Annotated in this window: 59 protein-coding genes, 3 tRNA genes and 1 pseudogene (1 of these 63 cut by a window edge); 27 read left to right on the plus strand and 36 right to left on the minus strand. The window is 62.4% G+C overall.

What is annotated here, in order from left to right:
- Positions 1–689, minus strand: a 689-nt coding sequence (locus tag FJ443_RS25940) for a GTP-binding protein (protein ID WP_140666288.1), incomplete at its 3' end; no start/stop codon positions are given.
- A gap of 293 nt (positions 690–982) precedes the next feature.
- Between FJ443_RS25940 and FJ443_RS25945 the strand changes: the two genes are divergently transcribed.
- The gene (locus FJ443_RS25945) at positions 983–1,870 is read left to right on the plus strand and encodes a DMT family transporter (RefSeq protein WP_140666290.1); all 888 of its coding nucleotides are present in this window, start codon (positions 983–985) and stop codon (positions 1,868–1,870) included.
- A gap of 231 nt (positions 1,871–2,101) precedes the next feature.
- On the opposite strand, the gene FJ443_RS25950 is transcribed toward FJ443_RS25945, so the two are convergent.
- Positions 2,102–2,359, minus strand: coding sequence for a GlsB/YeaQ/YmgE family stress response membrane protein (locus tag FJ443_RS25950; protein WP_140493554.1), 258 nt, complete (start codon positions 2,357–2,359; stop codon positions 2,102–2,104).
- A 129-nt stretch (positions 2,360–2,488) separates the two neighbouring features.
- On the opposite strand from FJ443_RS25950, the gene FJ443_RS25955 reads away from it, so the two are divergent.
- Positions 2,489–2,947 (plus strand): YidB family protein, encoded by a 459-nt coding sequence (locus FJ443_RS25955; protein ID WP_140493557.1) that lies wholly within the window; start codon positions 2,489–2,491, stop codon positions 2,945–2,947.
- Positions 2,948–3,030: 83 nt separating this feature from the next.
- Here the strand turns inward: FJ443_RS25955 and FJ443_RS25960 are convergent.
- Positions 3,031–3,104 (minus strand) — tRNA-Gly (locus tag FJ443_RS25960).
- A 90-nt stretch (positions 3,105–3,194) separates the two neighbouring features.
- Positions 3,195–3,279 (minus strand) — tRNA-Tyr (locus FJ443_RS25965).
- Between the two features lie 197 nt (positions 3,280–3,476).
- Here FJ443_RS25965 and FJ443_RS25970 point away from each other — a divergent pair.
- Positions 3,477–4,322 (plus strand): RNA methyltransferase, encoded by an 846-nt coding sequence (locus FJ443_RS25970; RefSeq protein ID WP_140666292.1) that lies wholly within the window; start codon positions 3,477–3,479, stop codon positions 4,320–4,322.
- Between the two features lie 54 nt (positions 4,323–4,376).
- Here FJ443_RS25970 and FJ443_RS25975 read toward each other — a convergent pair whose 3' ends face one another.
- From FJ443_RS25975 to gcl, 3 genes are all read right to left on the minus strand, one after another.
- Complete coding sequence (locus FJ443_RS25975) at positions 4,377–5,264, minus strand: 2-hydroxy-3-oxopropionate reductase (protein ID WP_140666294.1); 888 nt, start codon at positions 5,262–5,264, stop codon at positions 4,377–4,379.
- A gap of 221 nt (positions 5,265–5,485) precedes the next feature.
- On the minus strand, positions 5,486–6,283 hold the full coding sequence (gene hyi, locus FJ443_RS25980; RefSeq protein ID WP_140666296.1) for a hydroxypyruvate isomerase: 798 nt from the start codon (positions 6,281–6,283) through the stop codon (positions 5,486–5,488).
- 21 nt (positions 6,284–6,304) lie between these two features.
- Complete coding sequence (gene gcl / locus FJ443_RS25985) at positions 6,305–8,086, minus strand: glyoxylate carboligase (RefSeq protein WP_140666298.1); 1,782 nt, start codon at positions 8,084–8,086, stop codon at positions 6,305–6,307.
- 213 nt (positions 8,087–8,299) lie between these two features.
- On the opposite strand from gcl, the gene bhcR reads away from it, so the two are divergent.
- Positions 8,300–9,121, plus strand: coding sequence for an HTH-type transcriptional regulator BhcR (bhcR, locus tag FJ443_RS25990; protein ID WP_140666300.1), 822 nt, complete (start codon positions 8,300–8,302; stop codon positions 9,119–9,121).
- On the opposite strand, the gene FJ443_RS25995 is transcribed toward bhcR, so the two are convergent.
- The 4 genes from FJ443_RS25995 to FJ443_RS26010 form a co-directional block, all read right to left on the minus strand.
- Positions 9,122–9,481: a hypothetical protein gene (locus tag FJ443_RS25995; RefSeq protein ID WP_140493579.1), complete on the minus strand. Its 360-nt coding sequence runs from the start codon at positions 9,479–9,481 to the stop codon at positions 9,122–9,124. It abuts the gene before it with no gap.
- 211 nt (positions 9,482–9,692) lie between these two features.
- Positions 9,693–9,998 (minus strand): BA14K family protein, encoded by a 306-nt coding sequence (locus FJ443_RS26000; RefSeq protein WP_140493582.1) that lies wholly within the window; start codon positions 9,996–9,998, stop codon positions 9,693–9,695.
- A 216-nt stretch (positions 9,999–10,214) separates the two neighbouring features.
- Entirely contained in the window at positions 10,215–10,424 is a 210-nt protein-coding gene (locus FJ443_RS26005) for a hypothetical protein (protein ID WP_140666302.1), read from the minus strand.
- A 246-nt stretch (positions 10,425–10,670) separates the two neighbouring features.
- Positions 10,671–10,841, minus strand: a complete 171-nt coding sequence (locus tag FJ443_RS26010) for a hypothetical protein (RefSeq protein WP_140493589.1) — start codon at positions 10,839–10,841, stop codon at positions 10,671–10,673.
- A gap of 158 nt (positions 10,842–10,999) precedes the next feature.
- On the opposite strand from FJ443_RS26010, the gene FJ443_RS26015 reads away from it, so the two are divergent.
- Positions 11,000–11,075: transfer RNA gene (locus FJ443_RS26015), tRNA-Thr, on the plus strand.
- Between the two features lie 644 nt (positions 11,076–11,719).
- Here FJ443_RS26015 and FJ443_RS26020 read toward each other — a convergent pair.
- The 3 genes from FJ443_RS26020 to FJ443_RS26030 form a co-directional block, all read right to left on the minus strand.
- On the minus strand, positions 11,720–12,289 hold the full coding sequence (locus tag FJ443_RS26020) for a DUF2569 family protein (RefSeq protein ID WP_140584185.1): 570 nt from the start codon (positions 12,287–12,289) through the stop codon (positions 11,720–11,722).
- Positions 12,290–12,340: 51 nt separating this feature from the next.
- Positions 12,341–12,688 (minus strand): hypothetical protein, encoded by a 348-nt coding sequence (locus tag FJ443_RS31315; protein ID WP_181175140.1) that lies wholly within the window; start codon positions 12,686–12,688, stop codon positions 12,341–12,343.
- 225 nt (positions 12,689–12,913) lie between these two features.
- On the minus strand, positions 12,914–13,528 hold the full coding sequence (locus FJ443_RS26030) for a TetR/AcrR family transcriptional regulator (protein ID WP_140666304.1): 615 nt from the start codon (positions 13,526–13,528) through the stop codon (positions 12,914–12,916).
- Positions 13,529–13,619: 91 nt separating this feature from the next.
- Here FJ443_RS26030 and FJ443_RS26035 point away from each other — a divergent pair, with 91 nt between their 5' ends.
- From FJ443_RS26035 to FJ443_RS26055, 5 genes are read left to right on the plus strand one after another with little or no spacing between them, the layout of a single operon-like run.
- Positions 13,620–14,711, plus strand: coding sequence for a spermidine/putrescine ABC transporter substrate-binding protein (locus FJ443_RS26035; RefSeq protein ID WP_140558699.1), 1,092 nt, complete (start codon positions 13,620–13,622; stop codon positions 14,709–14,711).
- A gap of 9 nt (positions 14,712–14,720) precedes the next feature.
- A complete protein-coding gene (locus FJ443_RS26040) occupies positions 14,721–15,560 on the plus strand; it encodes an ABC transporter permease (RefSeq protein WP_140517631.1) in 840 nt (279 codons plus the stop codon).
- A 1-nt stretch (position 15,561) separates the two neighbouring features.
- On the plus strand, positions 15,562–16,344 hold the full coding sequence (locus FJ443_RS26045; RefSeq protein WP_140666306.1) for an ABC transporter permease: 783 nt from the start codon (positions 15,562–15,564) through the stop codon (positions 16,342–16,344).
- The gene (locus tag FJ443_RS26050; protein WP_140493613.1) at positions 16,341–17,405 is read left to right on the plus strand and encodes an ABC transporter ATP-binding protein; all 1,065 of its coding nucleotides are present in this window, start codon (positions 16,341–16,343) and stop codon (positions 17,403–17,405) included. The genes FJ443_RS26045 and FJ443_RS26050 overlap by 4 nt, the downstream gene beginning before the upstream one ends.
- 2 nt (positions 17,406–17,407) lie before the next feature.
- Positions 17,408–18,169, plus strand: a complete 762-nt coding sequence (locus tag FJ443_RS26055; protein WP_140493617.1) for an MBL fold metallo-hydrolase — start codon at positions 17,408–17,410, stop codon at positions 18,167–18,169.
- An 18-nt stretch (positions 18,170–18,187) separates the two neighbouring features.
- Here the strand turns inward: FJ443_RS26055 and FJ443_RS31320 are convergent, their stop codons facing one another.
- Complete coding sequence (locus FJ443_RS31320) at positions 18,188–18,352, minus strand: hypothetical protein (RefSeq protein ID WP_181168343.1); 165 nt, start codon at positions 18,350–18,352, stop codon at positions 18,188–18,190.
- 319 nt (positions 18,353–18,671) lie between these two features.
- Here FJ443_RS31320 and FJ443_RS26060 point away from each other — a divergent pair, with 319 nt between their 5' ends.
- Together FJ443_RS26060 and FJ443_RS26065 are read left to right on the plus strand one after the other, a co-directional pair.
- Positions 18,672–19,445 (plus strand): NAD kinase, encoded by a 774-nt coding sequence (locus FJ443_RS26060; RefSeq protein WP_140493621.1) that lies wholly within the window; start codon positions 18,672–18,674, stop codon positions 19,443–19,445.
- A gap of 203 nt (positions 19,446–19,648) precedes the next feature.
- The gene (locus tag FJ443_RS26065) at positions 19,649–21,232 is read left to right on the plus strand and encodes a DEAD/DEAH box helicase (RefSeq protein WP_181165113.1); all 1,584 of its coding nucleotides are present in this window, start codon (positions 19,649–19,651) and stop codon (positions 21,230–21,232) included.
- A gap of 71 nt (positions 21,233–21,303) precedes the next feature.
- On the opposite strand, the pseudogene FJ443_RS26070 reads toward FJ443_RS26065, so the two are convergent.
- Positions 21,304–21,908 (minus strand): annotated as a pseudogene (locus FJ443_RS26070) (hypothetical protein).
- Positions 21,909–22,249: 341 nt separating this feature from the next.
- Between FJ443_RS26070 and FJ443_RS26075 the strand changes: the two are divergent.
- The gene (locus FJ443_RS26075; RefSeq protein WP_210239534.1) at positions 22,250–22,834 is read left to right on the plus strand and encodes an HXXEE domain-containing protein; all 585 of its coding nucleotides are present in this window, start codon (positions 22,250–22,252) and stop codon (positions 22,832–22,834) included.
- Positions 22,835–22,936: 102 nt separating this feature from the next.
- Here FJ443_RS26075 and FJ443_RS26080 read toward each other — a convergent pair whose 3' ends face one another.
- The 7 genes from FJ443_RS26080 to FJ443_RS26110 form a co-directional block, all read right to left on the minus strand.
- Entirely contained in the window at positions 22,937–23,587 is a 651-nt protein-coding gene (locus FJ443_RS26080; RefSeq protein WP_140493627.1) for an OmpA family protein, read from the minus strand.
- Positions 23,588–23,739: 152 nt separating this feature from the next.
- The gene (locus FJ443_RS26085; protein WP_140493629.1) at positions 23,740–24,108 is read right to left on the minus strand and encodes a GFA family protein; all 369 of its coding nucleotides are present in this window, start codon (positions 24,106–24,108) and stop codon (positions 23,740–23,742) included.
- A gap of 126 nt (positions 24,109–24,234) precedes the next feature.
- Positions 24,235–24,606 carry a hypothetical protein gene (locus tag FJ443_RS26090; RefSeq protein ID WP_140493631.1) on the minus strand — a complete coding sequence of 124 codons (372 nt, stop codon included), beginning with the start codon at positions 24,604–24,606 and terminating at the stop codon, positions 24,235–24,237.
- A 308-nt stretch (positions 24,607–24,914) separates the two neighbouring features.
- Positions 24,915–25,334, minus strand: coding sequence for a GFA family protein (locus FJ443_RS26095; protein ID WP_140517633.1), 420 nt, complete (start codon positions 25,332–25,334; stop codon positions 24,915–24,917).
- A 37-nt stretch (positions 25,335–25,371) separates the two neighbouring features.
- Positions 25,372–26,503, minus strand: a protein-coding gene (gene prfB / locus FJ443_RS26100) for a peptide chain release factor 2 (protein ID WP_140493636.1) whose coding sequence is annotated in 2 segments (ribosomal slippage) — positions 25,372–26,436 and positions 26,438–26,503 — 1,131 coding nt in all. Because the reading frame shifts where the segments join, the coding sequence is not laid out codon by codon here.
- Positions 26,504–26,627: 124 nt separating this feature from the next.
- Positions 26,628–29,084: a penicillin-binding protein 1A gene (locus tag FJ443_RS26105; RefSeq protein ID WP_140493638.1), complete on the minus strand. Its 2,457-nt coding sequence runs from the start codon at positions 29,082–29,084 to the stop codon at positions 26,628–26,630.
- A gap of 213 nt (positions 29,085–29,297) precedes the next feature.
- Positions 29,298–30,548, minus strand: coding sequence for an N-acetylmuramoyl-L-alanine amidase (locus tag FJ443_RS26110; RefSeq protein ID WP_140666308.1), 1,251 nt, complete (start codon positions 30,546–30,548; stop codon positions 29,298–29,300).
- Positions 30,549–31,198: 650 nt separating this feature from the next.
- Here FJ443_RS26110 and FJ443_RS26115 point away from each other — a divergent pair.
- Positions 31,199–34,147, plus strand: coding sequence for a ribonuclease E/G (locus tag FJ443_RS26115; protein WP_140666310.1), 2,949 nt, complete (start codon positions 31,199–31,201; stop codon positions 34,145–34,147).
- 93 nt (positions 34,148–34,240) lie between these two features.
- Here the strand turns inward: FJ443_RS26115 and FJ443_RS26120 are convergent, their stop codons facing one another.
- Both FJ443_RS26120 and FJ443_RS26125 read right to left on the minus strand, forming a co-directional pair.
- The gene (locus FJ443_RS26120; RefSeq protein ID WP_140517635.1) at positions 34,241–35,170 is read right to left on the minus strand and encodes a glutaminase; all 930 of its coding nucleotides are present in this window, start codon (positions 35,168–35,170) and stop codon (positions 34,241–34,243) included.
- Positions 35,171–35,174: 4 nt separating this feature from the next.
- The gene (locus tag FJ443_RS26125; RefSeq protein WP_140666312.1) at positions 35,175–36,323 is read right to left on the minus strand and encodes an aminotransferase class I/II-fold pyridoxal phosphate-dependent enzyme; all 1,149 of its coding nucleotides are present in this window, start codon (positions 36,321–36,323) and stop codon (positions 35,175–35,177) included.
- A gap of 146 nt (positions 36,324–36,469) precedes the next feature.
- Here FJ443_RS26125 and FJ443_RS26130 point away from each other — a divergent pair, with 146 nt between their 5' ends.
- The 6 genes from FJ443_RS26130 to aat all read left to right on the plus strand — a co-directional run bounded on the left by FJ443_RS26130 (position 36,470) and on the right by aat (position 41,794).
- Positions 36,470–37,861 (plus strand): M48 family metalloprotease, encoded by a 1,392-nt coding sequence (locus tag FJ443_RS26130; RefSeq protein WP_140493655.1) that lies wholly within the window; start codon positions 36,470–36,472, stop codon positions 37,859–37,861.
- A 62-nt stretch (positions 37,862–37,923) separates the two neighbouring features.
- Positions 37,924–38,727, plus strand: coding sequence for a DsbA family protein (locus FJ443_RS26135; protein ID WP_140517637.1), 804 nt, complete (start codon positions 37,924–37,926; stop codon positions 38,725–38,727).
- 145 nt (positions 38,728–38,872) lie between these two features.
- The gene (gene aroQ, locus FJ443_RS26140) at positions 38,873–39,307 is read left to right on the plus strand and encodes a type II 3-dehydroquinate dehydratase (RefSeq protein ID WP_140517638.1); all 435 of its coding nucleotides are present in this window, start codon (positions 38,873–38,875) and stop codon (positions 39,305–39,307) included.
- 26 nt (positions 39,308–39,333) lie between these two features.
- A complete protein-coding gene (accB, locus tag FJ443_RS26145; protein ID WP_140493661.1) occupies positions 39,334–39,795 on the plus strand; it encodes an acetyl-CoA carboxylase biotin carboxyl carrier protein in 462 nt (153 codons plus the stop codon).
- 10 nt (positions 39,796–39,805) lie between these two features.
- A complete protein-coding gene (gene accC / locus FJ443_RS26150; RefSeq protein ID WP_140493663.1) occupies positions 39,806–41,149 on the plus strand; it encodes an acetyl-CoA carboxylase biotin carboxylase subunit in 1,344 nt (447 codons plus the stop codon).
- A 27-nt stretch (positions 41,150–41,176) separates the two neighbouring features.
- Positions 41,177–41,794, plus strand: a complete 618-nt coding sequence (gene aat / locus FJ443_RS26155) for a leucyl/phenylalanyl-tRNA--protein transferase (RefSeq protein ID WP_140517639.1) — start codon at positions 41,177–41,179, stop codon at positions 41,792–41,794.
- Positions 41,795–41,806: 12 nt separating this feature from the next.
- On the opposite strand, the gene FJ443_RS26160 is transcribed toward aat, so the two are convergent.
- The 3 genes from FJ443_RS26160 to FJ443_RS26170 form a co-directional block, all read right to left on the minus strand.
- A complete protein-coding gene (locus tag FJ443_RS26160; RefSeq protein ID WP_140558688.1) occupies positions 41,807–42,190 on the minus strand; it encodes a hypothetical protein in 384 nt (127 codons plus the stop codon).
- 73 nt (positions 42,191–42,263) lie between these two features.
- Positions 42,264–42,821, minus strand: a complete 558-nt coding sequence (locus FJ443_RS26165) for a DUF2155 domain-containing protein (RefSeq protein WP_140666314.1) — start codon at positions 42,819–42,821, stop codon at positions 42,264–42,266.
- 116 nt (positions 42,822–42,937) lie between these two features.
- Complete coding sequence (locus FJ443_RS26170) at positions 42,938–43,336, minus strand: NADH:ubiquinone oxidoreductase subunit NDUFA12 (protein WP_140493670.1); 399 nt, start codon at positions 43,334–43,336, stop codon at positions 42,938–42,940.
- 232 nt (positions 43,337–43,568) lie between these two features.
- Here FJ443_RS26170 and panB point away from each other — a divergent pair, with 232 nt between their 5' ends.
- Both panB and panC read left to right on the plus strand, forming a co-directional pair.
- The gene (panB, locus tag FJ443_RS26175; RefSeq protein WP_140517641.1) at positions 43,569–44,411 is read left to right on the plus strand and encodes a 3-methyl-2-oxobutanoate hydroxymethyltransferase; all 843 of its coding nucleotides are present in this window, start codon (positions 43,569–43,571) and stop codon (positions 44,409–44,411) included.
- Entirely contained in the window at positions 44,408–45,259 is an 852-nt protein-coding gene (panC, locus tag FJ443_RS26180; RefSeq protein WP_140517642.1) for a pantoate--beta-alanine ligase, read from the plus strand. Before panB ends, panC begins: the two co-directional genes overlap by 4 nt.
- 56 nt (positions 45,260–45,315) lie before the next feature.
- Here panC and FJ443_RS26185 read toward each other — a convergent pair whose 3' ends face one another.
- Together FJ443_RS26185 and gatB are read right to left on the minus strand one after the other, a co-directional pair.
- Complete coding sequence (locus FJ443_RS26185) at positions 45,316–45,810, minus strand: GNAT family N-acetyltransferase (protein ID WP_140666316.1); 495 nt, start codon at positions 45,808–45,810, stop codon at positions 45,316–45,318.
- Between the two features lie 3 nt (positions 45,811–45,813).
- On the minus strand, positions 45,814–47,313 hold the full coding sequence (gene gatB / locus FJ443_RS26190; RefSeq protein WP_140493678.1) for an Asp-tRNA(Asn)/Glu-tRNA(Gln) amidotransferase subunit GatB: 1,500 nt from the start codon (positions 47,311–47,313) through the stop codon (positions 45,814–45,816).
- Between the two features lie 279 nt (positions 47,314–47,592).
- Between gatB and FJ443_RS26200 the strand changes: the two genes are divergently transcribed.
- Positions 47,593–47,850: a YjhX family toxin gene (locus FJ443_RS26200; protein ID WP_140561018.1), complete on the plus strand. Its 258-nt coding sequence runs from the start codon at positions 47,593–47,595 to the stop codon at positions 47,848–47,850.
- 44 nt (positions 47,851–47,894) lie between these two features.
- On the opposite strand, the gene FJ443_RS26205 is transcribed toward FJ443_RS26200, so the two are convergent.
- Both FJ443_RS26205 and FJ443_RS26210 read right to left on the minus strand, forming a co-directional pair.
- Positions 47,895–48,326, minus strand: a complete 432-nt coding sequence (locus FJ443_RS26205) for a CBS domain-containing protein (RefSeq protein ID WP_140493682.1) — start codon at positions 48,324–48,326, stop codon at positions 47,895–47,897.
- Between the two features lie 87 nt (positions 48,327–48,413).
- Positions 48,414–49,172 carry a rhomboid family intramembrane serine protease gene (locus FJ443_RS26210; protein ID WP_140522115.1) on the minus strand — a complete coding sequence of 253 codons (759 nt, stop codon included), beginning with the start codon at positions 49,170–49,172 and terminating at the stop codon, positions 48,414–48,416.
- A 401-nt stretch (positions 49,173–49,573) separates the two neighbouring features.
- Here FJ443_RS26210 and FJ443_RS26215 point away from each other — a divergent pair, with 401 nt between their 5' ends.
- The 3 genes from FJ443_RS26215 to FJ443_RS26225 all read left to right on the plus strand — a co-directional run bounded on the left by FJ443_RS26215 (position 49,574) and on the right by FJ443_RS26225 (position 51,745).
- A complete protein-coding gene (locus FJ443_RS26215) occupies positions 49,574–50,206 on the plus strand; it encodes a PAS domain-containing protein (protein ID WP_140493687.1) in 633 nt (210 codons plus the stop codon).
- A 119-nt stretch (positions 50,207–50,325) separates the two neighbouring features.
- Positions 50,326–50,943, plus strand: coding sequence for a PilZ domain-containing protein (locus tag FJ443_RS26220; RefSeq protein ID WP_140493689.1), 618 nt, complete (start codon positions 50,326–50,328; stop codon positions 50,941–50,943).
- A 193-nt stretch (positions 50,944–51,136) separates the two neighbouring features.
- Complete coding sequence (locus tag FJ443_RS26225) at positions 51,137–51,745, plus strand: transglutaminase-like cysteine peptidase (protein WP_140517647.1); 609 nt, start codon at positions 51,137–51,139, stop codon at positions 51,743–51,745.
- A gap of 185 nt (positions 51,746–51,930) precedes the next feature.
- On the opposite strand, the gene FJ443_RS26230 is transcribed toward FJ443_RS26225, so the two are convergent.
- Positions 51,931–52,458, minus strand: coding sequence for a gamma carbonic anhydrase family protein (locus FJ443_RS26230; RefSeq protein WP_140517648.1), 528 nt, complete (start codon positions 52,456–52,458; stop codon positions 51,931–51,933).
- 42 nt (positions 52,459–52,500) lie between these two features.
- Complete coding sequence (locus FJ443_RS26235) at positions 52,501–52,821, minus strand: hypothetical protein (protein ID WP_140522113.1); 321 nt, start codon at positions 52,819–52,821, stop codon at positions 52,501–52,503.
- A 102-nt stretch (positions 52,822–52,923) separates the two neighbouring features.
- Between FJ443_RS26235 and FJ443_RS26240 the strand changes: the two genes are divergently transcribed.
- Entirely contained in the window at positions 52,924–53,655 is a 732-nt protein-coding gene (locus tag FJ443_RS26240; protein WP_140522111.1) for a hypothetical protein, read from the plus strand.
- A 50-nt stretch (positions 53,656–53,705) separates the two neighbouring features.
- On the opposite strand, the gene FJ443_RS26245 is transcribed toward FJ443_RS26240, so the two are convergent.
- Together FJ443_RS26245 and cysE are read right to left on the minus strand one after the other, a co-directional pair.
- Positions 53,706–53,909: a DUF3126 family protein gene (locus tag FJ443_RS26245; RefSeq protein ID WP_019857879.1), complete on the minus strand. Its 204-nt coding sequence runs from the start codon at positions 53,907–53,909 to the stop codon at positions 53,706–53,708.
- Between the two features lie 148 nt (positions 53,910–54,057).
- Positions 54,058–54,571 carry the 3' portion of a serine O-acetyltransferase gene (gene cysE / locus FJ443_RS26250; RefSeq protein WP_140522109.1) on the minus strand. It continues 335 nt past the right edge of the window, so only the last 514 of its 849 coding nucleotides appear in the window; its start codon lies beyond the right edge, outside the window; it ends in the stop codon at positions 54,058–54,060.

Here is a 54,571-nt window from a genome sequence, read left to right on the forward strand (position 1 = left end):
TCGACGCGACCGGTCACGACCGTGCCGCGGCCCGAGATCGAGAACACGTCCTCGATCGGCATCAGGAACGGCTTGTCCAGCGGACGAACAGGCGTCGGGATGTAGGCGTCGACCTGAGCCATCAGCTCGCGGATCGCGTCCTCGCCGATCTTCTTGTCCGAATCTTCCAGCGCCGCCAGCGCCGAACCCTTGACGATCGGAATGTCGTCGCCGGGGAACTCGTTCTTGGTCAGCAATTCGCGAACCTCGAGCTCGACCAGCTCAAGCAGCTCGGCATCGTCGACCTGGTCGACCTTGTTCAAAAACACCACGATCGACGGCACGCCGACCTGGCGAGCCAAAAGGATGTGCTCGCGGGTCTGCGGCATCGGGCCGTCGGCGGCCGACACAACCAGGATCGCGCCGTCCATCTGCGCGGCACCGGTGATCATGTTCTTCACATAGTCGGCGTGGCCGGGGCAGTCGACATGGGCGTAGTGGCGGTTCTCCGTCTCGTACTCAACGTGAGCCGTCGAAATCGTGATGCCGCGCGCCTTCTCTTCCGGCGCCGCGTCAATCTGGTCATAGCGCTTGTATTCGCCAAAATACTTGGTGATCGCTGCCGTCAAAGACGTCTTGCCATGATCAACGTGGCCAATCGTGCCGATGTTCACATGCGGCTTGGTGCGCTCGAATTTACCTTTTGCCATAGTCTCTTTCCTTGGACGGCCTGGACCTTCAGTTCAGTCGAATGCGGGGCGATTAGCGACAAAGGCCAAAAAACACAAGCGTCTTTTGCCCGGGCGCCTTCTCACTCGGCCCGAACCCGTGATCCGATTGCGGGGATATGGCGCTGATATAGGAACGTGTCGCGTGAAATGGAATGGCCTAAACCCCTGCGCAATCGCGCCGGCCTCCCGCGCCCCGCTCGTCGGTCGCTGTCGGATTTGTCGGCGCTTCATGGCCCATTGCGGCGGTGTTCCCGCTCTGATTTCCTGCACCGATGCATTTCATCCCGACAGCCGTTCGCGGCCCCCTGTTCATGATCGTCTCGACCGGGTCGTATCTCGTCAACGATACGATGATGAAGCTCGCTACGGCGGGCCTGCCGTCCTATGAAGTGCTGTTCCTGCGCGGCGCGGCGGCAGCGCTCTGGGGCTTTCCGCTGCTGTTTGCGCTTGGTTATGGCAAACAGATCCCGCTGATCTTCGACAAGCGCGTGCTGCACCGCAACCTGCTCGAACTGGCCGCCATCCTTTGTTACGTCGTGGCGCTCGCCAACATGCAGATTGCCGATTCCACCGCGCTCGGACAGGTCACGCCGCTGTTGATGCTGGTCGGCTCCTCTATCCTGTTCGGCGAGCGCATCGGCGGCCAGCGCATGGCGCTGATCGGCCTCGGCTTCATCGGCGCGCTGATGGTGGCGCAACCGACAATTCAGGGCATCTCGGTCTATGCCCTGCTGGCGCTCGGCAATGCGGCATTGTCGGCCGCGCGCGATCTCACCGGCAGGCGGGTTCCGGCCGAGGTGCCGGGAATGATCGTGGCGATCTCCGCCGTCGTCGTGGTGCTGATCGGCGCCGGTGCGGCACACCTGGTTTCAGAGCGCTGGATCATGCCCGGAGCACATCATTTGCTGCTCATGGCCGGAGCCGGGTTTTTCCTGATCTTCGGCCATTTCTTCATCTTCATGGCCTATCGCGTCGGGCCGACCAGCGCGGTGGCGCCGTTCTACTACTGCTTCACCGTCTGGGCGATGATTTCGGGCCTGCTGGTGTTCGGACAATTCCCGAACGCGCTGGCGATCTGCGGCATCCTTCTGGTTGTCGGCAGCGGACTGGCCATCGTCTCGCTCGACCAGCGCAGGCGCCGGCTGACTGTCGTGGCCTAAGTCGGCTCCAGTTGCGGCCGATCATCGCTCGCCGCAAAGCTCAACACGCTGCCCGCGAGATCCTCAAGAGGGTCAGATAGGACGCGCCAGACGGCGCTCCGCGGTGGCAAACACCGCCGATGATGGACAGACGACGGCGCATGACCCGAAAGGCGGGATCCGGTTTCGGGAAAGGTCATGGACAAGCGAACGGATAAAATCCCATCCCGAACCTTCGGAATGGGACTGGTGCTAAATAGTCCGCTTGCCGGCGAACTGGTGGTAAGCCCACAACACGACCACGGCGCCCACCACCGCGACGATCAGGCTGTAGATGTTGAGACCGGTCACGCCCGACGCGCCGAAAGCGCTGAAGATCAGGCCGCCGACAATGGCGCCGACAATGCCGAGCACGATATCCATGATCATGCCCTGGCCGCTCTTGTTGACGATCTTGCTGCCAAGAAAGCCGGCGATGACTCCCAGAATAATCCAGCTGATGATTGACATTTTTCCTCTCCAATCCCCTGCCGCGTCCATCATTTTCATATGATTGTCAAAAGCTCAAGCCAGCTTGAAATTCCGCCCGATTGCGTCATTGTGACGATGGGACGGGCTTGGTTGACAAGGAGATCCACGATGGGACTGTTTGACAATGCCGTTCCGGGCGGCAACATCACCAAACCCCTGATGATCGCGCTCGGCGCGCTGCTGGTCGGAAAGATGCTGAGCGGCAGGAGTGCCGAACAGCCGGAGCAACCCCAAGCTCCCGTACCGGCCGAGCCCAGTGAAACCACGGCCGGCGATGGCGGCCTGCTTGGCGGACTGGGCGGCCTGCTCGACAAATTGAAGAACTCCGGCCACGGCAACGTCGCTGATTCCTGGGTCGGCACCGGCCAGAACCAGCCGATCAACGCCAACGACCTGGGCAACGCGATCGGACCGCAGGTCATCCGCGAGATCGCGCAACGGACGGGACTCGACGAGCAGGAACTGCTCAAGCAATTGAGCACGGCCTTGCCTGGCATCGTCGACAAGCTGACGCCGAACGGCCAGGTGCCGCAGCAACACCAGGTCGCGTCGGCCTTCAACAGCTGAAGCGAGCGGACAGCCATCCTCTGGAGCGCTGCGCGACCTGGCCGCGCAGTGTTTCAGCTTGCCGATGGCGTGGGTTGGAGATCTGGAGCGGGTAGCGGGAATCGAACCCGCATATTCAGCTTGGAAGGCTGCTGCTCTACCACTGAGCTATACCCGCGCCGTGCACTGAAGTACCGGATTCCACGGAAAAGCGCCATGCGCTTTTCGCCTCCGACGCTTTCACGTTTCAGGGCTTCCGGGCCGGCAGTGGTGGAGAGGGTTGGATTCGAACCAACGTAGGCTAAGCCAACGGATTTACAGTCCGTCCCCTTTAACCACTCGGGCACCTCTCCAGTCTGCCGCCGGAGCCATGCAACGAGGCATTCTTGCCGATCCGGACCCGAGTATCACTTCTCCGAAATCAGCGAAGCGCCTTATGGCGGCAAGGCCAGTGGGTGTCAACCGCGTGGCAAGGGTTTTTCGATGTTGTTCGCCGGCTGCGGCGACGGGCCATATCCCTGGCCGCCGGAGACCGCTATAGAAGCCGGCCATGAGCAACAAGACCGGCACCCCGAAAGACACCCACTACGCCAAGCTGCGTCGTGCACACCGCGACGAAAAGAGCGGCGGCGCGCCGGCATTCCGGCCGCGCCAGCCCATGCCGCCGGGCGAGAACGCAGCCGACGGGCTGGTGCGGCTCTATGGCCTGCATACGGTGCGCGCGGCACTCGACAATCCGCGCCGCAAGATCCGGAAAATGCTGGTGACGCGCAATGCCGCCGAGCGGCTGGGACTGGCCGACTTCGCGGCCCTGCCCTTCAAGGCGGAGCTGGTCGAACCCAGGGACATCGACAAGATCACGGGTTCGGATGCCGTGCATCAAGGCGTGCTGATCGAGGCCGAGCCGCTGAAGCCCAAGCCCCTCGACGCTCTTGGCGACACAAAGCTGGTGCTGGTGCTCGACCAGATCACCGATCCGCACAATGTCGGCGCCATCCTGCGCTCGGCGGTCGCCTTCGATGCCGGCGCGCTGATCACCACGGCGCGCCACAGCCCGCAGGAATCGGGCGTGCTGGCGAAATCAGCCTCCGGCGCGCTCGAACATATCGACCAGATCGAGGTCAAGAACCTGGCCGACGCGCTCGCGCAACTGCATGAGACCGGCTTCCAGACAATCGGTCTCGATTCGGACGGCCCGGCCGAACTCGAAACGAGCTTTGCCGGCGACAAGCTTGCCCTGGTGCTGGGCGCGGAAGGCAAGGGCTTGCGCCAGAAGACGCGCGAGACGGTGACGACACTGGCCCGCCTCGACATGCCCGGCGCGATCCGCTCGCTCAACGTGTCGAACGCGGCGGCGGTAAGCCTTTATGCGGCACGGAAATTCTTGAGGCAGTAGGGCAGTACGGCAGTAGGGTTTCCAAATCGGCCGGAACGGGCGGCTCCCACTGCCCTACTGCCCTACCTCATGCCCGGCCATCCGCTCCAGCGCCCTGACCAGGGCCGAGTGATCCTCCCTGGCGCCGCCATTGGCCGTGCAGGAATTGAACAGTTGCTGGGTGGTCGACGTGTTGGGCAGGGAGACGCCGAGCGCCCTTGCGCCTTCCAGGGCGAGGTTGAGATCCTTCTGGTGCAGTTCGATGCGGAAACCCGGCGCGAAGGTGCGCCTGACCATGCGTTCGCCATGCACTTCGAGGATGCGCGAGGCGGCCAACCCGCCCATCAGCGCCTGCCTGACCTTGGCGGGGTCGGCGCCGGCTTTTGAAGCAAAAACAAGCGCTTCGGCGACGGCTTCAATGGTCAGCGCGACGACGATCTGGTTGGCGACCTTGCTGGTCTGGCCGACGCCGTTCGGTCCGACCAGGGTGATGTTCTTGCCCATCTTCTCGAAAACGGGCCTGGCGCGCTCGAACGCCCTCTCCTCGCCGCCGACCATGATGGTGAGCGATGCGGCCTTGGCTCCCACCTCGCCGCCCGAGACCGGCGCATCGAGATAGTCGCAGCCCAGTTCGTTGATTTTTTTGGCGAAGACCTTGGTCTCGATCGGTGAGATCGAGCTCATGTCGATGGCCAATTTGCCTTTGGAAAGACCTGATGCGACGCCGTTGTCGCCGAACAGCACCTCGGCCACCTGCGGTGTGTCGGGCACCATGGTGATGATGATATCGGCGGCCTTCGCCACGGCGGCATGGCCGGTGACAGTTTTCAGTCCCTTGGCCACCAGTTCGGCCTGTGGCCTGGAGCGGTGGTCGCTGGCGATCACCGTGTAGCCGGCGTCCAGCAAATGTCCCGCCATCGGCGCGCCCATGATGCCAAGGCCGATGAAGCCGATGGTTTCCATTGTGGTTCTCCGTCTTGTTGAGGTTGCGTTCCTTCACGCCCCCCTCTGGCCTGCCGGCCATCTCCCCCACAGGTGGGGAGATTGGCAGTTTCGGCGCTGGCCCCAACTTTCCCGGTTCAAAATTTAGCGAAGCCGCCGGTGACATCCAACCTCCGCCCTTGGGGGGGGATGGCCGACAAACCAGAGGAGGGCGTGAAGGAACGCGAGTTCGATTTCGACAGCTAAGCCGCCGCGCTTCCCTGCCCGGCCAGTTCCCGGAACCACCCCAACCCTTGCTCAGTTCCGGCCTTCGGCTTGTATTCCGCGCCGACCCAGCCGGAATAACCAATGCGGTCGATATGCTCGTAGAGGAAGGGATAGTTGATCTCGCCCGTCCCCGGCTCGTGACGGCCGGGATTGTCCGCAAGCTGGATATGCGCGATGCGGCCGAGGTTTGCCTCGATGGTACGGGTGAGATCCCCCTCCATGATCTGCATGTGGTAGATGTCGTATTGCAGGAACAGGTTCTTCGAGCCGACGCGGTCGATCAGCGCCAGCGCCTGGTCGGAATAATTGAGGAAGAAGCCTGGAATGTCGCGCGTGTTGATCGGCTCGATCAGCAATTTGATACCGGCCTGCTGCAGTTTCTCCGCCGCGAAGGCGAGGTTCTCGGCAAAGACATCCTCGAGCACCTTGCGGTCGACACCGGCGGGCGCGATGCCGGCCAGGCAATTGACCTGTGAGCAGCCGAGCGCCTGCGCGTAGGTGATCGCCTTGGCGATGCCCTGGCGGAATTCCGGCACTCGGTCCGGCAGCACTGCGATACCGCGCTCGCCCTTGCCCCAGTCGCCGGCCGGCAGGTTGAACAGCACCTGCGTCAGACCGTTCTTCTTCAGCCGCGCGGCCACCACCTCGGGCGCATGGTCGTAGGGGCCTATATATTCAACGCCTTTGAAGCCCGCGCGGGCAGCTGCGTCAAAACGTTCGAGGAAGTCATGCTCGCCAAAGAGCATCGAAAGATTGGCTGAAAAACGCGGCATTCTTTTTGTCCTTCTTCCGTCCTAGTCGAGCATGACGATCGCTGTCGGGGCATCCTCTTGATGTTCGGCAAGGTCTTCGAATTCGGTGATCTTGTCGATCTCGGTGCCCATCGAGATGTTGGTGATGCGTTCGAGGATGAATTCGAGCACTACGGGAACCTGATGCTCCTTCATCAGCCGCTGCGCCTCCTTGAAGGCACCGGCGAATTCTTCCGGTTTGCGCACCCTGACCGCCTTGCAGCCCATCGCCTCGGCAACAGCGACGTGGTCGACGCCGTAGCCGGCCTCGGGATCGTCCGATCGGTTGATATTCTCGAAAGCAAGGCTAACCTCGTAGTCCATCGAGAAGCCGCGCTGCGCCTGGCGGATCAGGCCGAGATAGGCATTGTTCACGACGACGTGGATGTAGGGCAGCCTGTGTTGCGCGCCGACCGCCAGTTCCTCGATCATGAACTGGAAGTCATAGTCGCCCGACAGCGCCACGATGGTGCGGTCGGGATCGGCGGCGCGCACGCCAAGGGCTGCCGGCAGTGTCCAGCCGAGCGGGCCGGCCTGGCCGCAATTGATCCAGTTGCGCGGCTTGTAGACATGCAGGAATTGCGCGCCGGCGATCTGCGACAGGCCGATCGTGGTGACATAGGTGACGTCGCGCCCGAACGCCTTGTTCATCTCCTCATAGACCCGCTGCGGCTTCAGCGGCACCTGGTCGAAATGCGTCTTGCGCTTCATGGTCTTCTTGCGGTCCTGGCATTCCTTCGCCCAGCCCGACCAGTCGCGCAGTCTTCCGGCCGTTTTCCACTCGGTGGCGATGTCCAGCAGCATCTTCAGCGCGGCCCCTGCATCCGAGACGACGCCGAGATCGGGTGCGAACACACGGCCAATCTGCGTCGGCTCGATGTCGACATGGATGAACTTTTTTCCCTTGGTGTAGACATCGACCGAACCGGTGTGGCGGTTTGCCCAGCGGTTGCCGATGCCGAACACGAAGTCGGCCTCGAGCATCGTCGCGTTGCCGTAGCGGTGCGATGTCTGCAGCCCACACATGCCGGCCATCAGTCGGTGGTCGTCGGGGATCGCGCCCCAGCCCATCAGGGTCGGGATGACCGGCACGCCCGTGATTTCGGCGAACTCGATCAACAGGTCCGACGCATCGGCATTGATGACGCCGCCGCCGGCGACGATCAGCGGCTTTTCGGCGGCGTTGAGCATCGCCAGCGCCTTCTCGGCCTGGAGGCGCGTCATCGCCGGCTTGAACGGCGCCAGCGGCTCATAGGCGTCGATGTCGAACTCGATCTCGGCCAATTGGACGTCGACCGGCAGGTCGATCAGCACCGGTCCCGGGCGCGAAGACCTCATCAGGTGGAATGCCTTCTGAAGCGCCATCGGCACGAGATAAGGCTCCATGACCGTGACCGCCCATTTGGCGACGGGCGACGCGATGGCGGCGATGTCGACGGCCTGGAAATCCTCCTTGTTCAGCCGCGCCCGCGGCGCCTGGCCGGTGATGCAGAGGATCGGGATGGAATCGGCTGATGCCGAATAGAGCCCGGTGATCATGTCGGTGCCGGCCGGGCCTGACGTGCCGATGCAGAGCCCGATATTGCCTGCCTTGGCCCTGGTAAAACCTTCGGCCATGTGCGACGCGCCCTCGACATGACGGGCCAGCACATGGCGGATCGTGCCCCTCGCCTTCAGGGCCGAGTAGAGCGGATTGATCGCCGCGCCCGGCACGCCGAAGGCGCAGGCGATGCCTTCCTTTTCGAGAACGAGAACCGCAGCATCGACAGCGCGCATCCTGGCCATTGTTCCGACCCTCCACAGGGTTGTGATTGTTGGATAACCGAGAATGTCAGCAAGCCCGCTATTTTTCAATTTTTTCAGAATATTTTTTCATTTCTAAGAAACTGCCGTTGTCATTTGATTTCCTTTCTCTTTTTGTTTTCCAAAAAATGGCAATGCAGAAGAGTGAAAAACTTTTTCATTGTCCGTTCGGGAAAATCGGGCATGATGGCGTAAATGGAAACCGCTGAAAAACGCCAGCGCGGCCGGCCGCGCGCCTTCAACGGTCCTTCGGAAGCGGCTTCGGTGCAGTCGTTGGACCGGGCCTTGCGCATCCTGGCCATCGTTGCCGAAGGCAGCGGCCTGTCGCTGAGCGAGATATCCGCGCAGAGCGGCCTGGCTGCCTCTACCGCTTACCGCATGCTGACGACGCTCGAAAACCACGGCATGGTCGAGTTCGACAGTTCGGACCAGCTTTGGTCGATCGGCGTCGAGACCTACCGGATGGGCGCGGCGTTCCTGCGCCGCCGCAAGCTGGTCGACCGCGCGCGCATCGTGATGCAGGAGCTGATGGAGAAAACCGGCGAGACCGCCAATCTCGGCGTCGCCGAGGACGACTGCGTGGTGTTCGTCAGCCAGGTCGAGACGCACCAGGCAATCCGCGCCTTCTTCCGACCGGGGACGCGCAGCCCTTTTCATGCCTCCGGCATCGGCAAGGCGGTGCTGGCCCATCTCGAGCCGGAGCGCGTCGGAGCCATCCTGCGCAACGCCGGCCTGCAGCGCTTCACCGACAGGACGCTGTCCGACATCCCTGCCCTCGCGCATGATCTCGCGACGATCAAGCTGCGCGGCTGGTCGGTCGATGACGAGGAACGGCATCCAGGCATGCGCTGCGTGGCATCAGCCATCTTCAACGAATTCGGCGAGCCGATCGGCGGAGTCTCGGTGTCGGGCCCGACGGTTCGGGTGACGCCTGAACGGCTGGCCGAGATCGGCCCGCTGGTGCACAGCGCCGCGGCCGAGGTGACCAAGATGATCGGCGGCGTGCAAACCGGATGATCAACCTGCTCCGGGCAACGCGCTTCTGCTCGCAAGATCGAAGAAATCGAGCAGGATCGCCATGCCGACACCGCAGGCGGTGAAGACGAGGCCGGTGATGAAGATGCGGTTGGCGCGTTCATAGGCGCTCAGCCGCAGGCACTTTGTGTCGAGCAGAAGCGACAGTGCCCGCATCTGCAAGGCGATGCCGGCCAGGATCGGCAGCACGGCGACGAGATGATAGGTCTGCCATGGGATCGGATTTGCGGCCCAATGCGTGATGAATCCCAGCGAAAACGCCAGCAGGATGCCGACGGCCGTGACCGTGCCGTTGCGGAAAATAATCTCGACCTGTTCCTCTTTCGGGTCCTGCTCGTCCAAGGATCACCCTCCCCCGTATCGCCCGCAGATCATCGCCAAAGCAGATTAGGCCTTCGGGAAATGCCTGTACATTGCCGATCGCATCGACAAAACCGAGGACTTTCAGGCATCTCGTTGAAAGTCGGCTATCCAACAGGCGTGCCGCTGTCCAAGCAATAGAAAAGAGGCTCGCCTGAGCCCCTCTTCTGGTGCTGAACGGTGCTCCCTCCTCTCAGAGACGGCAGTAATGGCGATAGCCGTCGTAACCGATGTAGGTGTCGGAGTCCGGATCGTAGCTCGAATAGCGATCGAAGCAGCGGCGGACGTGCCACGAGCCGCCGTCCTCATCCACATAGACAGCGCGGGGCTGGGCAAGCAGGCTGCCCAGGACAAAACCCCCGACCCCGGCGGCGATGCCGATGCCGAGGCCATGGTGGTGGTGATGCGAATGAGCCGCCGAGGGCTGAACGGTGCCGACTAGAGCGGTGGCGGCGACGGTGGTGGCGATGAGGCTGGAAACGAGTGCGCGCTTGAACATGATGATCTCCTTGCTTCGTTTGGAGAGGCGACCCATCCGCCTCTTGATCTTCTGTCGTTCGGCACAAGAAAAAGGTTCGAATCTTTTTTGGGCGTGAACCGAGGAGGTCGCGCTGACGGCGACCTGCAAGAGCTTGGCGAGAGATTGATGACCGCGCCGCTTCGCCCAACAAAAAGGCGGCCGAAGCCGCCCTCTCGGGAGAATTGGGTCCCTCCATCAAAGGAAGATGATCACCCTGCCGTGCTTGTGGTGATGATGGTTGTGGTGCTTCCACCAGAACTTCTTGAAGTGCTTCTTGTGATGATTGTGGTGGTGGTGATGATGGCTGTGCATGGCGTGGGCTGATGACGTGCCGACGGTGCCGACGAGCGCGCCGGTGGCGACGAAGATGGCAACGAGGCCTGAGACGAGAGTGCGCTTGAACATGATGATCTCCTGGATCTTTTGATCGAGGCGACCCATTCGCCTCTGACCATCAGTCGGCGCGGCGCGGGAAAAGGTTCGAAAGGGGGAGGAGATTTTTTTCGGCAAGGCCGGAGACGGGATGAATCGTGAGTAGTGAGTAGTGAGTAGCAGGCTATGAGCGGCAGGCTGACTACTGACTACTGACTACTGACTACTGACTACTGACTACTGACTACTGACTACTGACTACTGACTACTGACTACTATTCACCACCCCATGCCCGTGACATGGCGCAGCCAGAAGGCGAGCGCGATGAAGCCGATGATGGTGGTGACGCCGGTCCAGTCGATATTGGCGTTCTTGACGCTCCTGATAAGCTTCACCAGAAGCATCCAGGCTATGACGACGATCGGCAGGATGATGACAAATCTGATCATGCGGCAGCCTCGCCCAAGCGATTGCACCTGCCGTAGATATAGGAAGCGAATTGGCCGTTTTCAGGATGCCGTGCCTGTTGCCCGGCAGCGTTCATGAGCGCCTCAAAACCGACATTTGTCTTTACTGGCGCCGCAAATATGGCTAACCGGTGCCGCATGCCCTTGTAGCTCAGTTGGTAGAGCAGCGGTTTTGTAAACCGAAGGTCGCGGGTTCGATTCCTGCCGGGGGCACCACCCTTCGCTCTTCGAGCTTCGGGTGGCAGGCCACCTTAGAGCTCCCTTGAGTCCAGTATGGCCCTTGTAAGTTTCCCCTTCCGGGACAATTTTCTTACCCGGTCACGACAGGCAGAACGATATAGTTGCCGTAGAGAGACACAATGAGAAGGAATGAGGCCATGATCGGCCGCGCATAGGCGGCGCTGGTCTTATCTTTCAGCCTTTGCTCTCGGCCGGGCCAGCTGACATAGACAAGCCAGATCGAGAAAAGGGTCAGAGCAATCGAGAACCCGAATATGACAAGCTCGAAGGCGTGAAAACTGTAGTGCCGAAGAAGTACGCCACCAACAACGAGAGGCATACCGATTAGCAGCCTCATCCTGATCCGATGGCATACATCCAAACTGGCCATGATGTGCCTTGCGATCCATCCTGCTTGCCAGGTGATCATAGGCAAACGAAATTACCCAACCCTTGATCTGGCGAAAACATACTGCACTGCGGATAAGTTCGGGCGCGGCGCTGCAGGCGATTTAGCCCAGCGCAACCGGCGCGCGGCCCGCCCGGATGGTAGGCCAACCAGCGCCCACTAGACTGAGGAGTCCTCCGAAGCCTTCGACGAAAGAGGACTGCTCATGGGAAGAGAGCCTGGCGGACTCTCGCTAGGAGGCCGTCGCGACCTGGCCGGCTGCCACTTCGCCGCCGAACGTGTTCTTCACCCTGACAGACTTGTGGACGTAGGCGACCCAGGCTCCGGTGAAAACGAACGACAGAATGGGTGTCATCAGCGCATCTCCAGCAAGGATCTGGCTCACCGGGACGCCTAGAGTTGATGAGATCAAGATCGTGTCCAGGACGAACACAACCGGTATCGCAATCCACTGAACCAGAAACAATTGTGGAAAGCGTCGGCTTCGCCGCAGCATCGAAATGAGCACAACCAGTTGAAGCGCCAGAAATGCCAGATTGAGGGCAACCTCGCTATAAACCGCAACCAGTCCATTTGGCAGGGGCATGAGTTGCCGGTAACCCTCGGCCGAATTGGCCAAGTCGGCGAGCGTGCGCAGCGGCGACAAAACCTGACCGATCGCAAGCAGCATAAGCCAGCCACCGAATCCTACAAGAGCCGCCGGGCCCTGTGACGGCTTCACGGCTGAGCGAACCGCAAAGAAAACAGGCACGCCGATGATCAGCAGTACGATCGCCCAATGCCAGATTGAAAACGTCCCCATTAACCTCTCCCCTTCGCACGCCTATAAGTTGTATCAGATTTCAAATTCAACTCAAGAGGCGACTTCGCGTGCAATGAGGTCGGTGCCGAAGCGGCGACTTTCTCCTGCTGTCCTGAGTCTCGAGCCCCAACCCGGAACCAAACCCGGCCGGAGACGGTTAACGATCGAAGGGACCGCAAACTCTGTAGCGGAACAATGATCGAACTCTTGGACATAGAACTGGCCAGAGCCAGGCAGCGAATTGGCCGAGCGGAACTCGCCCTCAAACGAGCGGAAGAAATGCTGGACGGAGACTGTGGCGTCGGCATCAATCTCGCGCTCTGCAGCAGGATAAGGTCCGCGCAGCGGCGCGTGACCGAAGCGCGAGAGCGCCTGACGAAGATCGATCCGACCGATCACTGATTTTTACCTGCGCCACTGCGGCCGCGCGTCTACTTTCCCTTCGGTCGATGCTTCGAAGGGATCGCTAGGTCCAGCGGCTACGCTGTCAATCCCCCGCAACGTCAAGCCGCTAGGCCATACCGTGCACGGGAGCCCTGCGGTGTAGACGGGCGCCGCCGTTGGCACTCATCGTCAGTCACACTGGCAGCGGAAGCTGGTTTCATGCTGCGGTCGCTTCCATCCTCACACCCCGATCGCCGCCACCAGGATCCGGTTCTGCCGTCGGATCGCCGCGCGCAGTTCCGCTATCCTTGCCTCGTCGCGCTTCACGAACTCGATGAACATCATGTTCATGTTGTTGAAGACCAGCTCACCCACCGCCTGCCCGTCGATGTCGCGCCGCACCAGGCCGATCTCCTGCAGCCTTGCGATCAGGGCGCGGATCTGTTGCGTCAGAGCGCGGTCGAGCGCCGTGTAGGCCTGGCCGAACGGGCTGTCGGGCAGTTGCGTCGAGATCGCCATCGCCTGGCGCCACATCTCCTTGCTGAGATAGTGCAAGGAGTGCTCGACATAGATGCCGATCAGCGTGTCCAGCGCATCGCCGACATTGGCCGGTGGGCTGTCCACCACGCCTCGCCCGGCATTGAGCACCTCGTTGACCTCCATGGAGACGATGGCGCCGAGGATGTCGCCCTTATTCTGATAGTAATTGTAGATCGTCCCGATCGACACTTCGGCCTGGGCCGCGATCACCTCGATCTTGGCGCCTTCATAGCCGGCCTCGCGGAAAAGCTCGGCCGCCGCCTCGATGATGCGGCGGTGCCGGTCGGCCTTTTGCCTTGCCCTCAATCCACTCATACCGGCTGTCTGCCACAAAAACAGAATTGACTCAATTTTAGAATTGGTTCAACTTTTTGCAAGAAGCCACAAAGGCAAGGGAGAACACTCGATGTCCGCACGATCCGCAGCCAACAATCCGCTTTCAATCCTGAAGAGACATCTGGGCGCCGCTTGCGGCGCCACGGCGCTGGTGCTCTCAGCAGCCGGCGCCAGCCAGGCCGCCGATCTCAACGCCCTGATCTGGTGCGATCATGCCGACCCGGCGCTGCTGCAGCCCTTCGAAGAGGCCAACAACGTCAAGGTCAACGTCAAGGAATTCGAGGGCACCGGCGCGGGGCTCGCCATCGTCGAACAGTCGCAACCCGGCGACTGGGACGTGATGGTGATCGACAGCATCGACGTGCCGCGCGGCGTGGAAAAAGGCCTGTTCGAGCCGCTGCCGGAGGACAAGCTGCCGTTGGGCGACCTCTTTCCGCAGGTGAAGATGGACAACTCTACCGTGGTCGGCGGCAAGCGCTACGGCATCACCGAAAAGTTCGGCTACAACACGATCGGCTTCAACAAGACCAAGGTCGACCCGGCCGATATGCAATCCTTGGCGTCGCTGACAAGCGACAAGTACAAGGGCAAGGTCGCCATCTACGATTATTACCTGCCGGTCATCGGCATGGCGGCACTCGCCATCGGCAAGAAAACGGCTGAACTCACCGAGGCCGATCTTCCCGCCCTCAAGGCCGAACTGCTCAAGATGAAGGCCAACGCCAAGCTGGTCGGCGAGGTGACCGCCAGCCAGACAGCGCTCGCCACCGGTGAAGTCGATATTCTGGTCGGCGGCGGCGAATGGGTGACGGCGGGCCTGGCCAAGGAGAACCCGGCGCTGGACTTCTCGATCCCCAAGGAGGGAGCGGTGCTGTGGTCGCAGTCGCTCGCCATGTTCAAGGACTCCAAGAACAAGGACGTGGCGCTGAAATTCATCCAGTACATCATGAGCCCGGAAGGCCAGGCCCGTCTTGCCACATCCTCCTGCTATTGGGGCATGCCGGCGAACAGCAAGGCGGCACTCACCGACGACCAGAAGAAGATCCTGCGCTTCGACGAGCAGCCCGAATTCCTTGCCCGCGCCCAGGCCTATCCGGCGCCGAATGCCGATCTCGACAAGAAGATGCAGGACATGTGGACCGAGATGCTGCAGGCGCAGTAGACGGCCGTCGTGAGCAGCACCGCGAACAAGGCCCTGCCCTGGGCGCTGGTTACGCCGGCGCTCGGCTGGACCTTGCTGTTCTTCGTGTTGCCTTTCATCGCCATGGGGCTTTCCAGCCTGACGTCGCATGAGGGCGGCGGCTTCACATCAGCCAATTACAGCCAGTTCTTCACCAATCCTGCCTATTGGCAAGCGATGGTGAATTCGCTGGAGGTGACGGCAATCGTAACCGTGGTCTCGGTGCTGCTCGCCTATCCTTTCGCCTGGATCCTGGCCGAACAGGTGCCGGAACGCTGGCAGCGGCTGGCGCTGATGCTGGCCGTGCTGCCGTTCTGGACGTCCTATGTCGTGCGCTCCTATTCCTGGCTTCTGGTGCTGGCGCAGAACGGCGTCATCAACCGGACGCTGACCGGCATCGGCTTGACCAGCGAACCGCTGCAGCTCGCCAATACGCGCTTCGCCACCGTGACCGGCTTCGTGCATTTCTTCGTCATGCTTTTGACGCTGACGATCTTCGCCAATTTGAAGCAGCTCAGTCCGAGCTACCGCAAGGCCGCCGCTGATCTCGGCGCCGGGCCGGTGCGCACCTTCCTGCACGTCATCCTGCCGCTGACCTTGCCCGGCATCATGGTCGGCGCCTTCCTGACCTTCGTGCTGTGCATCGGCGATTACATCACGCCGCAGATTCTGGGCGGCAACAACGAGCTGGTCATGCCGCAGCTGGTGATGATGCAGATCGGCCGGCGCGGCGACTTTCCGCTGGCCTCGGCGCTCTCGATCATCCTGATGGCGGTCGTGACCATCGCCTATCTCGCCTGCGCCCGCTGGCTGAAGATCGAGCGGGCCTGAGATGCGCCGGATCGTCCGAACCGCTTCCTGTCTCTACGCGATCGCCATCTATGGCTTCATTTTCCTGCCGGTGGTCGTGCTCGTGCTGTTCTCGCTGCAGGCAACCTCCTTTCCCATCCCGCCCTTCACCGGCCCGTCGCTGCGCTGGTACCAGGCCGTCCTGTCCGATGCGCGGCTGACCTCGGCGCTGGTGAACTCGCTGCTGGTGGCCGTGCTTTCGTCGCTCGCGGCCGTCACGCTCGGCTTCCTCAGCGCCTGGGCGTTCGCGCGTTTCGTGCTGCCGGGTTCGGCCCTGCTGCGAGGGTTGATCACGCTACCGCTTACCGTCAGCTATCTCATCATCGGCATGGGGCTGCTGGTGCTGTTCAACTGGGCCGGCGTGCCGAAATCGCTGATGGCCGCCGGCATCGGCCATGTCGTGATCAACCTGCCGCTCTGCTTCGCCATCGTCTACAGCCAGATGGGCGACCACCAGATCAACATCGAGCGCGCCGCGCGCGATCTCGGCGCGCCGGAATGGAAAGTGCTGCTCTTGATTACTGTGCCTGTCATGGCGCCGGCCATCTTCGCCAGCTTCTTCCTGTCGATGACCTTTTCCTGGGACGAATTCGTGATCTCCTTCCTGCTGACACGCTTCGAAACCACGCTGCCGGTCGAAATCTGGAATCTGCTGCGCTCTGGCCTCAACCCCAAGACCAACGCAGTCGGCTCGCTGGTGTTCGCCGTTTCCATCGTGCTGGTGGTGCTGTTCGAATTGACATTGCTGCGGAGGAAGCCGGCATGAGCGCGCCCCTGGTCGACATCCGCGGGGTCTCGCACCGTTTCGGCCAGCTGGCGGTGCTGAAAGACGTATCGCTGCGGATCGAGCCCGGTAGCTACACCATCCTGCTCGGACCGTCGGGCTCCGGCAAGACGACGCTTTTGTCGATTTTGGGCGGCTTCGTCACACCGAGCGAAGGCAAGGTGTTCATCCGAGGCGAGGACTGCACCGCCGTTCCGCCGGCAAAGCGCCCGACAACGACGGTGTTCCAGGATTATGCGCTGTTTCCGCATATGAGCGTCGGCGGCAATGTCGGTTTTGGCCTGCGCATGCAAGGCGTCGATGGCGCGACACGCGCCGCGCGGGCGCGTGAGACGCTGGCGCTAGTCGGGCTGGATGCCGCCTTCGACAAGAAGCCGCACCAGCTCTCCGGCGGCCAGCGGCAGCGCGTAGCGCTGGCGCGCGCACTGGTGATCGAGCCCGCCGTGCTGCTGCTCGACGAGCCGCTCGGCGCGCTCGACCTCAAACTGCGCCGGCAGATGCAGGACGAATTGAAAGCGATCCAAAAGCGCGTCGGCACCGCCTTCATCCATGTCACCCACGACCAGGAAGAAGCGATGGCGCTGGCCGACCACTGCGTGGTGATGAGTGACGGCCGCATCGAGGACGAAGGGCCGCCCGAACGCGTCTATGCGCGCCCAAAGACACGCTTTTCGGCGACCTTCATGGGCGAGAGCACCATTCTTCGCGGAACGGTGGCGGAGATGATGGACAGGACAAGCACTGTCGCGACACAGGTCGGGCCGGTCTCGGCGTCCGGAGCGTTGCCGGTGGGATCGGCGGTTGCCTTGGCCATCCGGCCGGAGCACCTTGCCCTGGGCGCGACCTCAGGCGCCACAAAGCTGGGCAAGGCGCAGGTCAGCGATGTCGTTTTCCAGGGCAGCTTCAAGCGCGTGCTCGCGGTCTCCACTGAAGACGCCACGCTGCAATTCATCGCCAAACTGCCCGCGACGTCCGTCGTGCAGCCGGGCGACACGGTCTCGGTTTCCTGCGATACAGACAAGATCATCCTGCTGACGGATTGAACATGGGCATGCTTGCGGTCGTCGACGCACCTGACTGGTACGAAACCATCCGCATGGGCGACGGTGTCACGCTGATCCACGAGCCATGGATCAAACCGTTCTTCCGCTGTAATATGTGGCATGTGCGCGGTCGCGACCGCGACCTGCTGTTCGATACCGGGCTTGGCCATTTCAGCCTCAGGCGCCATGTGCCGCTGGTCAGCGAGCGCAAGCTCACCTGCGTCGCCAGCCACACGCATTTCGATCATATAGGCTGCCACCATGAATTTCCCGACCGCTGCGTGCACCGCGCCGAGGCGGAGATTCTGACCGATCCGCGCAACGAATGGACGGTGGCTGACCGCTACGCCAATGAAGAGATGTTCGATCGCCAGCCACAAGGTTGGGATACGGCGCGCTATCGCATCATGCCCGCCCCGGCGGACCGCCTGCTCGAACATGGCGATATCGTCGACCTCGGCGATCGCGCCTTCGAGGTGATCCACACGCCCGGCCATTCGCCAGGCGGTATCGCTCTGTACGAGAAGAAGACCCGCATCCTGCTTTCCGGCGACATCATCTATGACGGCCCGCTGATCGACGACGTCTACCATTCCGATATCGATGATTATTTGCAGACGCTGCTTGCCATGCGCGACCTCGACGTCTCGGTCGTGCATGGCGGCCATTTCCCGAGTTTCGGCAAGGTGCGCTATCGGCAGCTGATCGACGAGTATCTGGCACAGAAACGCCAGGCCGGCTGCCATCTGCAACCACGCTCCTAGCAATCAGCTTGTTTTGATCTACAGCGCCCTTTGCGGACAAGGCATACCGGCGGCGTCGCCGCAGCGCGAGGCAGTGGGCAAGGGCCTGAGGCTTGTTTCTTCCGAGTGGCGCACCAGTTCGGCGAAGACAAGCGCGAAGCTTCCCAGCACGACGGAGATGATGATCAGGCGTGTTACCAGCAATATGTTGGTCCCGGCTGGCGCGTGTCCCCGGAATCGGGCTCGACTCTCGAAGGATTCACGCACGATCAAAAGTGCCACAGCGTCTTTCGTATCCTGAAAGGCATAAGATCGCTGTGGGCGCCCCCACGCCACCCATGCCGGCTAACATGATCCATGGGGCTTTACGAGAGTTTAAGCCCGGCCTTAACCATCACATTGGCTCGTTCCCTGATATGATTCGCGACTGCCGGTTCGAACCGCACGTCTGCGGGCTCTCTTTGCACACAGGCCCGCCCATGCTACCCCGGCCCAGCCGCCAACCGGTCACCGTCGGGGAGCCATGAGCAAAGCCGCCAACAGCATCGCCTTCGTCTCGTCCGGCACGCCTGACGCCAAAGCGGCGCTGGAAAGCCTGTCGGCGCGCTATGGCCAGCATTCGGTCGCGGAAGCCGATGTCGTCGTGGCCCTGGGCGGCGACGGTTTCCTGCTGCAAACTTTGCGCGATACGATGGGAACCGGCAAAAAGGTCTACGGCATGAACCGTGGCACCATCGGCTTCCTGATGAACGAATACCGTTCCGGAGGTCTCGCCGAGCGCATCGCGGCCGCGGTCGCCGAAACGATCCGTCCGCTGGAGATGCAGGCCGTTACCTCGGATGGCGAAACCGTCTCGGCGCTGGCCATCAACGAAGTGGCGTTATGGCGCCAGTCCTATCAGACGGCCAAGATCCGCATCACCATAGATGACCAGGTACGGCTCGAGGAACTGAATTGCGACGGCGTGATGATCGCCACGCCGGCCGGCTCCACCGCCTACAACCTTTCGGCGCATGGGCCCATCCTGCCGCTCGACGCGCCGCTGCTGGCGCTTACCCCCGTCAGCCCGTTTCGCCCCCGCCGCTGGCGCGGCGCTTTGCTTTCCAACAAAGCAACCGTGCGCTTCGACATACTAGAGGCGGAAAAGCGGCCGGTGAACGCCGCCGCCGACCATACGGAGGTCAAGGCCGTAGCTTCCGTGACGGTGCGGGAATCTGCGACGGCGACCGCAACTTTGCTGTTCGATCCCAATCACTCCTGGAACGAACGCATACTGGCGGAACAGTTCCGTTATTGAGCCGATATTGAGCCGGCGCGCGGATAAGCGGCCGGATCAGACATAGTAATTAAGGTTACGACTTCACAATCGAGCCATTGCCGGCCGTTTGTGTTGACAAATCGCGGGCTTGCGCCTAGTTGCAGTGATGATCTTGCGGGCGCGCGGCGCCTGCCGCGACGGATGCCGTTGCGCTTCCCCGAACAGCCAAAGACAGCCAGAACTTGTCCTCAGACACCCAGACCGCTCAAGAAGCGTTGACTTTCGCGGACCTCGGCCTATCGCCGAAGGTCCTTTCCGCAGTCACCGACGCCGGCTACCTCAAGCCGACGCCGATCCAGGCCGGCGCCATTCCGCACGCGCTTCTGGGCAAGGATGTGCTTGGCATAGCACAGACCGGTACCGGCAAGACGGCCTCCTTCGTGCTGCCGATGCTGACACGACTGGAAAAGGGCCGCGCCCGCGCCCGCATGCCCCGCACGCTGATCCTGGAGCCGACCCGCGAGCTTGCGGCGCAGGTCGAGGAAAACTTCATAAAATACGGCAAGAACCACAAGCTCAACATCGCACTGCTGATCGGCGGCGTGTCGTTCGACGAACAGGACAAGAAACTGGAGCGTGGCGCCGACGTGCTCATCGCGACGCCCGGCCGCATGCTCGACCACCGCGAGCGCGGCAAGCTCTTGCTCAACGGCGTCGAGATCCTCGTCATCGACGAAGCCGATCGCATGCTCGACATGGGCTTCATTCCCGATATCGAGCGTATCTGCGAGATGATCCCCTTCACCCGGCAGACGCTGTTCTTCTCGGCGACGATGCCGCCCGAGATCACCAAGCTCACCGAAAAATTCCTGCACGCGCCGGTGCGCGTCGAGGTCTCCAAGGCCGCCTCCGCCGCGACCAACATCATCCAGCGGTTGGTGAAGTCCGGTTCCAAACCCTGGGACAAGCGCGAGACGCTGCGCAACCTGATCAAAGCCGAGGATGCGGAGCTGAAGAACGCCATCATCTTCTGCAATCGCAAGATCGAGGTGTCGGAGCTGTTCCGCTCGCTGCTGAAATATGATTTCGACGCCGGCGCGCTGCATGGCGACATGGACCAGCGCGCACGCATGCAGATGCTGGCAAATTTCCGGGACGGCAAGCTGCGGTATCTGGTCGCCTCCGACGTGGCGGCGCGCGGCCTCGATATTCCCGATGTCAGCCACGTCTTCAACTATGACGTGCCGATCCACGCCGAGGATTACGTCCACCGAATCGGCCGTACCGGCCGCGCCGGGCGCTCCGGAAAATCCTTCACCATCGCGACCAAGTCCGACACCAAGTATATCGACGCCATCGAACGGCTGATCGGCACCAAGATCGAGTGGCATGACGGTGACCTGTCGACGGTGGTGGCCAGCGAAGGCGAGGACGAAGCTCCGCGCCGTGGCCGCGGTGCACCGCGGCGCGCCGGCCGCAAGGACGACGACCGCAAGGACAGGGGCGAGCGCAAGAGAGGCGGACGCCAGGCCAAGCATGGCGAAGACGCGGCACCGGAAACCGTGCGCGAGGAACAGCCGGTCGCGGCCGAGGAAACGGTCGCCGACACTGGTGAGCGGCGCACGCGCAAGGACGCTATCCGCTCGGAAAATTCCGAGCGCAAGAGCTCCGCGGCGCGCAGCGAGCGACGTGCACCGGAGCGCGGCGACACCAGGCCCCAGCGCGATGACCGTCGCCCTGCCCGCAACCGAGAAGACGAAAACGACGCCACCGTTGGCTTCGGCGACGACATGCCGGCCTTCATGCGCATCGTCGCCAAGGGCTGACCGACGAGTGGTTCCAAGACAAGACGGCCATCCGGCTTGCCCTCCCGGCAAGCTCCTGGCTGGGCTGGCCGTTACATCGGCCCAGGCATCATCTTGGTCGGTTTCTCCAACATCGGAAACTCGGCCTTGTTGCATTTCACGTTCGGGTTCGTCGGACTGAACATGCCGTTCGGATTATCACCCAGCCAGGCGTGAAGATCGTAGTGGACGAACTCCCTCGGGATGAGCGGATAGTGTCCCTCCATCGGACCCATGAAGGTTTGGCCAAACAGCTTCGGTGGCTCTTTGACGTCCGGCGTCAGCGGCACAAGCCATTCCGCCCGACCAGGCGCAGACCGTTTTTCGTCGGCTCGTAGATCAGCACATTGGGGCGCATCGGGTCGAGTTTTTGGCTGACACTTGGGACGTTGACGAAATGGATGCCCATGGCGCCTTTCGGGTAGTACATCGCTCCGGATATCTTTTCTCCGCTATAGTAGACGCAGCCGACCGTCGACAGATAAAGGTCGCGGACGGCCGCGGTGTAGTCCTCATATTTGGCGAGCGACTTTTTCAAGGCCTCGATGTCAGCTTTGTTGGCATCCTCGGCTCGAGCCGCCGCGACGCCCAACCATGCGCTTACAAGACCTGTTAAAGCGAAGACGCCGCAGCGCCCAAGGCTGGCTGTTCTTGTCATGCATTCCTGCCAGATTTTTTTGATCTGGCCGTGCAAGACCGAGGCTGAAAAAGAAAATGCTTATTGCGCGGCCGAGTGTACCGCCTCATCCCCTCCGGAACAGCGACGATGCTATTCCTTTCCATGGCTGCGGGAAAGCGCTTATTTAGGACTGGCTAATTCTCTGGCACGCCAATCTCAATCTGAGCGCGGCGGTCGCGGCTGGTGAAGCTGTTGCCGTCATCGCCAAGCGACGCCACCGTTGGCTTCGGCTACGACACACCGGCCTTCATACGCATTGTCGCCAAGGTCTGATATCGTCGTGTGTTGCAAGGACGCACGGCCTCGCCGAAGATGGCGTGATGAAGCGTCTGGTGGAAGATTGGGTCTATGGTGGCGTGCTCGCCGGCCTCACTCTGTTCGTGGTGGCGATCGGGCTGGCCGCTCAATTGGAGATAGCCGAGTTCGCCGTCTTCCTGCTGATTCCGATTTACATGCTCCACCAATACGAGGAGCATGCCGAGGACCGGTTCCGGCTTTTCGTCAACAAGATGCTCGGCGGTGGGGCGCCGCTGCTTACCCGCTTCGATGTCTTTGTGATCAACGTACCGGGTGTATGGGGCATCTATTCCCTGGTTTTCACCCTCGCTGTCACGGTCAATGCCGGGATAGGGCTGATCGCCGCCTACACCACCCTGATCAACGCTTTGGTTCACGTCGCGCAGGCCATCAGGATGCGCAGCTACAACCCCGGGCTCATCACCGCAATTGTCTTGTTCGTACCCGCATCCATCTGGTCGATCCTGACGCTTTCCGGTTCGGGAACGGGCTTCCATATCCTTGGACTTACGGTCGGGCTGCTCATTCATGGACTGATCGTTGCCCATGTCGTCCGGCGGCAGCGCCTGACCCAACGAGCGACGGTCGATAAGCCGACCTCACCGTAACATCATGGAAGAACCCGGGGGCCGCAGGCCTGGCCGTCGGTCGCATTTTGCAAACAAAAACGGCCCCTTGCGAGGCCGTTTTTGCATTCTGATCGATGCTGCTCAGGTGAGCGGCGAAAGCTGGATCTCGACGCGACGGTTTTGAGCGCGACCCTCGGCGGTGGCATTGGACGCTACCGGACGGGTCTTGCCGAATCCCGTGACGGCGAAGCGGCGCGAATCGACGCCCTGGCCAGCCAGGTAGTTGGCGACCGCCAGCGCGCGGCGCTGCGACAGATCGAAATTATGCTGGTCGCCGCCGGTCGAATCGGTATGGCCGAACACGTCGACCGTGGTCTGCTTGAACTTCTTCAGCACCAGCGCGACCGAATTCAGCACCTGGTAGAAGCCGGGCTTCACCGCATCCTGATCGACGTTGAAGGTGATATCGGACGGCATATTGAGGATGATCTGGTCGCCGGAGCGGGTGACGCTGACGCCTGTGCCCTCCAACTGCCGGCGCAGTTCGGCTTCGTTCTGGTCCATGGTGGCGCCGATGGCGCCGCCGGCCAGCGCCCCGATGCCGGCGCCGATCAGCGCGTTGCGACGATCATTGCCGCCCGCAAGCAGGCCAAGGCTGGCGCCGGCCAAGGCGCCGAGGCCGGCACCGGCCGCCGTGTTGGAAATTTTCTGGTCGCCGGTATACGGATCGGTGGTGGTGCAGGCGCTCACCAGCACAGCCGTCGCCACGACGACGAGCACGGTCTTCTTCATAGGATTGTCCCTCTCAAGTCACGCCTTGCGATGGCGCCAAATCAGCCCTTCGCGCGACTTGTACCATGAAATGCGGCGAAAAGCGGAACGGGAAAAACACCGGCAACGGCTTTTCCCCGGGGCACGATTTTCCCGATTGGGCGTCCAGGAATCTACCAGAGATTCTTGCCGTCGATGGCCACCACTTCGACCTTGTCCAGGTCGAAATCGTCGAACAACCGCGAGTTGACGCTGATCTTGGGATTGTCGAAATCCGGCTCTCCGCTCGACCAGTCCGGTGTTTCGGTGAAGGTCCCGCAGCCGCAGGTGTCGCAAAAACCGTGCTTAACGGTCTTCGATCCCCACTGATAGAAGGAAACATTCTTCTGCGGCGTGAGGAGCTTGAACTGCGCAGGAGTGTAGTAGGCCCAAAGCGAGCCGCGTTTCGAGCAGAACGAACAAGTGCACTGCGTCAGCGTCTGCGGCGCTTGCGAAACCTCGAATATCGTCGCCTTGCAGTGGCAGCTTCCCTTGATGGTCATGGACATCACCTCTCCCTTGTCCGCCGCCCGCAGGCAACGCAACACAAAGGAGCGGTCCTGGCAACCGTCCGTCAGCAGGCCCCCGCCCATCGCGGTCCGGGCCGGTCGCCGCTGCGCTTCCCGGGCCTAGTAGGAGCGCGGCGGCACGAACAGGCAGATCGTCTTACCGGCGTCTAGACCCGCTTGATGCGCGCACCAGTGGAATTCGCCGTCCGGGCTGTCCTTCACACGCTTGTCGGTCATCGGGACAACTTCCCCCGTGCCGGCGATCACATAACCCTCGGGTTTTTCCAAAACCTCGCCAGTATGGGCCGTGCGGCAATCGTAGTTAGCGCAGCATGCGAATGGATAGCTCCAACCCAGCGGCTTCGCCGCTGTAGGCTTGGCGTCGTGGGCGAAGGCAGGCGCCATCGGCAACGCAATCGCTGCGATTGCAAGCAGGCAGAGCATGAGTCGGCCCACCGCGGCCCGAGCCGATTTTGATGGGGCAGCAGACATGGAAGCGCTCCTTTCGACGAGCATCAAGCGTTTCGCTTGCCCGTTCCTGAAACGTGTCTTCCCAGCGGCCGGATCGTCAGCAGGCATTTCTGCCGCGCCCGGCCATAGATGCTTTTGTCTCCCCTCGACCATGGATGGTGGGCCGATTTGTGAGTCGGCGCAAGAAACCACTGCATGCCGATGTCGCAGGCTGAATGCCGCGCATCGGCAACAGAAAACAGGCGCCGTCTCTCGATTGGATAGGCAGGCACAACCATGCCCAGCAGACGGGATCGCAGATAACGAGATTCAGCGAGAGAAGTTCCGGCCTATTCGCCAGCAGGTCCTGTGATCACGTGTTCGTCATACTGCGGCAGGCCGTCGCTGATCGTGTACCACGGCGCCTTGGAACCGACGAAGATATGCTCGGTCGGGCGGATGCTCGGGTTGTCGACGAGCGTTCCCATCGCGACATGGACGAAGGCGCCCTGGCGCACGACCGAATAGAGCAGCGAACCGCACCGCTTGCAGTGCGCGTCATGGCCGTTGTCGTCGCCGAAGACCAGCAACATGTCGTGGCCCTTGGTCAAGACAAACTTGGCGCGTTCGATGCCCGCGAAGGGCTTGAAAGCCGAACCTGTCGTGCGCCGGCAGTTCGAGCAATGGCAATTCGCCGCGTACAGGAACTCGTCAGCGACCGCATAGTGCACCGCGCCGCAGAAGCACTTTCCAACAAGCTTGCGAGCCATCATCCAATCCAAATGTGTGGCACTGTAGGCGCCGGCCCTAATCCAGGTCCGCCACCGCTTCCCCAGCACCACCCTCGATGCGTTGCGACAGCGAGGCTTCCATGAAGTCATCGAGGTCGCCATCGAGCACGCTCGACGGGCTGGTGCTTTCGACACCTGTGCGCAGATCCTTCACCAACTGATAGGGCTGCAGCACGTAGGAGCGGATTTGGTGACCCCAGCCAATGTCGCTCTTCGATGCTTCGGTGGCGTTGGCGACGGCTTCGCGCTTCTTCAGCTCTTCCTCGTAAAGCCGCGAGCGCAGCATCTCCCAGGCCTTTGCCCGATTTTTGTGCTGCGAGCGTTCGGCCTGGCAGGCGACCGCGATGCCGGTTGCGAGATGGGTAATGCGCACCGCCGAATCGGTGGTGTTGACGTGCTGGCCGCCTGAACCGGACGAACGATAGGTGTCGATGCGCACGTCGGATTCGGAAACGTCGATCTCGATCGTATCGTCGATGACGGGATAGACCCAGACGCTGGCGAAGGATGTGTGCCGGCGCGCGTTGCTGTCATAGGGTGAAATGCGCACCAGGCGATGGACGCCGGATTCCGTCTTCAGCCAACCATAGGCATTGTGGCCCTTGATCAGCAGCGTCGCAGACTTGATGCCGGCCTCTTCGCCGTCATGCACTTCCAGCACCTCGACCTTGAAGCGGCGGCGCTCGGCCCAGCGCGTGTACATGCGCAGCAACATCGAGGCCCAGTCCTGGCTTTCGGTGCCGCCGGCGCCTGCGTGGATTTCGAGATAGGTGTCGTTGGCGTCGGCTTCGCCCGACAGCAGCGTCTCGACCTGGCGGGCCTTCGCCTCGCCTTGCATCGAGCGGATCGCTGCCTCAGCCTCGGCAACGACGCTCTCGTCGCCCTCTTCCTCGCCGAGTTCGATCAGGCCGATATTGTCTTCCAGCGCCTGGGTCAGGCCCCTGACCGCCGCGATGCCTTCCTCGAGGCCCTGGCGCTCGCGCATCAGCTTCTGCGCTTCCAGCGGTTCGTTCCAGAGGCTGGCGTCCTCGGCGCGGACGTTGAGATATTCAAGCCGCTTTATGGCCTGATCCCAGTCAAAGATGCCTCCTCAGCAGGGTAATTGCCTGCCTGATCTCGTCGACAATATTCTGCGTTTCCGCGCGCATGGCCTGGTGTTTTATCCTGTTGCTGAAAGTGACGCCTGGTCGGCGCGATACATAGGGACGGCGCCGCCGCCTGTAAAGCAAATTGGACCGGCCCTGGGCCGGCCCAATCCTGCATGCATACCCGTCAGTAGAGGCCGCCGCCGCCCGACTGGATGGCCTGGTTGGCCTGAGGCGACAGCGCGCCGCCGGAGGCATTGGACCCGTCGGCGCCCATGCCGATCACCCAATAGCTGTCGGCTGGCCCGGTGCCCGGCTTGAAGGCCTCGATGATGGTGCCGGGATCGCCCGAATTGGCCCGCATGCCGGTCTTGCGGTTGATGGCGACCAGATTCATGCCTTCGGGAACCTTGAAGTCGACATTGGGCGTGCCATCCAGCGCCACGCGCATGAAATCCTTGAAGATAGGAGCGGCGAGGCCGCCGCCGGTGGCGCCATGGCCAAGGCCGCGCGGCGTGTCGTAGCCCATATAGAGGCCGACGACGAGGTTTGGCGTGTAACCGATGAACCAGGCGTCCTTTTCGTCGTTGGTGGTGCCGGTCTTGCCGGCGATGTGGCGTCCGAGCTCGGCGATGGTGGCGCCGGTGCCGCGCTGGACGACGCCTTCCATCATCGAGGTGATCTGGTAGGCGGTCATCGGATCGAGAACCTGTTCGGAATTATCGACAAGCTCAGGTTCGGGCTGGTTCTGCCATTCGGCCGCGTTGCAGCCTTCGCAGCCGCGTTCGTCCTGCTTGAAGACGGTCTTGCCGTAGCGGTCCTGGATACGGTCGATCAATGTCGGCTTGATCGACTTGCCGCCATTGGCCATGATCGAATAGGCCGAAACCATGCGCATCACCGTCGTCTCGCCGGAGCCCAGCGCCATCGGCAAATACGGCGCCAGATGGTCATAGACGCCGAAGCGCTCGGCGTATTCGACAACCAGCTTCATGCCCATGTCGTTGGCGAGGCGCACAGTCATCAGATTGCGCGACTTTTCGATGCCGGAGCGCAGGGTCGCCGGACCGGCGACCGTGCCGTCGTAGTTCTTCGGCGTCCAGGTCGTGTTGCCGCTCTGGATGGTAATCGGCCCGTCCATGATCACCGACGCCGGCGTATAGCCATTGTCGAGCGCCGCGGAATAGACGATCGGCTTGAACGAAGAGCCGGGCTGGCGCATGGCCTGGGTGGCGCGGTTGAACTCCGACTGCGCGTAGGAGAAGCCGCCGACCATGGCCAGCACGCGGCCGGTGTGTGGATCCATGGCGATCAGGCCGCCTTCCACTTCGGGGACCTGGCGCAGGCTGTAGGCGTCGTCGGAGCCTTCGTTCTTCTGGACGAAGACGACGTCGCCCGGCTTCAGCACATCGGCCGGCGACTTGGCCCTGACCGTCTTGCCGCCGACCACATGGCGCATGGCAAAGCCCATGTCTTCCTTGCTGACGGTGCCTTCGACGCGCTCCTTGACGATGTCGCCCGACGCCTGGCGTGCCGGCTGCAAGCCAATCGACAGGCCGGATGCCGAACTGTCGAGCACGACTGCGAGCTTCCATTCGGGAACGTCTTCCAGTCCCTTCACATTGCCCAGCGGCACACCCCAGTCGCCGGACACGTCGATCGTCTTTAGCGGCCCGCGGTAGCCGCGCAGCGTGTCGTATTTGATCAAGCCGTTCTGCATCGCCTTGCGGGCGATGAGCTGGATCTTCGGGTCGAGCGTGGTGCGGACGGACAGGCCGCCTTCATAGAGCGCGTTCTCGCCGTAGCGGGCGATGATCTGGCGGCGCACCTCCTCGGTGAAGTATTCGCCGGCGAACAGATAGGTGCCGTTGCGGCGCGGTGTGACGCCGAGGGGCTCCGCCTTGGCCTTGTCGCCTTCCTCGCGCGTAACGTAGCCGTTCTCGACCATCTGGTCGATGACCCAGTTGCGGCGCTCAAGCGCGCGGTCGGCATGCTTGAAGGGGTGATAATTGTTCGGCCCCTTGGGCAGCGAGGCCAGATAGGCGGCCTCGGCCACGGTCAGCTCGTTCACCGACTTGTCGAAATAAGTGAGCGCGGCACCCGCCACGCCATAGGCGCCGAAACCGAAGAAGATTTCGTTGAGGTAGAGTTCGAGAATGCGGTCCTTGGAATAGGCCTGCTCGATGCGGAAGGCGAGGATCATTTCCTTGATCTTGCGCTCGTAGGTCTGGTCCGAGGTCAGCAGAAAATTCTTCGCCACCTGCTGGGTGATCGTCGAGGCGCCAACCTGACGCCTGCCCGAGCCGAAATTCTGCAGGTTGACGATGATAGCGCGGCCCAGGCCGGTCACGTCAATGCCGGGGTGGTTGTAGAAATTCTTGTCCTCGGCCGACAGGAAGGCCGCCTTGACGCGGTCGGGGATGGCCTGGATCGGCAAATACAGGCGCCGTTCGCGCGCGTACTCGGCCATCAGCGCGCCGTCCGAGGCATGGATTCGGGTGGTCACCGGCGGCTCGTACTTGGCCAGCACCTCATAGTCGGGCAGATCCTTGGACAAATGCCCGATATAGATGGCAACCCCCGCCGCGACCAGCAGGGCCAGCGTCGTGCCGATACCGAAGAAATAGCCAATGAGACGAATCATGCCCGCTCCAGTCCTTGGTTCGGGAATTTCCTAAACGAAGCCGCCTTCCGCGCAAGCATTCGAGCCGGTCCCAACCCGTAATCGAAAACCCATGTCGCTACCATGTGGGCAAAATACGGCAAGGCCGGATTTCGCGGCCGTGAGTCGGAAATAAAAGCGTCGGGTGTTGTCGCCGCGCAACGCTGCCTGTGGTTGCAGGCGTCGTCAGGCATTTCAGCCCCCGGTTCCCGTTCCGGCACGCGCGGAAGCGAACAGCGCGACGGCGTTGGTGATGCTTTGCGCCGCCTTGCCGCGCCAGTCGGCGTCGAGCAGTTGCGCCTCGTCCTTGGCATTCGAGAGATAGCCTAGTTCGACCAGCACGGAGGGGACGTCAGGCGCTTTCAGCACCTTGAATCCCGCGGAACGCTGCGGATTGTTGATGAGGCCGACGCTGGTCGACAACTGGCCGACCAGCGTGTGGGCGAAACTCATCGAAAAGGTGTGGGTCTCGCGGCGGATCAGGTCGATCAGGATATCGGTGACTTCCTTGTTGTCGTCCTTGATCACCATGCCGGCGAACTGGTCCGAGAGATTTTCACGGTCGGCAAGCGCCTGCGCTTCCGGATCCGAAGCCTTGTCGGAAACGGTATAGACGGTCGCGCCACGGATGCCCTTGAGGCTGATAGTGTCGGCATGAATGGAGATGAGCAGGTCGGCCTCATGCTGGCGAGCGATGCGCACGCGGTCGTCCAGCCGCAAATATTCGTCGGTGTCGCGCGTCATGAAGACATCGTATCTGCCGACGGCGGCGAGCTTGTCGCGCAGTTCCATGGCGAAAGCCAGCGTGACGTTCTTTTCGACGGTGCCGTTCAGGCCCTCGGCACCGCCATCGACGCCGCCATGGCCCGGATCGATGACGACGGTGAAGCGATGGCCCGGATTGGAGACCGGCCCGGTGCCGACCCGCCCGCCCTTGTCGGTCGAAACCGTGGAACCGGTGGTCAGCGCCTGATTGGCAAGGGCAGTGTCGAACTCGCGTTCGGAGGCCGCCGACATGTCGATGGCGATGCGGTAGCCCGCGCCGTCCTCGTTCTTGAGAACATCGAGCTTGTCGACCGCGAACGGCCCCTTGCCGGTGAGAACCAGCCGCGACACGCCTGCCTCCAACTCACCCAGGCGCACGCCCTTGACCAGCCCGCGAGGCTTCAAATCCTTGGCATCGATGGCTAACTTCGTATTCGCCAGATCGATGACCAGACGATTGGGCCCGCGCAAAAGGAACCATTTGACGTCGGGCTCACGGTCGAAATCCATGACGATGCGCATCTTGGTGGCATCGCCCGCCATCTTGTAACCGGTTGCCGTGAGCGGGGCATCGGCGGCGTTGGCGACCAACGAGATGGTCATCGACAGCAGGAGGCAGAAGATCGCGAGCAAACGGCCGCCGGCACGACTGCCCTTGTCTGTGAAGCCTGCCAGTCCCATCTCTTTGCAGTCGCTCCCGGTTTGGCGCCAAGGCGCCCGGTCATGTAGTCGAAGTGCCGGTTAGGCCGCGAACTCGATTAACGATTGGTATCCAGAGAAGGTTAACCAAGCCTTTTCACGCGAGGCCCGGACCCGTGCTTACGTGGCGGAACCGCTTTTGCCGGCGTCGGAAATCGGGGTTGCCTTCCAACCCGCCAAATCATAAAAGCGATAGTGGATCACTGCAATCCTGGAACCGCCCTCCTCCGCAGCTTCCCGCTACAGGTGAGACGAAAGGCGGCTCCTTTCGCTCCATGCGAGAAGGGTTCAGGTGATCGCGACGAATTTCGCAGGTGTGCGCCCGTGGCGGGGGAATCGCCTGCGTGAGGAAAACGGCCGGGTTTGTCCCGCGCCGGCTCTGTATGAGCAAACAAGCTGGTCCGGTTTCCGGGCTTTGGTTCAAAAGGTTCTGCTGGTGACGATGGCTTCAAGCGCAATCATGGAAAGGTCCGCATCAAACCGCGCCAATATGGCTGCGGGCGGCACCGCCATGGCGCGCAGGCACCGTCCGGCGGACATTCAGACATCCGGCACCCACATTCATCCAGACACACAGCAGCGGCCCTTGCGCCGCAAGCTGCGGCTGACGGCTGCCGGGGGGAAACGAAATAATGCCCAACAAAATGCTGATAGACGCCTCCCACCCGGAGGAAACACGCGTTGTCGTCGTACGCGGTAATCGTATCGAAGAATTCGACTTTGAATCACAGGACAAGAAGCAGCTCAAAGGAAACATCTATCTCGCCCGCGTAACGCGCGTCGAACCCTCCCTTCAGGCAGCCTTTGTCGAATATGGCGGCAACCGTCACGGTTTCCTCGCCTTCAGTGAAATACACCCCGACTACTACCAGATCCCCGTCGCCGACCGTCAGGCGCTGCTGCGCGCCGAAGCGCAGGAAGCCGAGGACGAGGACGATGAGGACGGCGAAGGCGACGACCGCCAGAGCCGCGATCGCGGCCGGCGCGGGCGCCGGCGCGGCGGCAAGGGCCGCGACCGCGCAGAACACAAGCGCGATGCGAGCGGGGCCAATGCCGACGAGGCAACCGAAACGGCCGGCGAGGCAGGCGACGCCGACAATGGCAATGACGCCGTCTCGGAGAACACTTCCCACGGTTCGGAAACCATCGAACATGCGGCCGATATCTCGGAACAGGCCGCGGATGCATCCAATCGTGGCGAAGCCTCCCCCGAGCAGGGCGACGAATCTTCTGGGCAGAACGAAGGCGAGACCCGCGAGGGCGGCCCGACGTCGATCGCCGCCTCCGTCGACGCCGATGTGATTTCCGAACCCGTCCCGCTGACGGAACAGGGCAGCGAATCCAGCGACGATGATCGCGGCATGCTGGAAGAGGTTCAGTCTTCGCATCCGGACGATCACGAGGTCGAATCGGTCGGTGCCGAGGATGCCCTGGAGGAAGCGCGCAACCGCCGCAAGCCGATGCGCCGCCAGTACAAGATCCAGGAAGTGATCAAGCGCCGCCAGATCCTGCTGGTGCAGGTCGTCAAGGAAGAGCGCGGCAACAAGGGCGCGGCGCTCACCACCTATCTGTCGCTTGCCGGTCGCTATTCCGTGCTGATGCCGAACACGGCGCGCGGCGGCGGAATTTCGCGCAAGATCACCAGTGCTGTCGACCGCAAGCGCCTCAAGGAAGTGGTCGCCGATCTCGAAGTGCCGCAAGGCATGGGCGTCATCCTGCGCACCGCTGGCGAGAGCCGCACCAAGGCCGAGATCAAGCGCGATTACGAATATCTGATGCGGCTTTGGGAGAACGTGCGCAATCTCACGCTCCAGTCCACGGCCCCTGCCCTCGTCTACGAGGAAGGCAGCCTGATCAAGCGTTCGGTGCGCGACCTCTACAACAAGGACATCGATGAGATCCTCGTCTCCGGCGAAGAGGGCTACCGCGAGGCCAAGGACTTCATGCGCATGCTGATGCCGAGCCACGCGAAGGTGGTTCAGCCGTTCCGCGATACGACGCCGATCTTCGTGCGCAATGGCATCGAGGCGCAGCTTGACCGCATGCTGCAGCCGCAAGTGACGCTGAAGAGCGGCGGCTACATCATCATCAACCAGACCGAGGCGCTGGTCGCCATCGACGTCAATTCGGGCCGCTCGACCAAGGAGCACTCGATCGAGGACACCGCGCTCCACACCAATCTGGAAGCGGCGGAGGAAGTCGCCCGCCAGCTCAGGCTGCGCGACCTTGCCGGCCTGATCGTCATCGACTTCATCGACATGGAGGAGAACCGCAACAACCGTGCCGTCGAGAAGCGGTTGAAGGATCATCTCAAGAACGACCGCGCGCGCATCCAGGTCGGCCGCATCTCGCATTTCGGCCTGATGGAGATGTCGCGCCAGCGCATCCGCGCCAGCGTGCTGGAATCGACCATGAAGCCTTGCCCGCATTGCGGCGGCACCGGCCATGTGCGCTCCGATTCGTCTGTCGCGCTGATGGTGGTCAGGGCGATCGAGGAGTTCCTGCTCAAGGATTCGCGCAGCCACATCACAGTTCGCACGCCCGCGGCGACCGCGCTCTATGTGCTCAACCACAAGCGCGGCACGCTGGTGGAACTGGAAAGCCGCTTCGGCCTGACCATTACGCTTGAGGCCGACGACACGGTCGGTTCGCAGCATTATGCGATCTTCCGCGGCGCGCTGGCCGAAAAGCCTGAAGGCTTCGTCGAGGCACGCACCCTGCCGGCCTATGTCGAACCGGAAGAGCTCGAGGATGAGACCATCGTCGAGGAGGAAGACGAAGCACCGGCCCAGGCCGAACAGCCGCGTCAGCCGCAGCAAGGTCAGCACCAGCAGAGGCCCGGCGAAGAGGGCGAAGGCCGCGACCGCAAGCGCCGCAAGCGTCGCAGACGCCGCGGCGGCAAGGATCGCGATCGAGAACATGGCCACACCGACGGTGCTTCCGTGTTGGCGCAGGCCGACGAGTTGTCCACATCGGAAAACCTGTTGAGCCGTGACGAGGCGGAAGCCGGCGACGAGGCTCCGGTCCCCGCGGCCGGAACTGCCGAAACGGCGGAAGCATCCGACGAGGGCCAGGGCAAGAAGCGTCGCCGCGGCAAGCGCGGCGGCAAGCGCAACCGGCGCGAGGACGGCGAAGGCGAGGCCGAGGCAAGCGCCGATGAAGCGACCGAACCTTCCGGGGTCGATGCTTCCGAAAGCGAGCCTGCGATCGAGCCGGTAACCGTCGTGGCTGCGGAAGAGCCGGTGGCTCCAGTGAGCGACGAGGCGACGACCGCCGAGAAGCCCAAGAAGCCGCGGCGCGCAGCCAAGCCGAAGAAGGCAGCCGCCGAGGCTGTCGCCGAGGAGCCGATCGCTGAACTGGCCGTTCCGGCACCCGCCGAGACGCCAGCCACGGCATCGGACGAGGCGGCGGCAGCGACCGCCGAGGAAACACCGAAGGCCCGTCCGTCACGACGCAAGCCGGCGGCCATCGATGCGCCGATCGTGCCGGTGGTTTCCTCGACCGTCGCCGAAGAGCCGGAAACCAAGACCGAAGAGAAGCCGAAGCGCGCCGGCTGGTGGCAGCGGAAAGGTTTCTTCTGAGATTTCAGCCCTTTGAACTGACTTCCTGAATAAAAAAAATCCCGCGCCGGTCGAAAGACGGCGCGGGATTTTCATATCCGGTTTGCCGGAACGTTACGGCGCGAAGATCGACCAGTTCATCATCCTGGCGAGCTTCTCCAGGGCGATCGAGCCCAGCTTGGAATTGCCGTTGGCGTTGAGGCCGGGCGACCAGACGGCGAGCGAGGCGACGCCGGGCACGATGCCCAATATGCCGCCGCCGACGCCGCTCTTGCCCGGAATGCCGACGCGGAAGGCAAAATCACCGGAGCCGTCATAGTGGCCGCAGGTCAGCATCATGGCGCCGATGCGGCGTGCCCGCTCGACCGACACCACGGAATGTCCGGTCGCCGGATTTTTGCCGCCATTGGCGAGGAACCGGCCGGCCATCGCCAGCTGCCGGCAGCTCATGGCGATGGCGCAATGGTGGAAATAGACGCCGAGCGCCAGCTCCGGCGCATGATGAAGATTCCCGAAGGATTTCATGTAGTTGGCGAGCGCGAAGTTGCGATAGCCGGTGGCGCGCTCCGACGCTGCCACCTCGCGGTCGATGATGATGGTCTCGTCGTCGGCGAGGAACTGGATGAAGCGCAGGATCTCGCCGATCGCCTCGCGCGGCTGGTGGCCGGCAAGCAGGATGTCGGAGATGACAATGGCGCCGGCATTGATGAAGGGATTGCGCGGAATGCCGTTCTCATGCTCGAGCTGCACGATCGAGTTGAACGGATTGCCCGAAGGCTCGCGCCCTACCCGCTTCCACAGCGCGTCGCCGACATTGCCCAGCGCCAGCGTCAAGGTGAACACTTTCGAGATGCTCTGGATCGAAAAGGGCTGGTCGGCGTCGCCCGCCATCAGCACACGGCCGTCATTGGTGACGGCTGCGATGCCGAATTTCTTGGGATCAACCTTGCCGAGTTGCGGGATATAGGTGGCGACCTCGCCGCGATCGGTGCGTTCGGCCATTTCGACCGCGACTTCGGCCAGGGCCTGCTCGAGTTCCGGCATGGATCTACCTCAGCCAGCGTTCGATGTGCGCCAATGCCTCGACCATGTCGTCATGGCTGCCGGCATAGGAGAAACGCATGGTGCGGTGCCCGGCCTGGGTGTCGAAATCACGGCCGGGCGTGGCCGCGACATGCGCCTCGGCCAGCATCTTGCGGGCGAAAGCCATGCTGTCATTGCTGTGCCGGGTGACGTCGCAAAAGGCATAGAAGGCGCCATCCATCGGTGCGGCCAGCGGAAAGCCGAGCTCCGGCAGACGCTTCATCAGGAGCTCGCGGTTCCAGGCATAGCGACCCTTGACCGCTTCCAGCTCCTCGGTAGCGGCAAAGGCCTCGATTGCGGCGACCTGCGACAGTTCCGGCGGCGAGATGTAGAGGCTCTGCGCAATGCGCTCGATGGGCCGCACCAGCGCTTCCGGCAGCACCATCCAGCCGATGCGCCAGCCGGTCATGCAATAGTATTTCGAGAAGGAGTTGATCGCCGTGACACCGGTGCCAAAGGCGAGTGCCGTGGTGTCGGGCGCCGCATAGGCCAGCCGGTGGTAGATCTCGTCGGAGATGACGGCAATGCCGAGCGCCTCCGCCGTCCGGACCAGGTCCGCGAGATCATCGGCCGGAATGACCGCGCCGGTCGGGTTGGCGGGACTTGCGAACAGCACGCCCTTCAGCGGTTTTTCGCGATGCGCGGTCTCCAGGTGGGCGGCATGAAGATAGGCCGCGTCGCCGAGCTCTATCTCGATCACTTCGATGCCCAGCGCCGCCATGATGTTGCGATAGGCGGGGTAGCCCGGCGCTGCGATGGCGACGCGGTCACCGGGATCGAACATTGCCAGGAAGGCGAGATTGAAGGCGGCCGAGGATCCCGTGGTGACCGCGATCCGGTCGGGCGCGACATCAAGCCCGTAGTGATCCCCATAATGTTCCGCGATCGCCTTGCGCAATCCAGCCAGGCCCAGCGCATCGGTATAGCCAATACGCCCGTCCTGCAAAGCCCTGGCCGCCGCGGCACGAACGCGGGCCGGAGCCGGATCGGACGGCTGGCCGACGGCCATGGAAATGACCGGCGCGCCCGTCGCTCTCAGCCGGTTCGCCTCGGCCAGCACATCCATGGCGTGGAAGGGTTCGACATTGCCACGGCGTGAGAGCGAAACGACCATTTTGACCTCGATCCGACGATTGAGCGCACCACGTCCCGGCGCATGCGCCGCACAAATGCCCGATTGGTGTGAGGATCACAAGTTGAGGAAGTTTTTCCGGTGCCGACTTTTCATCTTTCGCCCGCTCGTCTACCAGTGGACACGTCATGTTGAGCCGACCCAAATCGATGGTTGCCCGGGTAGCGCGCGTCGTTGCGACGCTTTCGCTTGGCGTCGCCGTCGCGGTGTCTGGTTCCATCAGCGCCTTGGCCCAGAACGTGCCGGTGGTGCGCGATGCCGAGATCGAGGCGCTGGTGCGCGACTACGCCCGCCCGATCTTCAAGGCCGCCGGTCTGGCGAATGACGGCATCGACATCGTCCTGGTCAACGACCAGAGCTTCAATGCCTTCGTCACCGGACGCAGGCTGTTCATCAACACGGGCGCCTTGATGGAAGCCGAAACGCCCAACGAGATCATCGGCGTCATCGCCCACGAGGCCGGCCATATCGCCGGCGGCCACCAGCAGAAACTGCGTGACCAGCTCGAGCGCGCCAAGACGATGGCCATCATCGCAACCTTGCTGGGCGCCGGCGCCATGGTCGCCGGGGCGACCACCAACAGCCGCGGACTTGCCGGCGCCGGCGTGGGCGTGGCGGCTGGCGGCGGCGAGATGGCGCAGCGCAGCATTCTCGCCTATCAGCGCACCGAGGAAATGACGGCCGACCGCTCGGCGATCACCTATCTCAACGCCACCGGCCAGTCCGGCATGGGCATGCTGAAGACGTTTCAGCGTTTCCAGACGGCCTTGTCGCTGTCGGGCGCGCAGGTCGATCCCTACCGGATCAGCCATCCAATGCCGCGCGATCGAATCTCCAACCTCGAAGTGCTGGTCAAGCAGAGCCCCTATCTCGACAAGGTCGATGCGCCGGCACTGCAATTGCGCCACGACATGATGCGGGTGAAGATCGCTGTCTACATGGAAGGCCAGGCCGCCGCGTCGCGGCTGATGCGAAAGATGCAGGGCAGCCTTGCCGCGCAGTATGGCGAGGCCCAATCGGCCTATCTTTTCGGCAACATCGCCACCGCACTCGCCAAGACCAACGCCTTGATCAAAGCCCAGCCCGGCAACGCCTATTTCCAGGAATTGCGCGGCGATATATTGATGAAGGCGAACAAGCCCAAGGAAGCTGCCGATGCCTACGCCAAGGCAGTCAGCCTCGACAAGGCGCGATCTGGATTGCTGCCGGTTTCGCTCGGCCAGGCGTTGATGGCGACGGGCACCCCAGACGCTCTGAAAAAGGCCGTGGTGCAGATCAACAACGGCTTGCGACGCGACAAGGAAAATTCCGTGGGATACCGCTATCTGGCGCAGGCCTATGGCGAATTGGGAGACATACCGGGCGCCGAGCTCGCCACGGCCGAGGGTCATTTCTATTCCGGTAACTACAAGGATGCGAAGATCTTCGCCATGCGAGCGCAGCAGCAACTCAAACGCGGCGAGCCGCGATGGATACGCGCCCAGGACATCATAAACTACAAGCCGTCGGGCAAGGTATAGTGAACCTTCCGGCCGTGCGCTGCGACGCAGCCAGACCGGAAAACAGGCAAAGGAACGGAACGATGAAAAAGGCACTGTTGCTGGGCACCACGGGAGTTGCGATAGCCCTTGCCATGCTGGCGTTCGGTTTCGTGGCCGGCAGCCCGCAAATCGCGGAAGCCGGTGCGGCGCAACCGCTTCAGACGGCAGCGGCCGATACCAAGATCGACCGCACCGAGGTCGAAGGCATCATCCGCGATTATCTCCTGAAGAATCCGGAAGTGCTGCTGGAAGTCCAGGATGCGCTCGAGGCCAAGCAGAAGGAAGAGCAGCGCATTGCCCATCTCGGCGTCATCAAGGGCGCCAAGGAGCAGATCTTCAACTCCTCCTTCGACGGCGTGGTCGGGAACCCGAACGGCAAGGTCACGATCGTCGAGTTCTACGACTACAATTGCGGCTTCTGCAAACGCGCCATCGAAGACATGCAGGCGCTGACCAAGGCCGATCCGGACCTGCGTTTCGTGCTCAAGGAGTTCCCGATCCTCGGCCCGGATTCGCAGAAGGCCAGCGTCGTTTCGATGGCCTTCCACCTGATGATGCCGCAGAAGTACGGCGAGTTCCACAATGCGCTGCTCGGCGGCCAGGGTCGCGCCACCGAGGCGGCGGCGATCAAGGTCGCGCTTTCGCTCGGCGCCGATGAAGCGACGCTGCGTGAAAAGATGAAGGACCCGTCCATCACCGAAGCCTTCTCCAAGACCTACGATCTCGCCAACAAGCTGGCGATCACCGGAACGCCGTCCTATGTCGTCGGCAACGAGGTCGTGTTCGGGGCGCTCGGACAGGAAGTCCTGGCGGAGAAGATCGAGGCGGCGAAAGCCGCGCTTTGATCGGCCGCGGGTTTTCTTCACGGGCGCATTTCCGCCTGTTGTGGACAGTGAAAGAACGCACTTGCGCTCTTTCCGCGGGCGTCTATGCCCATTATAGAGGGCCCAGCGCCGGTTTGACGCCGGTGCCGGAAAAGGTCGGCATTTTTTGAAAACGGTTTTCGTCCTGAACGGTCCCAATCTCAACGCGCTCGGCAAGCGCGAGCCAGGCATCTATGGCGGCAAGACGCTTGCCGCCATCGCGGAGGACTGCAGAGAGGCGGGCGCGGCGCTCGGGCTCGAAATCGATTTCCGCCAGTCGAACCACGAGGGCGACCTCGTCGACTGGATCCAGGAAGCCGGCGACAAGGCCGCCGGCATCGTCATCAATCCCGGCGCCTATAGCCACACCTCGATCGCGATTCACGACGCCATTCGTTCCGTGGCGCCGCTGCCGGTCGCCGAGGTCCATCTTTCCAATATCCATGCGCGGGAATCATTCCGCCACGTCTCCATGGTCGCGCCGGTCGCTGTCGGCATGATCTGTGGCTTTGGGCCGCTCGGCTACACGCTGGCGCTTCAGGCGCTGGCCGCACGCCTATGACCGGCCAACAAACAGAAGGCTCGAAAATGTCGATAAAGAAGACCGGTGTTGACCAGCAGCTGATCCGCGACCTGGCGGGCATACTGAACGACACCAATCTCACCGAGATCGAAGTCGAGCTGGGTGACCTGAAGGTGCGCGTATCGCGGCAGGCGCCGGCGGTTCACGCGATAGCCGCGCCGCAGCCGGCCTTTGCGCCGGCGCCAGCGGCCCAACCTGCCACCGCAGCCGTTCCGGCCGCGGCCGACGTGTCGAAAAACGCCGTGGCCTCCCCCATGGTCGGCACCGCCTACCTGGCGCCCTCGCCGGATGCCAAGCCGTTCATCGAGATCGGCCAGAACGTCAAGGAAGGGCAGACGCTGCTGATCATCGAAGCGATGAAGACGATGAACCAGATCCCGTCGCCGCGCGCCGGCACGGTGACGGCGATCCTGTTCGAGGACGCACAGCCGGTCGAATACGGCATGCCGCTCGTCGTGATCGAGTAGAGCGGCCCTAATGTTCCAGAAGATTCTCATCGCCAATCGCGGCGAAATCGCGCTTCGGGTGCTGCGTGCCTGCAAGGAGCTTGGCATCCAGACGGTGGTGGTGCATTCGACCGCCGACGCCGACGCCATGCATGTTCGGCTCGCCGACGAGAGCGTATGCATCGGGCCACCGCCATCGCGCGACAGCTATCTCAATATCCACCAGATCGTCGCCGCCTGCGAGATCACCGGCGCCGACGCCGTGCATCCCGGCTACGGTTTCCTGTCGGAGAACGCCAAGTTTTCCGACATATTGGCCGCGCATAACATTACCTTTATCGGTCCGACCGGCGACCATATCCGCATCATGGGCGACAAGATCGAAGCCAAGCGCACCGCCAAGCGCCTCGGCATCCCGGTGGTTCCCGGCTCCGATGGTGCGGTGACCGAGGAAAAGGAGGCCAAGCGCATCGCCGCAGAGATCGGCTATCCCGTGATCATCAAGGCGTCGGCCGGCGGCGGCGGACGCGGCATGAAAGTGGCGCATACCGAGGCCGACCTCGAAGTCGCCTTGCAGACGGCCCGCTCGGAAGCAGGCGCGGCCTTCGGCGATGACGCCGTCTATATTGAAAAGTACCTGCAAAAGCCGCGCCATATCGAGGTTCAGGTGTTCGGCGACGGCTTTGGCCGGGGCGTGCATTTCGGCGAGCGCGACTGCTCCTTGCAGCGTCGCCACCAGAAAGTCTGGGAAGAGGCCAACTCACCCGCGCTAAACGCCGAGGAACGCTCGCGCATCGGCGATATCTGCGCCAACGCCATCGCCGACCTCGGCTATTCCGGCGCCGGCACGATCGAGTTCCTCTACGAGAATGGCGAGTTCTATTTCATCGAGATGAACACGCGCCTGCAGGTAGAGCATCCGGTGACGGAGGCTATCACTGGCATCGATCTGGTGCATGAGCAGATCCGTGTCGCCTCGGGCGGCGGTCTTTCGGTCAAGCAGGAAGACATCCGCTTCCAGGGCCATGCCATCGAGTGCCGCATCAATGCAGAGGATCCGCGCACCTTCACGCCCTCGCCCGGCACGATCACCCATTTCCACACGCCAGGCGGCCTTGGCATCCGTGTCGATTCCGGCGTGTATTCAGGGTACAAGATCCCGCCTTACTACGACAGCCTGATCGGCAAGCTGATCGTGCACGGGCGCAACCGCGTCGAATGCATGATGCGGCTGCGCCGGGCACTGGACGAATTCGTCGTCGACGGAATCAAGACGACGTTGCCGCTGTTTCGCGACCTCGTCGGCAACGCCGACATCGCCAATGGCGACTATGACATCCACTGGCTGGAAAAATATCTGGCCAAAGGCGAATAGCCCCGGACTTGCCGCTATAATGAAGCGATGACTCGCCCCTACGCGCCAGGCTATCGTATCCCGACCGACCTTCTGCTCAAGGCCTACGCCTCGGGCGTCTTCCCGATGGCCGAAAGCGCCGCCGACCCGGAAGTGTTCTGGGTGCGGCCGGAGACGCGCGGCATCATTCCGCTCGACCGCTTCCACACGCCGAAAAGTCTGAAGAAGGCGCTTCGGCGAAACCTCTTCGACATCCGTTTCGACTTCGATTTCGAGGCGACGATCGATGGCTGCGCCGAAAGGCGCGAGGAGCGCCGTTCCACCTGGATCAACGCGCCGATCCGGGAGGCCTATGTGCAGTTGCATCGCATCGGCCATTGCCATTCTGTCGAGGCCTGGCGCGAGGAGCGGCTGGTCGGCGGCCTCTACGGTGTCTCCCTGGGGAGGGTGTTCTTCGGCGAAAGCATGTTTTCCCGGGAAACGGATGCTTCGAAGATCTGCCTTGTGCATCTCGTCGAACGCCTGCAGGCGCGCGGTTTCGCGCTGCTCGACACGCAGTTCACCACCGAACACCTCAAGCGCTTCGGCGCAATCGACGTGCCGCGCGGCAAATACGAGAAGATGCTGGCCGACGCGCTGAAGGGTGAAGCGGTGTTTTTCCCCTGATGATCCAGCCCGTCAGCGGACCTTCGTTTCCAGCGGAGCCTGCGAATGGAACATCATCTTCCAGCCGTTGACGCGATGGACATAGCCGGTGCTGACCAGCGCCGCGTAGGCTTCGCCATTGCCCTTCACGGCATGCGCCTCATAGGCCAGGATGACGATGTCGCTGCCTGGTTCGACCACGCCCTTGAGATCGATCTCGAGATCACGCCATCGCTTGGGATCGGCGGCGGTTTCGGCGAGATCGGCATTGCTCATGGTCTGGGCCATCCGCGGAAATGCCACGAGGCACTCGGTGTCGGCATTGGCCGCGAAAAATGCCGAATCGCCTGTCCAGAAGCCCTTTTCGAGCTCAAGCAGTTCCTTGATGCTGGCGGTGATCCGCTTTCTGGCAGACATCGGAAAATCCTCCCGGCGCGCATCGTGTGGCCGTCAGGGCCCAACGCGTTGCCCTCAGGGCGGTTCCGAAGGATCAGTTGGTGCTGGTCGTAGGCGGTTCCGTGGCTTCCGGTTCGGCCGCAGCCGGAGCGGCCGTGGCATTCGGCTGGGCCGTATCGGGCTTGGCCGCATCGGTCTTGGCCGAATCGGGCGCTGGCACATCCGACTTCTGCTTGCAGGCCTTCAGCCAGACGTCATAGACGGCATGCTCGACGGCATTGAGACCAGGGCTTTCGGCAAACATCCAGCCAGTGAAGATGCGGCGGATCTTGCGGTCGAGCGTGATCTCGTCGACTTCGACAAAAGAATCGGTCTTCGGCTCCTCGTTCTGCGGCCGGGAGTAGCAGACGCGCGGCGTCACCTGCAAAGCACCGAACTGCACCGTCTCGTCGATATAGACGTCGAAGGTGATGATGCGGCCGGTGATCTTGTCGATGCCGGCGAATTCGGCGACCGGGTTGGTGATTCGGTCCGATCCCGGCGCCGGCGCGGGTGCGGCCGGCGTTGGCGAAGCGGCAAGTGCCGCGGTGCCAAAGGTGAGCCCGGCGGCTACCATCAGTGCGCCCATCGATGTCAGGCTGAAAATGCTCATGCAGGGATACCGGTGGTTAGCGCCCGGGTGATTCTCTCTATCACAAAGGCTAGTCGCCGTTTTCTGATGAGCAAGCTGCTAGACACCAATTGTGGCGATAAAGGACCGACGCCCGCTTATGATCCGGGCGTCCAGGCGTCGTAGTCGCCGGTGACCTGCGGGCGGTGCTGGTTGGTCAGCACCGAGCCCTTCGGACGATAGGCTGAGGGCGAGCCGGTCAGGTTCGGTTGATGTGGCTTCTGCCAGTCGCGCGGCTTGTAATCGTCGCTCGGCGGCGCGACGTCGACGCGGTGATGAATCCAGCCGTGCCAGCCGGGCGGGATAGAAGAAGCCTCGGAATAATCGCGATAGATGACCCAGCGGCGCGTGCGTCCTTCGGAATCGACACCGCCTTCGTAGTAGACGTTGCCCACCTCGTCCTGCCCGACCTTCCTGCCGTGCCGCCAGGTGTGCAGGCGCGTGCCAAGCGTCTGGCCGTTCCACCAGGTGAAAAACTGCGTAAGGAAAGTCTTCATCTTCAAACCCTCGCGCCGATGGCGTCCGTTTCCTGCTTATGGCGTCAGCCCTTCGTGAAGGCAAGGGGCTTGCCGCCAAGAGGGCGCAAATGGCGCGCCGGTAAGGCGACACAAGCCGGTGATGCATTGCCGGCGCCGTATGGTGCTTGCCAACCACCCTCAGCCTTTCTAAAGCTCTGCGCGCGCGCCCCGTGCGGGTATCCGGCCGACCGTTGGCCGAGGGAGGTGACGATTGGCCAGGAAATCGCCGACCGCCGACATTCGCATCGGTGCCGACGCCATTCGCCGCCGAAAGCGTGACGTGCCGATCGTCTGTCTCACCGCCTATACCTACCCCATCGCCCGCCTGCTCGACGAGCATGTCGATCTGCTCCTCGTCGGCGACAGCGTCGCAATGGTCTTGCATGGCCACAAAACGACGCTGGGCGCCTCGCTGGAGATGATGATCGCGCATGGGCAAGCGGTGATGCGCGGCTCGGCCAGGGCTTGCGTCGTCGTCGACATGCCAGCCGGCAGCTATGAGGATTCGGCTGCCCAAGCGGTTGCCTCGGCGCGGCGTATCGTTGGCGAAACCGGCTGCCAGGCTGTGAAACTCGAGGGCGGCGTCGGTATGGCCCGGCAGATCGCCGCGGTCGTCGATGCCGGCATCGCGGTCATGGGCCATATCGGCCTGCTGCCGCAATCCGTCGAGAAGGATGGCGGCTACAGGATCAAGGGCCGGACCGACGAGAATGCGGCAGCGCTGTTTGCCGATGCGCGCGCCGTCGAAGAAGCCGGCGCCTTTTCGATGGTCATCGAGGGCACGGTCGAAGCGGTCGCGGCCGAAATCACCCGCCGCATCGCCATTCCGACTATCGGCATCGGCGCGAGTGGCGTTTGCGACGGCCAGATCCTGGTCATAGACGACATGGTCGGGCTCACCGTCGACCGCGTGCCGAAATTCGTCAAGGAGTACGCCGATTTGCGCAGCGTGGTCTCGCAGGCGGCCGCACGTTACGCCAGCGAGGTACGAGACCGGACATTCCCCGGTTCCGAAAATGTGTTTTCGGCCACCTTGGGCAAGGACAACCGATGAGCCGGCCCCTCGTCGTCGACACGGTCGCCGGCCTTCGCGCGCGGATCCGCGACTGGCGGCGCGACGGCCTTCGCGTCGCCATGGTGCCGACAATGGGCGCCTTGCACGAAGGGCACCTATCGCTGGTCAGGATCGCGCTTGAAAGAGCCGAGCGCTGCATCGTCTCGATCTTTGTCAACCCGACGCAGTTCGCGCCGAGCGAGGATCTCGACAAATATCCACGTCAGCTCGCCCGCGATCTCGACCAGCTGGCTTTGGCCGGAGCCGATCTTGCCTACACGCCTGGGGTTGGTGAGATGTATCCTGCCGGCTTTGCCACCAAAATCTCGGTCGGCGGTCCCTCCGCCGGGCTCGAATCGGATTTTCGACCGACTTTTTTCGAAGGCGTCGCCACCGTCGTGGCGAAGCTGCTCCTGCAGGCGTCGCCCGACGTCGCGGTCTTTGGCGAAAAGGATTATCAGCAATTGTGCGTCGTCAGGCAGCTCTGCCGCGACCTCGACCTGCCCGTCGAAATCATCGGCGCGCCGACGATCCGCGACGCGCATGGCCTCGCCATGTCATCGCGTAACGCCTATCTCGGTGAGGCCGAACTCCAGATCGCCCGCCGGCTCAACGTGATCCTGCGCAAGGCAGCCGCGGCGCTGGCGGCCGGCGCCGACCAGAACGGCGCGACAGGCGAAGCCAGCCGCGCCCTACTCGCGGCCGGCTTCCACAAGATCGATTATGTCGAAGCTCGCGAGAGCCGGACGCTGACGCCGTGGCGCCGCGGGCACGAGGGCCGCCTGCTCGCCGCCGCCTGGCTGGGCAAGACCAGGCTGATCGACAATGTGGACGTCTCCACCAGTTAGGCTGCGGCTCGATCGCTGAATTCGACCGCCGGATTGCGCACCCGAAAGGTCCGCCGCTATGCGGCAAGCGGCCTTTCATAGACGAGCGCCGGGATAGCGGATTGGGCCGAACCGCAATTGTCGGTGCGGCCGGTCTGGACGAAGCCGTTCGCCTGGTAGACGGCAATTGCGCGCGTGTTCTTCTCTTCCACTTCCAGCCGGATGGCGCGGGCCTCAGGGAAGCTTTCGATGATCTCGTCGAGAAGCATGCCGCCGATGCCCCGGCCCTGCAGGCCGGGCTGCACGTAAAGCTGCTTCAGCATGACCACGCCGCCGCCATCGAGCGCTTCGGCAAATGCCATGCCGCCAATGCGCTGGCCATCGTCGGCGACGAGGAACTCGCTGTTTGGCTTCGCCAGCCGCGCCTTGAGCGAGGCGATCGAATGCCACGCATCGGTGATCTCTGTCACCCGTTCGGCGCCATAGATGGCGTCGTAAGTCGCATGCCAAGTCTCGACCAGCAGCGCCCGGATGGCGGCGAGGTCGCGATCCCCGGCGGTGCGCACGAACATAGCCTACTCGATGCCCAGCTTGGCCTTGACCAGGTCATTGACGGCCTGTGGGTTGGCCTTGCCGCCGGTCGCCTTCATCACCTGGCCGACGAACCAGCCGGCCATGGTCGGCTTGGCGCGCGCCTGCTCGACCTTGTCCGGGTTGGCCGCGATCACCTCGTCCACCGCCTTTTCGATAGCGCCGGTGTCGGTAACCTGTTTCATGCCGCGGCTCTCGACCAGTTGGCGCGGGTCGCCGCCCTCGTTCCAGACGATCTCGAACAGGTCCTTGGCGATCTTGCCGGAGATGGTGCCGTCCTTGATCAGATCGATGATGGCACCGAGCTGATCCGGCGAAACCGGAGCATTTTCAATGTCCTTTCCAGCTTTGTTCAATTGCCCAAGCAGGTCGTTGATAACCCAGTTGGCGGCGAGCTTGCCGTCGCGGCCGGCGGCCACCTTCTCGAAATAGTCGGCGATCGGCTTTTCCGACACCAGGATCGAGGCATCGTAAGTCGAGAGGCCGAGCGAGGAGATCAATCGCGCCTTCTTGTCGTCGGGCAGTTCCGGCAGTTCCTTAGCCAGCGCTTCGACATAGGCCTGGTCGAATTCCAGCGGCAACAGGTCGGGATCTGGAAAATAGCGGTAGTCGTGCGCCTCTTCCTTGGTGCGCATCGAACGGGTTTCGCCCTTAACGGCGTCGAACAGCCGCGTCTCCTGGTCGATCGTGCCGCCATCCTCGATGATAGCGATCTGCCGGCGCGCCTCGAAATCGATCGCCTGGCCGATGAAGCGGATCGAATTGACGTTCTTGATCTCGCAGCGCGTGCCGAATTCGCCGCCCGGCCGGCGCACCGAAACATTGACGTCGGCGCGCATGGAGCCTTCGTCCATGTTGCCGTCGCAGGTGCCGAGATAGCGAACGATGGTGCGCAGCTTGGTAACATAGGCCTTGGCTTCGTCGGCCGAACGCATGTCCGGTTTCGACACGATTTCCATCAGCGCCACGCCGGAGCGGTTGAGATCGACATAGGACATGGTCGGATGCTGGTCGTGCATCGATTTGCCGGCATCCTGCTCCAGATGCAGGCGCTCGATGCCGACCTCGATGTCCTCGAACTCGCCCTGGCGGTCGGGCCCTACGGAGACGATCACCGTGCCCTCGCCGACGATCGGCTGCTTGAACTGCGAAATCTGGTAGCCCTGCGGCAGGTCCGGGTAGAAGTAGTTCTTCCGGTCGAAGACGGACTTGTGGTTGATCTGCGCCTTTAGCCCGAGGCCGGTCCGGATCGCCTGCTTGACGCATTCCTCGTTGATGACGGGCAGCATGCCGGGCATTGCGGCATCGACCAGGCTGACATTGGCGTTGGGGGCGGCACCGAACGACGTCGAAGCGCCGGAAAACAGTTTTGCTTCCGATGTCACCTGCGCATGGACCTCGAGCCCGATGATGATTTCCCAGTCGCCGGTGGCGCCGGGGATCAGGCGTTTCGCGTCGGGCGTGCGGGTATCGATGATGCTCATGGTGGCCTGCGTAGTAGAACGATGGAAACGTGCGTTTTGCACATCCTGATTTGCAACTTCGCTAGTGCAAACCGCCTCCCGAGACAAGCGTAAAGCCGCCCGCTGGCCTTTTCCGCCGCTTTCGCCTATAGGCCATCCATCCCAATGGAGAGTGGATGTCCACTTACGCTCAGTCCCGGTAAGGCCCTGACCTCATAGCGAGGCAGGGCAGAAAACCTGAAACCCCGCGCCGCGAAGCTTCGCGGCGGCGGCTTTTGTTGTTTTCCCGGAAACTCTCCCATGGATATTTCGCGTATTGAACAACGCGTTCTGCACCTGCTCGCGCAGGGCGGACGCATTGAGATCGAAAAAAGTGAGAAGAAACGGATCGCCTCCGTCAAATGCCTGACCCGCGACGGCTGGCACTACCCCGACGTCGATCTCGACCTGTTTCGGAAGCTGAAGCGCAAGAAGGCGGTTTCGTCGTCGGGCGGCGGCCCCTACCGCATCACGCGGCGCGGGCTCCAACTCGTCCGCTCCGAACTCGACAACAGGTAACTATCGCCCGCCGGCCGTTTGCGCGGCCGGCGGTTGCTTGCCGCTCAGGCGGTAGCAATATAGGCGCGGATTTCCTCAGCCTCGCGCTCGACATCCTCGATACGACGCTTGACCACGTCGCCGATCGAAACGATGCCGTCGAGCATGCCGTCCTTTTCCACCGGAAGATGGCGGAAGCGGCCCCGGGTCATGATCTCCATCACCTCGTTGACGGTGTGATTCTCGTTGCAGATCTTCACTTTCGGCGTCATCGCGGAACGAACGGCTATGTCGAGCGCGGCAGCGCCTTCCCTGGCGACGACGCGCACGATGTCGCGCTCGGACAGGATGCCGACGATCTTGCGGTCTCCATTGGTGATGACCAACGCCCCGATCCTGTGTTCGGCAAGGATGCGGATGGCTTCGCTCAGTTTTTCGTTCGGCCCGAGCGTCAACACGTCGTGGCCTTTTTGCTCGAGAATGGCCTTAACCGTCATGGCGTCCTCCTCTACTTTGCCAACCGGTTCCTGCCCTGACCGGCTTTCACGTAAGAGTGAACATCGTGCGCCGCGATCGGTTGCATTTCAAGTGCGGTGGTCGGTCGTCTCCCAATCGAGCGGCTGCCAACGCCTGTCGAACCAGCGCAAGCCGAAGAAGCCGGCGACAAAGCCGCCAATATGAGCCTCCCAGGCGATCTGGCTGTCGACGCCGGGGGCGAAGCCGACAAGGCCGGTGACAAGATTGATCATCATCCAAACGGCAAGGAAGATCATCACGCCACGCGAGCGCAGCACCATTGCGATCGGCAGCACGGGGCCGGCGAAAGCGGCTTTGCCCGCCGAACGATCCGTACGGAAGCCAAAGCGTGCCGCCGCTCCCATCATGCCCGATATCGCACCGGAAGCCCCGACCAGCGGCGCTTCGCCATATGGATGCATGGCCCAGAAAAGCGCCACTGAAGCCAGTCCCGTCGCGGCGAAGAACAACGCGAACCAGAACGCTCCGAGCCGATTGGCCAACGGCGAGCCAAAGGCAGCGAGCCAGACCATATTGATGGCGATATGCGCAAATCCACCATGCATGAAGGCATAGGTGAAGGGCCGCGTGAACAGGAACCAGTCGAAGCCGTATTGGCCGGTGTAGAGGACAGGGATGAAGGCCCCATCGTAAAGCAGTGTCATTTGCTGAGCATCACTCAGCACGTATTGCTGCAACAGGTAGATGGCCACGCAAATGGCGATCACCGCCAGCACGATCGGCGGCAGGTTGAAGATCGGCTCGCGACGCGGCTCGGGCTCGCGATCCGCCTGTTCTATTTCCGGTGGGCTTACAGGTTCACTCATGCGCACTAGCACTCGGTCCAGGATTCGTTGTTGCGAGCATCTAGACCACTGCCCGCCGGACCACAAAGGGCGAATCGCCGAGCGCGAATCAAAAGTGCCGAATCAAAAGAAAGCCGTCCAAGGTTTCCCTTGAACGGCTGTCGAGTCCCCTGTTCCCCCGAACTCTTGACTGAAGTGCTGCCGATCGTCGCGAAACGACCGCTTCTGGAGTGGTTTTTGTGTGCCACGCGGCTCGACCGGGCGCAACGTAAACCACTTGTTAACCTTAACGGCCCCGACCCGTGAACAAGTGTTAACGACGCTGGCACGCTTCCTGCTCCGCAACGCATGTAGGTCATCGGAGGGCGCCCTTCTGTTCACCGATGGGACATCAGACGACAGAATGCGCGGAGCTGCTTAGCATGAACCAGAACGGATCGATCACGCTGTTCCAGTATTGGAACCGCTTGCGTGATGGACGCCCAGCCCCGAAGCGCTCGGAAGTGGAGCCGGCCGATATCAAGTCGCTGCTGGCCGACACCTTCATCCTGGAAAGGGACACGCGTGGGCAAGCGGTGTTCCGGCTGGCCGGCACAAGGCTCTGCGCCTCCTATGGCCGCGAACTCAAGGGGTTCTCCTTTCCCTCGCTGTGGCGCGAGAAGGACCAGCGGCTGGTCTCGAAGCTGATCCATGGCGTGTTCGACCAGAAATCCGTCGTGCTGATCATGTTCGAGGGCTTCAGCCGCAACGGCCGTTCCAACAAGTTCGAACTGCTTGCCTTGCCGCTGGATGGCGGCGTCGAAAACCCGCGTTGCCTTGGCGTGATCAGCGCTGTGGAGAAGCCGTTCTGGCTGGGCGCCGACCCGCTCACGGACGCGTTGATCGATTCGATCCGTGTCATCGATCCCGAAAAAGAGTTGCTGGCGAGCCGGCCGGCGATCGATGTCCCCTCGCTTGTTCCCGCCGAACTGGAGGCGCCCGAAACCATCTCCGCGCTCGGCCGAGCGCGCCGCATCCGCCACCTCGTCGTCTTCGATGGCGGGCGCGAGGAATAGTTGACGATCCTACAGCCCCGCCTGCCCGTTTTTCCCCTTTGTTAACCCGCTTTGCTGTAGTTCTGGGATGAAGTCCCTGGCATCGGCGCGCGGGGATGCCAAACGGGGTGTAGGCAGTCATGAGGTCAGCGGCGGTCGACTACGCGCCGTCCCAAGCTGAGAGACGTAACTTTCAGCGCGTCCGGGTCAAGATATACGGGCGCTTCATGCTGGAAGACCGCACCGAACATCCTTGCCAGGTCGTCGATATGTCGCCGGGTAACGTCGCGTTTCGCACGGACCGCATCGGCATGCCCGGTGAAAAGGTCATCGCCTATGTCGACCATATCGGCCGCATAGAAGGCGTCGTCACCCGCACCTTGCAGGACGGTTTCGCAATGACGGTGATTGCGTCGGACCGCAAGAAGGACAAGCTCGCCGCGCAATTGACGTGGCTCGCCAACAAGCACGAGCTCGATCTGCCGGAAGACCGCCGCCACGAGCGCGTCGCCCCCCGCAACCCGACCAGCATCCTGCAGCTCACCGACGGCCGTCAGTACCAGTGCCGCATCATCGACCTGTCGCTCTCCGGCGCCGCGATCGAGATCGACGTCAAGCCGGCGATCGGCGTCCAGGTCATGCTCGGCACCATGCGCGGACAGATCGTGCGTCATTTCGAGGATGGCGTCGCCATCGAATTCGCCGTCATCCAGCGGCCTGAGACGCTCGATTCGGAATTCAACACGCCGCGCGCCTGAAGGCCGAACAGCGTTAAGATCAAAACCGGCCTTCGCGGCCGGTTTTTTTGTATTTCACGACAACGATTGACCACTCAAAAGTTTCAAATTTGATACCTATTCTAGGGACGTTTTACTCAATATCTACTGCGCGCTTTTGCGTCGAATAAATCCACCTGTGGCAATGTCTCCCTCGAACGGGGAGACAAAAACAATGAAGAAAACGAGAGGCAAGCTGTTGCTGATGGCAATGGCGATGCAGCTTTCCGCTTGGGGATCAGCATATGCCGCGGGACCGGCCTATATGCACACCGGCGGCCGCACCACACAGCCTGTCGGACACTATGAATTCTGCCAGCGCATACCGGGCGAATGCAGCGAGCGGACACCCAAGGGGGCGCCGGTCGAACTGACCCGCAAGCTGTGGGCGACGATCCTCAGCATCAACAATTCGGTCAATACCCGCGTCAAGCCGCGCACCGACATGGAAAACAACGGCGTCGAGGAATATTGGGCCTATCCCGACAATGGCTATGGCGATTGCGAGGACTACGCGCTGGAAAAGCGCCGCGAGCTGATGGACGCCGGCGTTCCGGCCGGCAACCTGTTGATGACGGTCGCGCGTCAGCCGAACGGTGACGGCCACGCGGTGCTGACCGTGCGCACCAGCCTCGGCGAATTCATCCTCGACAATCTGGAAACCAAGGTCCTGTCCTGGACGGACACCGACTACACCTACCTCAAGCGACAGTCGGATACCAATTCCGGCGTCTGGGTGACGATCAACGACGGCCGCGCCGACGCGGTCGCCAGCGTCCGCTGAAGGCGTCGATCCATGGCGATCAACGCGCAGCGTTAGGGGACCGGCACGCGTGAACCAGAGACCAGGCGCTACGCATCAAGGCGATGCGCCTAAGGAGAAACCCGGTCGAGTCCCCACCCTCCCCGTCCCAACGACCGGGTCTAAGGAGCCGGCCCCGTCCCCGGGCCGGCTCCGCCATTTCTGGCCTAGACCTTCTTCAACCCCGCCTTGAAGCGCTTGCCGTTGGCGACATAGTGCGCGGCCGAGGCTCGCAGCCTCGCGATCGCCGTCTCGTCCAGCACCCTGATCGCCTTGGCCGGCGAGCCGACGATCAGCGAATTGTCCGGGAATTCCTTGCCTTCGGTGACCAGCGCGCCGGCGCCGACCAGCGAATTCTTGCCGATCCTGGCGCCGTTGAGCACGATTGCGCCCATGCCGATCAGGCTGTTATCGCCGATGGTGCAGCCATGCAGCATGGCGCGGTGGCCGATCGTGCAGCCTTCGCCAATGGTCAGCGGGAAGCCGGGATCGGTGTGCATGACCGTGTGCTCCTGCACGTTGGTGTCGGCGCCGATCACGACAGGTTCATTGTCGCCGCGGATGACGACGCCGAACCAGAAGCCGGCATTGCGGCCGATGCTGATGTCGCCGATCAGCGTCGCATCGGGCGCGATCCAGTTTGAGCCCGCATCCGCGAAGTTCGGTTCGGTGCCATCGATCGCATAAAGCGGCATTTCTGGTCTCCGATTCGTCTCAAGCCTGGAAGTCGAACGACCCTAGGTTGACACCTCCCAACACGCAACGGCCACAAGAACGATGCCGAGCGCCAGCGTCCAGGCGACCGCCGTGCAGCCACAGGAAATCAGCGCCACCGACGAAATGCGACCCTCGCGGCGGGCGTCCAAGGCATCGTTGACCAGCATGAACGGCCCGGCGCACGCCGTGGCGGCGAGCGAACGCAGTACGTGCGCGGAGGACACATAAGGCTCGGTGAACGCGACCTTGCGCCCGGCAACCAACTCCATCGCCGATCCGACCAGCCCGCAAGCCGTCAACCCGACAAGAAAAGCGAACGCAGTTAGCTCAACCGGGCCCATCTTTACCTTCCGTTTACCATGAAATCGCACAGTCGCTGGAAGGACTGCAAGAGCCGTGCCGTGCGATGCGTGCCGTCACGGGACAGGAATCCGGGGACAGAGATGAAGCAGGCAGCGATCGCCGACGACCCCCAATTCACCGTGGTCGATTCCACGCTGATGAAGCGGGTGTTCTACGCCTTCGCAGCACTCGCCCTGCTGTCGGTCGCAATCAGCCTGGGCGGCAAATGGTTCGGCCATTCGATCGCCATGGCCGGCTACACGGATGATGCGACGATGCGCAAGGTGGTGGTCGGCAACAATGTCATCGCCGTGCCTGCCAATTTTATCCGTTTCGAACAGGCGCGGCGCGACGGCATCGCCTCGCGGCTCGACCTCTATCTGCGCTATCCCCAGATGGATGGCTACAGCGAGGCCGCCCGCGGCGATTTCAACCACACGGGGCCAGCCAAAAGCATCGTCTTCCTGTCCTTCGAACAGCAGATGATGTCTCGCGACATGAGCGGACGTTTTGGGCCGATCTACAGCGCGCTGATCGTGCAGCCCGGCACGGCAGGTCCGGGCGGCACGACGATTTACGGTTTCAACGCGAAATCAGGTTACCTCAACGAGGTGCTCGTTGTCGGCAACCGGCCCGGCAAGGACCCATTCGTGGCCCGCTGCCTGAGCGGGCCGGCAGCAGAACAATCGCTGGCGCCTTGCGAGCGCGACATCCATGTCGGCGAGGATCTCAGCCTCACCTATCGCTTCCCGAAGGAATTTCTGGGGGGTTGGCAGGCGCTTGACGCGGCAATCACCGCCGAGGCCGGGCGTGCCCTAAAGGCCGGACGTTGACGGGAAAGGCCGGTCGCGTTTGCGTCCGGCATCGCCATGGGATGCAAGGATCAGCCCAGATCGATGTCGAGGATCGCCATCGAGAAATTGTAGTCGCCGTCATCCTCGTCCTTGAAGACGATGCCGAGGAATTCGTCGCCGACATAGACTTCGGCCGAATCCTCCTTGCGCGGCCGTGCCTTGACCTCGAGCTTGGGGTTCTGGAAGACGCGCTTGAAATAGGCGTCCAGCTTTCTGATTTCGTCAGGCTTCAACAGTCTTCTCCAATCGTCGGGCTTGCTCGTTTGAACGGCGCTTCTGACACGTCGACGATGGCCATGTAAAGGCAAGCTCGCCGTATTGCACGGCAATCGAAGCCGCCGGCGCGAGCAGTGCGAAACTCCGCGACGCCCCTCAGTAAAACTAGATGTCGAAGCTGACGACCTGGTCCATCGTCTGCGACGGCAGAAGCTGGTCCATCTGGCGCGACGGCTGGTCGCAGCCGGTCTCGCCGACGACGCGAGCCGGCACGCCTGCGACCGTCTTGTTATGCGGCACCGGCGACAGCACCACCGAACCGGCGGCGATCTTAGAGCAATGGCCGATTTCGATGTTGCCGAGAATCTTGGCGCCGGCACCGATCAAGACGCCACGACGAATTTTGGGGTGGCGATCTCCGCCGGCCTTGCCGGTGCCGCCGAGCGTGACACCGTGCAGGATCGACACGTCGTCCTCGACGACCGCTGTCTCGCCGACGACCAGACCGGTGGCGTGGTCGATGAAGATGCCCTTGCCGATGCGGGCCGCCGGATTGATATCGGTCTGGAAGACCGAGGACGAACGGCTTTGCAGATAGAGCGCGAAATCCTTGCGCCCCTGGTTCCACAGCCAATGCGCCAGCCTGTGGGTCTGGATGGCGTGAAATCCCTTGAAGTAG

Origin of the sequence: Mesorhizobium sp. B2-6-1 (genome assembly GCF_006440475.1) — a bacterium.
Classification (GTDB): domain Bacteria; phylum Pseudomonadota; class Alphaproteobacteria; order Rhizobiales; family Rhizobiaceae; genus Mesorhizobium.

What these genes read in the sequence shown, in the direction of transcription:
- FJ443_RS26030 (WP_140666304.1), bottom strand. Translation starts at nt 13,528, where the DNA reads ATGAGTGGATTGAGGGCAAGGCAAAAGGCCGACCGGCACCGCCGCATC.
- FJ443_RS26110 (WP_140666308.1), bottom strand. Translation starts at nt 30,548, where the DNA reads ATGGGACTGGCAGGCTTCACAGACAAGGGCAGTCGTGCCGGCGGCCGT.
- FJ443_RS26240 (WP_140522111.1), top strand. Translation starts at nt 52,924, where the DNA reads ATGAAGCAGGCAGCGATCGCCGACGACCCCCAATTCACCGTGGTCGAT.
- FJ443_RS26000 (WP_140493582.1), bottom strand. Translation starts at nt 9,998, where the DNA reads ATGTTCAAGCGCGCACTCGTTTCCAGCCTCATCGCCACCACCGTCGCC.
- bhcR (WP_140666300.1), top strand. Translation starts at nt 8,300, where the DNA reads ATGGAAACCGCTGAAAAACGCCAGCGCGGCCGGCCGCGCGCCTTCAAC.
- FJ443_RS26200 (WP_140561018.1), top strand. Translation starts at nt 47,593, where the DNA reads ATGGATATTTCGCGTATTGAACAACGCGTTCTGCACCTGCTCGCGCAG.
- FJ443_RS26055 (WP_140493617.1), top strand. Translation starts at nt 17,408, where the DNA reads ATGGGCATGCTTGCGGTCGTCGACGCACCTGACTGGTACGAAACCATC.
- FJ443_RS26095 (WP_140517633.1), bottom strand. Translation starts at nt 25,334, where the DNA reads ATGGCTCGCAAGCTTGTTGGAAAGTGCTTCTGCGGCGCGGTGCACTAT.
- FJ443_RS26080 (WP_140493627.1), bottom strand. Translation starts at nt 23,587, where the DNA reads ATGAAGAAGACCGTGCTCGTCGTCGTGGCGACGGCTGTGCTGGTGAGC.
- FJ443_RS25975 (WP_140666294.1), bottom strand. Translation starts at nt 5,264, where the DNA reads ATGGAAACCATCGGCTTCATCGGCCTTGGCATCATGGGCGCGCCGATG.
- aat (WP_140517639.1), top strand. Translation starts at nt 41,177, where the DNA reads ATGACTCGCCCCTACGCGCCAGGCTATCGTATCCCGACCGACCTTCTG.
- FJ443_RS26230 (WP_140517648.1), bottom strand. Translation starts at nt 52,458, where the DNA reads ATGCCGCTTTATGCGATCGATGGCACCGAACCGAACTTCGCGGATGCG.
- FJ443_RS26105 (WP_140493638.1), bottom strand. Translation starts at nt 29,084, where the DNA reads ATGATTCGTCTCATTGGCTATTTCTTCGGTATCGGCACGACGCTGGCC.
- gcl (WP_140666298.1), bottom strand. Translation starts at nt 8,086, where the DNA reads ATGGCCAGGATGCGCGCTGTCGATGCTGCGGTTCTCGTTCTCGAAAAG.
- FJ443_RS26115 (WP_140666310.1), top strand. Translation starts at nt 31,199, where the DNA reads ATGCCCAACAAAATGCTGATAGACGCCTCCCACCCGGAGGAAACACGC.
- panC (WP_140517642.1), top strand. Translation starts at nt 44,408, where the DNA reads ATGAGCCGGCCCCTCGTCGTCGACACGGTCGCCGGCCTTCGCGCGCGG.
- FJ443_RS25950 (WP_140493554.1), bottom strand. Translation starts at nt 2,359, where the DNA reads ATGTCAATCATCAGCTGGATTATTCTGGGAGTCATCGCCGGCTTTCTT.
- FJ443_RS26225 (WP_140517647.1), top strand. Translation starts at nt 51,137, where the DNA reads ATGAAGAAAACGAGAGGCAAGCTGTTGCTGATGGCAATGGCGATGCAG.
- gatB (WP_140493678.1), bottom strand. Translation starts at nt 47,313, where the DNA reads ATGAGCATCATCGATACCCGCACGCCCGACGCGAAACGCCTGATCCCC.
- FJ443_RS26085 (WP_140493629.1), bottom strand. Translation starts at nt 24,108, where the DNA reads ATGACCATCAAGGGAAGCTGCCACTGCAAGGCGACGATATTCGAGGTT.
- FJ443_RS26050 (WP_140493613.1), top strand. Translation starts at nt 16,341, where the DNA reads ATGAGCGCGCCCCTGGTCGACATCCGCGGGGTCTCGCACCGTTTCGGC.
- FJ443_RS26235 (WP_140522113.1), bottom strand. Translation starts at nt 52,821, where the DNA reads ATGGGCCCGGTTGAGCTAACTGCGTTCGCTTTTCTTGTCGGGTTGACG.
- FJ443_RS26075 (WP_210239534.1), top strand. Translation starts at nt 22,250, where the DNA reads ATGAAGCGTCTGGTGGAAGATTGGGTCTATGGTGGCGTGCTCGCCGGC.
- FJ443_RS26090 (WP_140493631.1), bottom strand. Translation starts at nt 24,606, where the DNA reads ATGTCTGCTGCCCCATCAAAATCGGCTCGGGCCGCGGTGGGCCGACTC.
- FJ443_RS26125 (WP_140666312.1), bottom strand. Translation starts at nt 36,323, where the DNA reads ATGGTCGTTTCGCTCTCACGCCGTGGCAATGTCGAACCCTTCCACGCC.
- hyi (WP_140666296.1), bottom strand. Translation starts at nt 6,283, where the DNA reads ATGCCGCGTTTTTCAGCCAATCTTTCGATGCTCTTTGGCGAGCATGAC.
- FJ443_RS26010 (WP_140493589.1), bottom strand. Translation starts at nt 10,841, where the DNA reads ATGATCAGATTTGTCATCATCCTGCCGATCGTCGTCATAGCCTGGATG.
- accB (WP_140493661.1), top strand. Translation starts at nt 39,334, where the DNA reads ATGTCGATAAAGAAGACCGGTGTTGACCAGCAGCTGATCCGCGACCTG.
- FJ443_RS26210 (WP_140522115.1), bottom strand. Translation starts at nt 49,172, where the DNA reads ATGAGTGAACCTGTAAGCCCACCGGAAATAGAACAGGCGGATCGCGAG.
- FJ443_RS26165 (WP_140666314.1), bottom strand. Translation starts at nt 42,821, where the DNA reads ATGAGCATTTTCAGCCTGACATCGATGGGCGCACTGATGGTAGCCGCC.
- accC (WP_140493663.1), top strand. Translation starts at nt 39,806, where the DNA reads ATGTTCCAGAAGATTCTCATCGCCAATCGCGGCGAAATCGCGCTTCGG.
- FJ443_RS26215 (WP_140493687.1), top strand. Translation starts at nt 49,574, where the DNA reads ATGAACCAGAACGGATCGATCACGCTGTTCCAGTATTGGAACCGCTTG.
- FJ443_RS26220 (WP_140493689.1), top strand. Translation starts at nt 50,326, where the DNA reads ATGAGGTCAGCGGCGGTCGACTACGCGCCGTCCCAAGCTGAGAGACGT.
- FJ443_RS26185 (WP_140666316.1), bottom strand. Translation starts at nt 45,810, where the DNA reads ATGTTCGTGCGCACCGCCGGGGATCGCGACCTCGCCGCCATCCGGGCG.
- FJ443_RS26045 (WP_140666306.1), top strand. Translation starts at nt 15,562, where the DNA reads ATGCGCCGGATCGTCCGAACCGCTTCCTGTCTCTACGCGATCGCCATC.
- FJ443_RS26060 (WP_140493621.1), top strand. Translation starts at nt 18,672, where the DNA reads ATGAGCAAAGCCGCCAACAGCATCGCCTTCGTCTCGTCCGGCACGCCT.
- FJ443_RS26035 (WP_140558699.1), top strand. Translation starts at nt 13,620, where the DNA reads ATGTCCGCACGATCCGCAGCCAACAATCCGCTTTCAATCCTGAAGAGA.
- FJ443_RS26130 (WP_140493655.1), top strand. Translation starts at nt 36,470, where the DNA reads ATGTTGAGCCGACCCAAATCGATGGTTGCCCGGGTAGCGCGCGTCGTT.
- FJ443_RS25945 (WP_140666290.1), top strand. Translation starts at nt 983, where the DNA reads ATGCATTTCATCCCGACAGCCGTTCGCGGCCCCCTGTTCATGATCGTC.
- FJ443_RS26170 (WP_140493670.1), bottom strand. Translation starts at nt 43,336, where the DNA reads ATGAAGACTTTCCTTACGCAGTTTTTCACCTGGTGGAACGGCCAGACG.
- FJ443_RS25970 (WP_140666292.1), top strand. Translation starts at nt 3,477, where the DNA reads ATGAGCAACAAGACCGGCACCCCGAAAGACACCCACTACGCCAAGCTG.
- FJ443_RS25955 (WP_140493557.1), top strand. Translation starts at nt 2,489, where the DNA reads ATGGGACTGTTTGACAATGCCGTTCCGGGCGGCAACATCACCAAACCC.
- FJ443_RS26020 (WP_140584185.1), bottom strand. Translation starts at nt 12,289, where the DNA reads ATGGGGACGTTTTCAATCTGGCATTGGGCGATCGTACTGCTGATCATC.
- FJ443_RS26160 (WP_140558688.1), bottom strand. Translation starts at nt 42,190, where the DNA reads ATGTCTGCCAGAAAGCGGATCACCGCCAGCATCAAGGAACTGCTTGAG.
- FJ443_RS26120 (WP_140517635.1), bottom strand. Translation starts at nt 35,170, where the DNA reads ATGCCGGAACTCGAGCAGGCCCTGGCCGAAGTCGCGGTCGAAATGGCC.
- FJ443_RS26205 (WP_140493682.1), bottom strand. Translation starts at nt 48,326, where the DNA reads ATGACGGTTAAGGCCATTCTCGAGCAAAAAGGCCACGACGTGTTGACG.
- FJ443_RS26005 (WP_140666302.1), bottom strand. Translation starts at nt 10,424, where the DNA reads ATGTTCAAGCGCACTCTCGTCTCAGGCCTCGTTGCCATCTTCGTCGCC.
- FJ443_RS26135 (WP_140517637.1), top strand. Translation starts at nt 37,924, where the DNA reads ATGAAAAAGGCACTGTTGCTGGGCACCACGGGAGTTGCGATAGCCCTT.